Genomic DNA, 56,964 nt, shown 5'->3' on the forward strand with positions numbered 1-56,964 from the left:
CGTTGTGGGGACATGCGTTCAGCGGTGGTAGACCTTGTGGAGCAGCGCGTTGAGGGTTTGCAACTCGTCGGCCGTGAGGGCCCCGGAGACATCTTGCTCCAGCTGGGTAGCGGTGCTCTGCGCTTCGCGTTGCAGGCGTTTGCCGGCGGCCGAGACGTGCAGGCCCTGGGCCCGGCGGTCGGTGGGGTGGGGGCGGCGTTCCACCAGCCCGCGCTTTTCCAGGCTCTTGATCATGCCCACCAGGTTGGGCGGCAAGATGTCGAGGGCGGTGCAGATCTGGCGCGAGGTGATGCCGGGGTTGTGTGCGATGAGCGTGAGCACCGAAAAGTCCACCGGGCGCAGGCCAAACGGCTCCATGCGCTGCAAAAACACCGAAATCACGGCCAGCGCCGCACGGCGCGCGTTGTAGCCCAGCAAGGTTTCCAGGTACGAGGTGTCCAGCTCGCCGGACCCGGTTACCGGGGTGGGCTCTGTGGCGGCTTCACCTTGCGCCCGGGCGGTGCGCGGTCGGCGCAGGTTGTTGGCAACGGAGGTCTCAGACATCGTTAGAGCATAGCGCGAGCGCGCAGACTCCCCAGCGCCCAAACCAACGCGCTGCGCGGGTCTGGCCGCGTCATGCTGCGCTGAGGCTGGCGCCCATGATGGCCATGCGGGTGTCAAATTCGGGCCAGACCCAGTGCCAGAAACCGGTGTGGGCGGTGCGCCAGCGCGGGCTGTCGGCCTGCGTTGCAACGGCCACGCGGCTCCAGGCCCAGGCCATCAGCAGCATGGCCAGGGCGCGCAGGTAGTCGTCCGCCAACCAAAAAGGCAGCTCGGGCGATGCGCCTGGCGCGCGGGTGCCGGGGATCAGTTGCTCGGTGGTGAAGTGCGTGAAGCGGGCCATGGCCTGGCGTGTGCGCTCGGCGTCGGGGCTGTCGCCCAGCTCGGCGGCCATTTCGCTCAGCAGTGCGCTCAGCGCAGCAGCGCCATCGGGCAGCACCTTGCGCACCAGCAGGTCAATGGCCTGAATTTCGTTGGTGCCCTCGTAGATCATGGCCACGCGGGCGTCGCGCACGATCTGCTCAATGCCCCATTCGCGCACATAGCCGTGGCCGCCAAACACCTGCAGGCAAGCGCTGGCGCCGCTGAAGGCCTGGTCTGTCCAGGCCGACTTGAGCACCGGCGTAACCAGGCTGCACCAGCGCTGAGCGGCTTCGCGGCGGGCCGCATCGGGGTGCTGTTTGAGGGTGTCGAGTTCGAGCGCGGTGCGGTAAGCCACCACGCGGCCGGCGTCCACCCAGGCGCGTTGGGTGTCGAGCACGCGGCGCATGGCCGGGTGCTGGTGGATGGTGTCTGCCTCACCGGCTTTGCTGGCGCTGCCCGGGGCGCGCATTTGGCGGCGGTCCTGGGCGTAGGCATGGGCCTTTTGCCAGGCAGCGTCGAGCAGGCCAATGCCTTGCAGACCCACGTGCAGGCGGGCAGCGTTCATCATGATGAACATGGCGTTGAGCCCCTTGCCGGGCTCGCCCACGATCCAGGCGGCGGCTTCGTCGAAACGCATCACGCAAGTGGGGCTGCCGTGCAGTCCCATTTTTTCTTCAATGCGCTCGCAGACCACGGCGCTGCGCGTGCCGTCTTCGTAAAACTTGGGCACGAGAAACAGCGACAGGCCTTTGGGGCCGGGCGGGCTCTCAGGCAGGCGCGCCAGCACCAGGTGAACGATGTTGTCGGTCAGGTCGTGTTCGCCACCTGAGATGAAGATTTTGGTGCCGCTCAGCGCGTATCGACCGTCCGGCTGCGGCACGGCCTTGGTGCGCACCAGCCCGAGGTCTGAGCCCGCGTGCGGTTCGGTCAGGCACATGGTGGCCAGCCATTCGCCGGTGGCCACTTTTTCCAGGTAGCGGGCCTTGAGCTCTGGCGAGGCGTGGTGCTTGATGCATTCGTAGGCGCCGTGCAGCAGGCCCGGCGCCATGGTCCAGCCGTGGTTGGCGGCGCTGAGGTTTTCATACAGCATGGCCTCCAGCACCGTTGGCAGGCCCTGGCCACCGTCTTCGGTGGCGCAAGCCAGCGAAGGCCAGCCGGCTTGCCAGAAGGCCTGGTAAGCGTCCCGGAACCCGGGCGGCATGGTGACCGCGCCGTCCTGCCAATGGGCGCCGGTTTCGTCGCCCTCGCGGTTCAGCGGGGCCACCACTTCGCCCACAAACTTGGCCGCCTCGTCCGTCACCTGCGTCAGCAGGTCGTCATCGAAGTCGCTGTAGGCGGGCAGCGCCGCCAATTGCTGTGCGGCCTGCAGCACGTGGTTGAGGATGAAGCGTTGTTCGGCGGGTTGGGGCTGGTAGGCGTTCATGGGTGTGATCGAAACAATGCGTTTTTACGGGTTGTGTCAGCGGTGCCGGGTTGCCTGCGCGGCCTTGTCGGGCGAACCTTCAAGCCCCGCCAGCAGCGCCTTGCTGTTGCCGGGAATCACCATCTGGAACTTGTTGTCCACCGTGGTGTAGTCAAAGTAGCCCATGCGGGCAATGGGCTGCATCTTCAGCACGTCGACCAAGCCGTCGCCGTCGATGTAGTCATCGTCAATGTGGATGCCCACCACACGGCCAAACACCACGTCCACCGTGCCCATGGGCGGGCGGCCTGGGAAGCGCACCGTGTTGAGGTATTCGCACTCGAACTGGATCGGTGAGCCTTTGACGCGCATGGATTTCACCAGCCGGCTTTCCAGCTTCTCCAGCCCGGCGCGCTCAAACTCGTCCACGCCGTGCGGCAGTTCTTCGGCGCTGATGTTGACCGCCTCGCGCAGCGCGAAGGTGGCCATGTTCCATACAAACTGGCCCATCTGCTCGGCGTTGCGCACCGAGTCCTTGCGTTCGCCCTGCGTGGTCTGGTTGGCGCTGAACATGACGATCGGCGGGTCAAACGTCACGTTTTGAAACTGGCTGTAGGGCGCCAGGTTGTGCCGCCCCCGCGCGTCCACCGTGGATATCCAGCCGATGGGGCGCGGCACCACGCACGACTTGAACGGGTCGTGCGGCAGACCGTGGGGCGTTTTGCCGGGTTCGTAGTACATGGTTGTTCTGGCAGGTTCAGCGGCAGACGAAGTTGGCGGCGTCTTCCATGCTGCCGCTGCCTTGGTAGGTGGCGACCGTCGGGTACGCGCACAGTGGGCGGCTGCGGTTGGCGGACCAGTCGGCAGGCAACTCGGCGTTCACACCGCCGGGGTTGCCAGCGCCACGCGCTGTGGCGACCACGGCCTGTGGTGCCTGGCCCTGCTCGACCCACTTGACGAGTGGTGAGAGCAGGTCGAACTGGTCGGTGGACAGGCCGCCGCTGCAGTGCGCCATGCCGGGCACGGGGAAGTAGCGCGCGAACGAATCGGCTTGACCACCCAGGGCCTTGTCCAGGCGCTGCATCCACTGGCGGGTGTCTTCGGCGGAGAAGATTGCATCCGCCACGCCGTGGTAAACGACCATTTTCGCGCCACGGTCTTTGAGCTTGGCCAGGTTGACCGGGTTTTCATGGCCGGGTGGCGTCATGAGCGACTGGCCCGACTCCCGGTACACCTCGTTGGTGGCGCTGAACATGAGCAGTCGGGCGGAGATGTCGACCTTGAGCGGGTCGAACATGCCCGTCGGCACACTGAACACGGTGCCAACCGACAGCGGGTCCAGCGCCACCGCGTTGGCAAACTTCCAGGTGGCCCAGTTGTCACCGGCCAGGCCTGGGTCGTAATCAAAGGCCGAATAGATGGACTGGCCGTCTGCCGTGCGTCCCCCGGTGAAGACGCGGGCCACCACGTCTTTTTGCGCTGCGCTCAGGCACTGGCCGTTGCGCTCACCGGTGCAGGTCGGCACGTCGGTGGCCAGATTGAAAGTGGTCTGGCAGGCTTGTGTGGCCTGTACCAGGCCATCCTTGGCGCCGTCCAGTGCATCGCACCTGCCCAGCACAGCGTCGGCCACCAGTTGGCGCTCGGCCTTGGTGAACGCGCCGCTGAGGTCGGGGATGCTGGCGCTGGGGTTGAGTGGGTGCTTGGTGGTGGCGCCCACTGCGGCGAGTGGTGCCCACTGCTGGGCACCCCAGAGCTGGGCCAGCGCCGCGTTGGGCAGGCGGTAGCCCGGTGCCCCCACCAGGTAGCCGTCGTAGGCCTGACCACGCGCAGCCTCGACCATCGCGTGGCGCCCGCCGTTGGAGCAGCCGCCGAGGTAAGAGCGGTCCGGTCCCTTGCCGTAGGCGGAGGCGATCAGCGCCTTGGCCATGGGTGTGAGCTTGGCCACCGCTTGGTAGCCGTAGTCCAGGCGCGACTGGGCCTCAAGGCCAAAGTAGGGCGTCTGTGCACCCGTGTGGCCCGCGTCCGAACTGAGGACCGCAAAGCCCTGCTTGAGCGCACCGGTCAATGGGCCTCCGCCCAGCGCACCTTCGGCGGGGCGAACGGCGCCGTCCAGCCCACCGTTGCCCTGGTAATAAAAGCGGCCATTCCAATCTTTGGGCAAGCGCATTTCAAAGCCGATGGCGTAGTCGCGGCCATCGGTGCCTTTGCGTGGGTGCATCTGGCCCTTGACCAAGCAGTGCGCACCCACCTCGGCGCCCGTGGGCGACACCCGACCCGGTTCCACCACGGCGGCCGATTGCAGCCGGAGCTGGTCGAACTGGAATTGCTGGGTCAGGCCGTCGCACTGCTGCAGGCTGGCGCCCACGGCGGGCGCCAGCACTGGAGCGGCTGCGCCGGACGACGAAAGCCCCGGGGACGTGGCGCAGGCCGTGACCGCGATGCATACGGCTGCGGGCAGGGCGAGGCGGGTAGCGTGTGCAAAGGGATGGTTCATGGGGGGGCTCCTGGTGGTGTCTGGGTGGCGCAAAAGGGGTGGTTCCGCTGGCGGGCGGTATTCAGGCGGGTTGGCGGGCGCTGCCCAGGTAGGTTTCGATCACGCGGGGGTCGTTGGCCAGTTCGCTGGCCGGGCCTTGGGCGCTGAGTTCGCCCATTTCCAGCACGTAGCCGTGGTCGGCCACCTGCAGCGCGGCGCGGGCGTTTTGCTCCACCAGCACAATGGTCACGCCGGTCTCGCGCAGGCGCTTGATGATGGAAAAAATCTCGCGCACGATCAGTGGTGCTAGGCCCAGGCTGGGCTCGTCGAGCATCAGCAACTCGGGCCCCGACATGAGCGCGCGGCCCACCGCCAGCATCTGGCGTTCGCCGCCCGAGAGCGTGCCGGCGAGCTGGGTGCGGCGCTCTTGCAGGCGCGGGAAGATGCTGTAGACATCGTCGAGCTTGCTGCGCCACTGCGCGTTGCCCAGGCGCATCTGGCGAAAGCCGCCCAGCAGCAGGTTGTCTTCCACCGGCATGGTGCTGAACAGCTCGCGCTTTTCGGGTACCAGCGCCATGCCGTTCATCACGCGCTCTTCGAGCGTGAGGGTGCTGATGTCCTGGCCTCGAAACTCAATGGTTCCCTTGCCCGGCAGGATGCCCATGACGGTGTTGAGCAGCGTGGACTTGCCCGCGCCGTTGGGCCCGATGACGGTGATGACGCTGCCTTTGTCGGCGTGCAGGTCGATGCCGTGCAGCACCTCGGCACGGCCGTAGCCGGCGCGCAGGCCTTTGAGCTGAAGAAGGGGTGTGCTCATGTTGGGGCTCTTTTAGTGGTCGGTGCCGAGGTAGGCGGCGCGCACCTTGGGGTCTTGCTGAATTTGGGCTGGTGGCCCTTGCGTGAGCAGGGTGCCAAACTCCATCACCACCAGGTGGTCGCAAATCTGCATCACCAGGTCCATGTCGTGTTCCACCAGCAAGATGCTCATGCCCTCAAGCTTGAGCTGGCGCAGCACACCGGCCAGCGCCTGCTTTTCCTGGTGGCGCAGACCGGCGGCGGGTTCGTCCAGCAGCAGCAGGGCAGGGTCGGCGCACAGCGCGCGGGCAATCTCCATCAGCCGCTGCGGCCCCATGGCCAGGTTGCCCGCCTGCTCGTGCAGGTAAGCGCCCATGCCAATGCGTTCCAGCTGGCGCTGCGCTTCGCGAAACAGCTGCTGCTCTTCGGTGCGGTTGGCGCGCAACATGGCGGACAGCACACCCTTGCGGCCCCGGGTGTGGGTGCCCAAGGCCACGTTTTCCAGCACCGTCATGTCGGGGATCATCTTCACGTGCTGAAAGGTGCGGGCCATGCCTTGGCAGGCGATGCTGCGCGAGTTCAGGCTGCTGATGGACTTGCCGCGGTACACCACCTCGCCGCTGGTGGCGGGCAGCACGCCCGTGATCAGGTTGAACGTGGTCGACTTGCCCGCACCGTTGGGCCCAATCAGGCCCACGATCTGGCCGGCGTGAATCTGGAAACTGATGTCGTTCACCGCCACCAGGCCGCCAAACTGCATGCGGGCCTTGCGCACATCGAGCACCAGCGCACCGGCCTCGGGCTTGTCGCGCTCGGGCAGGGCGGCCGCCTGTTGCCAGTCCACCGTGCGCGCCCGCTTGGGCAGGTGGCGGCCCACCAAAGACCACAAGCCGTCGGGCAGGTACTTCAGCACCATCACCAGCGCAATGCCAAACACGATCACTTCGTAGCTGCCGCTGGTGCCCATCAGCTTGGGCAGCAGCACCTGGAGCTGGTCTTCCAGCACGCGGATGAGGCCAGCGCCCACGATGGCGCCCCACACATGGCCCACGCCACCCACCACCGCCATGAACAGGTATTCAATGCCCATCTTCAAGCCGAAGGCCGACGGATTGACGGTGCGCTGAAAGTGCGCCAGCAGCCAGCCCGCCACCGAAGCCAGCAGCGCGGCCAGCACAAAGATCGTGACCTTGTAGCGGAAGGTGCTGATGCCCATGGCCTCGGCCATTTGCGAGCCGCCTTTGAGCGCTCGGATGGCGCGGCCCGCGCGCGAGTCCAGCAGGTGCAGCAGACCCGCAGCGAAGGCCAGCAACAGCACCCAGGTGAGCACGAAGAAGGCGCGGCCCTGGCCGATGTCGAATTCGCCGATGCTCAGGCTCTTGATGCCCAGCAGGCCGTCGTATTTGCCCAGCGCGTCCAGGTTGCCCATGAGGTAATACAGCGACAAGCCCCAGGCTATGGTGGCCAGCGGCAGGTAGTGGCCCGACATGCGCAGTGTGATCAGACCCACCAGCAGCGCGCTGCCGGCGGTGAGGCCCATGCCCACGAACAGCGTGAGCCAGGGCGAGAGGCCGGTGTTGAGCGTGAGCCAGGCGGTGGTGTAGGCGCCAATGCCCACAAACGCGGCCTGGCCAAACGAGGTCAGCCCGCCCACACCCGTGAGCAGCACCAGACCCAGCACGGTGATGCTGTACATGCCGATGTAGTTGAGCTGGGTGATCCAGAAGTCGGGCAGGGGCAAGACAGCGATCAGCGGAATGGCGGCGCCCAGGACCAGCAGGCCCATGTTTTGCAGGTTCTTCATGTCAGTGGTCCTCATCGGAATGCTTGCTTCTCAAGGACCGGAAGAGCAGGACCGGAAGAATCAGGGTGAACACAATCACTTCTTTGAAGGCGCTGGCCCAGAACGAGCCGAACGCCTCGATCACGCCCACAAACAGCGCCGCAATGAGCGCGCCGGGGTAGCTGGCCAGGCCGGCGGCCACGGCGGCCACGAAACCTTTCAAGCCGATCAGAAAGCCCGAGTCGTAAAACACGGTGGTGGTCGGGCCGATGAGCAGGCCCGAGAGCGCGCCAATGAACGCCGCCATGGTGAAGGTGAGCTGACCCGAGGCCTGCGACGAAATGCCCATCAGGCGTGCGCCGGTGCGGTTGACCGCGGTGGCGCGCAGCGCCTTGCCGCGCAGCGAGCGCTCAAAGTACAGCCACAGCAGCACGATCAGCGCGATGGTGGCCAGCGCGGTGATGATGGCCTGGCCCGAAAGCATGACCGGGCCGATGTTCAGACGCAGGTCCCAGAACGCGGGGTTGCGGAAACCTTCAGCGCCAAAGAACACGAGGCCCAGGCCGGTCATGGCGAAATGCACGCCCACCGACACGATCAGCAGCACCAGTGGCGTGGCGCTTTCCAGCGACTGGTAGGCCACGCGGTACACCAGCGGGCCATACACCGTGACCACCGCCACGCTGAGCGCGGCCTGCACGGCCAGCGGAAACTGCTGCGGCGCCGCCCAGATGGCGATGCCCGCTACCACCAGCGGCACGATCAGCATGCGGCCGGCGGCCTTGAACGCCACCAGCGCGTTGCGGTGGTGCTGCCAGCGGCCTGAAAGCTCCATGAGCGCGGCCACACCGGCCAGCAGCAACAGCAGCCACACGGTGCCGGGCACCTGCCCGGTTTGAAAAATGGCCAGGGTGAGCGCGCCATAGGCTACGAATTCACCCTGGGGAATGAAGATGACCCGCGTGACGGTGAACACCAGCACGGTGGCTAGCCCGAGCAGGGCATACACGGCGCCATTGGTCAGGCCGTCCAGCAACAAAATGCTGGCGATCGAGAAGTCCATAGAAGCCTAACGAGAAAAGAAATGGCTGAAAAAACTTAGGCGGCGATGCGCAAGACTGTCCGAAGAAAGTCCCCCCTCGCCATGCGCGAAGTGCCTCCCTCCAGAGGCATCCAGGGTCCGGCTCCGCCGGCCCGAGATGCCGTCCCCCCTCCCAGCGCCGAAGGCGCGCCAGAGAGGGGGGAAGCCGCGTCAGCGGCGCAGGGGGGTGATCCGAATCACTCCACCTTGAACTTGCCGTCCACCACCTTGAGCATCACGCCGGTTTCCAGCGTGTAACCCCAGTGGTCCGCCGCCGTCCAGTTCATCACGCCATGCGAGAAGATGGTGCGGCCCATGGTTTCCATGGCGTCGCGGATGGCGGCACGGAACTCGGGCGTGCCGGGCTTGGCTTTCTTCAGCGCCACCGGAATGACTTTTTCCAGCGTGATCTGGGCGTCGTAGGCATGGCCGGCAAACTGGTTGCGCATGCCGGCACCCACCGCAGCTTCGTACTTCTGCACGAAGTCAATGGCCACCTTTTTGGATGGGTGGCTGTCGGGCAGCTGCTCGGCAATCACAGCCGGGCCGGACACCACATAAGCGCCTTCAACGGCTTTGCCGCCCACGCGCATCAGGTCTTGGGTGGCCGCGGCGTGCGTCTGGTAAATCTTGCCTTTGAAGCCCCGGTCCACCATGGCCATGTGGGGCATGGCAGCGCCAGAGCCAGAGGCCACGATCAGCACCGCGTCGGGGTTGGTGGCGTTGATCTTGAGCGCCTGCGGGGTCACGCTGGTGTCGTTGCGGGCAAAGCGCTCGGTGGCCACGATTTTGATGCCGGCCTTGTCCAGCAGCGGGCCAATTTCTTTCAGCCACTGCTCGCCGTAGGCGTCGGTGTAGCCCAGGAAGCCGATGGTTTTGACGCCCTGTTTCTTCATGTGCTCGACCACGGCGTGGCCCATCACCGTGTTGGACTGCGGCAGGCGGAACACCCACTTGTCTTTGCCCGGTGGCAGGCCCACGGGGGAGCCGGCCAGTTGCACCGTGCCGGCTTCAGAGGCGATGTCGCTCATGGCGGCCGCCACCGAGGTGATGCACGAGCCAATGATCATGTCCACCTTGTCTTCGGTCACAAAGCGGCGGGCGTTGGCGGCACCTTTGCCGGGGTCGGTGGCGTCGTCCAGGATGATCAGGTTGACCTTTTCACCGGCGATGGTCTTGGGAAACAGCTTGAACTGGTTCTGCATGGGAATGCCCAGGCCGGAGCCGGGGCCGGTGAGCGCGAGGCTGACGCCGATGTTGATGTCGGCGTGTGCGGCGGTGCTGGCCAAGGTGGCGATGGCAACGGCAACCAGGGTTTTGATGGCTTTCATGGACTGTCTCCTGTTCAGGGGTGGGGGATACGGACTGGGGATCGGTTGGGGGAACTGGCAGGCGTCTTGTGCGCCCTTCATGGGTGACTTCGGGGAAGCGCTCAGGCGGTGCACAGCGCCTTGATGTCGGCGGGCACCGGAATGGCTTTGATGCGGTCGGGATCGTCGGGGTGCTTGATGCAGAAGGCCCGCGTTTCCAGACCTTCGCACAGCACCACGTCGCCTCGCATCACCACGTGTTTCTGGATCACGACCTTGTCGCGCCATTCCTGGATGCTGGTGTGGATCTGCAGCCGCTCGCCATAGGTGGCTGGGCGCATGAATTTTGTGTTGATCTCCAGCAGCGGCGTGCCGATGATGCCGGTCGTTTTCACCAGCTCGCGCCAGGGCGGCACGCCGCACTGCACGAAAAAGTTCAGCGACGAGGCGTCCATCCACTTGCTGAAATTGGGAAAGAACACGATGCCGGCGGGATCGCAGTCGCCGAACATCACATCCACTTCGTACACAACGGTTTTGGTCATGTGATGCTTTCAGCGTGGGCTCATGCGCAGGGCGCCATCGAGCCGGATGGTTTCGCCGTTCAGGTGGCCGTTGGTGACGATGTGCGCGGCCAGTTGCGCGAACTCTTCGGGCTTGCCCAGGCGCTGCGGAAACGGAATGCTCGCGGCCAGCGATTGCTGCACCGGCTCGGGCAGGGTCTGCATGAGCGGGGTGAGAAACAGGCCGGGCGCGATGGTGCAGACGCGAATGCCGTGCTGCGCCAGGTCGCGCGCCATGGGCAGCGTCATGCCGGCCACGCCGGCTTTGGACGCGCTGTAAGCCTGCTGGCCCACCTGGCCATCAAATGCGGCCACCGAAGCGGTGAACACCATCACGCCGCGTTCGCCGTCTTCCATCGGGTCGAGCTTGGCGCAGGCGGCGGCAAACAGGCGCGCCGCGTTGTAGGTGCCGATCAGGTTGACGTTGATCACGCGCGCAAAGTCTTCCAGCGGCGCGGCGTTGCCGTCTTTGCCAACCACGCGCTTGGCGCTGCCAATGCCGGCGATCTGCATCAAAATGCGCGCCGGGCCGTGGGCGGCAGCGGCGGTGTCGATGGCGGCCTGCATGCTCTCAGTGTTGGCCACGTCGCAGACCACGGCAACGCCGCCGATCTCGGCCGCCACGCGCTGGGCGTTGTCCAGGTTCAGGTCGAGCACCGCGACCTTGGCGCCCAGGCGGGCGAGTTCGCGGGCGGTGGCTTCACCGAGGCCGGAGCCTCCACCGGTGACGAGGGCAGCGTGTCCTTGGATGTTCATGGGGGATTCCTTGTGTGTGTCAGATCGAGGTGTTTTCAATGAGCAGGGCAATGCCCTGGCCGCCGCCTACGCAGGCGCTGGAAATGCCGTAGCGCAGACCGCTGCGCTGCAGTTCGCGCGCCAGCGTGAGCGTTAGGCGCACGCCGGTGGCGGCCAGCGGGTGGCCCAGGGCAATGGCGCCGCCGTTGACGTTGAGTTTGCTGAGGTCCAGGCCCAGTTCGCGGCCCACGGCCAGCGTTTGCGCACCCTGGGCTTCGTTGATCTCGAAGCGGCCAATGTCGGCCAGGGTCAGGCCGGTGCGCTCCAGCAGCAGGCGAATGGCCGGTGCCGGGCCGATGCCCATGATCTCAGGCGGCACGCCCACGGCGGCGCAGGCCACCACGCGGGCCAGCGGCTGCTTGCCGTGCGTTTTGGCGTAGGCACCCGACGCCACCACGCAGGCCGCAGCCGCATCCACCAGCGCCGAGCTGTTGCCGCCGGTCTGCACGCCATCTTCAAACACCGCGCGCAGCTTGGCCAGCACCTCTTTGGGCGAGATGCGTGGGTGCGTGTCGGTGGCCACTTCGGTGAGCTTGCCTTGCAGCTTGATGCCGCGCGCCTTGTAGCCCGCCAGCTCGAATTTCTCGGTGATCACCGGGACGATCTCGCCCGCCAAAAAGCCGCTTTCCTGCGCGGCCACGGCCTTGGCAAACGAGTCGGAGGCGAACTGGTCCACCTCGTCGCGGGTGATGCTGTACTTCTTGGCCAGGTTCTCGGCGGTCTGGATCATGTTGATGCCAGCGGCCGGGTCTTTCAGCGCTTCCCACATGTAGTCTTTGAAGCCCACCGGCGAGCCCAGCTTGAAGCCGGTGCGGTGGTCAAACGCGGCAATGGGGTTGCGCGTCATGCTTTCGGTGCCCACCACCAGCGCGGCGTCGCAGGCGCCGCCCTGGATGTGTTCGCCGGCCTGGCGAAACAGCTCGAAGCCGGTGCCACAAATGCGCTGCGCCATGATGGCCGGCACTTCGACCGGGACGCCGGCGTACAGCCCGATGTGGCGCGGCAGAAAGAACTGGTCAAAGTCGCCCGGCGCCATGTTGCCGGTGACGACCGACCCGATGTCGCTGCCCGGCACGCCCGCCCGCTTGAGCGCTTCGCGCGCCGCTTTGATGCCCAGGTCGGTGGGCGAAATGTGGCCCAGCGCCCCGCAGTAATCCACCATGGGGGTGCGCACGCCGTCCAGGATGTGGATGTCGTGGAATCCGTTGAAAAAGCCTTTGGTTGTCATGGTGTGTGCTTTCAGACCGTGGGTTTCAAGATGTAGCGGAGCTCGTCGGTATGCAGGCGCTGCACCGTATCGGCCCTGTGCGTCAGCACGGCCCGCTGGTTGATCGAGCCTTTGTCCGTGATCTCGCCGCGGTCGATGGTGGGCGGGTCGGCCAGCAGGCACATGCGGGCGATGCGGTTGGCGCTGCCGGTGGCGGCGCTGGCCAGGTCGTTTACCACGGTCTGAAAATGCGCCAGCACCGCGGGGTGGTCCAGCACCTCGTGCAGCGACACGTCAGCGGCCAAGCCGCTCAGGTTGCGCACCGCCGCGGTCGGGAACACCATGGCGCCCACTTCTTTCAGGTTGATGCCTGTGAGCACCACGTCCTGAATGAACGGCGCGCCGGCGGCAATGATCTTGGCACGCAGCGGGCCGACGCTCACAAATGTGCCTGTGGCGAGCTTGAAGTCTTCGGCAATGCGGCCGTCAAATTTCAGGCCTTGGTGGATGTCGGTCTCGTCGATCCACTTCACCGCGTCGCCGGTCTTGAAGAAGCCTTCTTCGTCAAACGCGTCGGCGGTCTCGGCGCTCTGGCGCCAGTAGCCGGGTGTGATGTTGGGGCCTTTGTAGCGCACCTCGGTTTTGCCGTCGGTGTCCACCAGCTTCAGCTCCATGCCGGGCGTGGGCAGGCCCAGGTCGCCGGCTTTCACGTTGGGGCTGGTGACGAAAATGCCGAACGGGCCCGACTCCGTCATGCCCAGGCCAGTGCCCATGACGATGCGCTCGCCGATCTCTTGTTCGGCGCTGTCAAACAGGCTGTCCCACACCGGCTGGGCCAGCGCGGCGCCGGCGTAGAAAAACATCTTCACGCGCGACAGCAGCGTCTTGCGCAGCAGGCGCCCCTCGTCGGTGGGCGCCTTCATGGCATGGGCAATGGCTTCAAACCCGGTGGGCACGTTGAAGTACACCGTGGGCGCGATCTCCCGCAGGTTGCGCAGCGTTTCGGCCATCAAGGCGGGCGTGGGTTTGCCGTCGTCAATGTAGAGCGTGCCGCCGTGGTAGACCACCATGCCAAAGTTGTGGTTGCTGCCGAAGGTGTGGTTCCAGGGCAGCCAGTCCACCAACACCAACGGTTCTTCGGCCAGCACCGGCATGGACTCGGCCATTTGCTGCTGGTTGGCGCACCACAGGCGCTGGGTGTTGATCACGGCTTTGGGCATCTTGGTCGAGCCCGAGGTGAACAGGAACTTCGCGATCGTGTCGGGGCCGGTGGCCGCCATGGCAGCGTCCACCGCCGGCGTGGGCTCGGTGGCCAGCAGCGCGGCAAACGAGGTGGTGGCGCGGCCTGGCACGGTGCCTTCGGTGCAGACCAGTTCCACGTCGTCGCCCAAGGTGGCCAGCATGGCGCGGGCGTAGCGGTTGGCGTCGCTGGCAAATACCAGGCCGGGCGTGAGCGTCTTCACCACATGGTGGAGCTTGTCAAAGTCCTGGCTGATGAGCGAGTAGGGCGGTGACGTGGGGCAATAGGCCACGCCCGCATACAGGCAGCCCAGCGCCAGCAGTGCGTGCTCCAGGTCGTTTTCGCTCAAGATCAGTACTGGGCGCTCAGCGCTCAGGCCGCGGTCCAGCAAGCCCTGGCCAATGCGCCGCGCCGCGTCCAGCGCCTGCGCGAAGCTGATGTGGCGCCAGTCACCGGTGCTGCCGTCGGCGTTCTTCACGCGGCGGGCAAACAGGGTCTGGTCGGGCCGTTCTTTCGCCCAGTGCACCAGCCGATCGGTCAGGCGCTCGGGGTAGGGCGGCAGCGCGTTGTCTGCACGCAGGTAATGCACGCCGGTTTCCCCGTCGCGCAGCACAGCGCGGGTGACACCGAAGGTGAGGGGGCGGTATTTCGCGACGGTCATGTCTTGTCTCCGTGTTCTTGTCTGTCTGGCGCGGAAGGTCCGGCGCGCGTGTCTCAACTCAGGGATGCCGAGGAACCGGCTTTGCCGGGCCTCTGGCATCGGCCCCCTTCCAGGGGGATGACGCCGCAGGCGGCGCAGGGGGTTACTTGGAAACTTTTGCCGCCTTGCCTTCCAGGAAAGCCCGCACGCGGGCTTTCGCTTCGGGCGCGCTCTGGGCAATGGAGGCCATCAGCGCTTCGGTAAACAGGCCGTGGTCGCTGGGCTGCTCGGCAATGCGCGGCAAGGCGTGCATCAGCGCGTAATTGGTCAGCGGTGCGTTGCTGGCGATGCGGGTGGCCAGCTCAATCGCTTTGTCCAGCGCGGTGCCGGTGGGCACCAGGTACTGCGCCAGGCCAATGCGTTCGCCGTCGGCGGCGTTGTAAACGCGGCCGGTGAACATCATGTCGGCCATGCGGGCCGCACCAATCAGCTTGGGCACGCGCACCGAGCCGCCGCCGCCCACGAAGATGCCGCGGGTGCCTTCGGGCAGCGCGTAGAAGGTGGACTCGTCCGCCACGCGGATGTGGCAGGCGCTGGCCAGTTCCAGGCCGCCACCCACCACGGCGCCATGCAACGCGGCCACCACCGGCACAGTGCCTTTTTCCACGCAGTCCAGCGCCGCGTGCCACATGCGCGAGTGCAACACGCCTTCACCGGCATCGCGCTCGCTCAGTTCGGACAGGTCCAGCCCGGCGCAAAAATGGTCGCCGTTGCCGTTGACCACGGCGGCCCGCACGCTCTTGGGCAGGTTCTGAAATACGTCCCGAATGGCCAGGATCAGGCCGTCGTTGAGGGCGTTGCGTTTGGTGGCGCGGTTGAGCGTGATCACGGCCACTTCGGCGTGTTCGCCACGCAGGCTCAGGCTCAGGTCGGGGTTGTTGGTGGTCATGGTGTTGCGGTTAAATCGGGCTTGTTGAGTCTCTGCATTATTGTTATAAACAATAACCAAATCAAGTTGCCGACCCCATTTTTCGCACCCGTATTTACCCTTAGAACGGAGACCCCATGGACCACAAAAACCTGATTGCCATCGACATCCACACCCATGCCGAGGTGAGCTGCCGCAACCCGTTTGACAACTATGGCGAGGAGTACGACCGCGCCGCCGACAAATTTTTTGGCAGCAACCGCCGCCCCACCATCGCCGAGACCGTCGCCTACTACCGCGAGCGAAAAATGGGTCTGGTGATGTTCACCGTGGACAGCGAAAGCCAGCTGGGCCGCCGCCGCATTCCCAACGAAGAAATTGCCCAGGCCGCGAGGGAAAACAGCGACATGATGGTGGCCTTTGCCAGCATCGACCCCCACAAAGGCAAGATGGGCGCACGCGAGGCCGAGCGCCTCATCCAAGAGGAAGGCGTGAAAGGCTTCAAGTTTCACCCCACCGTGCAGGGCTACCACCCCTACGACAAGATGGCCTGGCCCATTTACGAGGTGATCAACGCACACAAATTGCCGGCCATTTTTCACACCGGGCACAGCGGTATTGGCAGCGGCATGCGCTGCGGCGGCGGCCTGCGGCTGGAATACAGCAACCCTATGCACCTGGACGACGTGGCGATTGACTTCCCCGACATGCAGATCGTGATGGCGCACCCCAGCTTCCCCTGGCAGGACGAGGCGCTGAGCGTGGCCACGCACAAGCCCAACGTGTGGATTGATCTGAGCGGCTGGAGCCCGAAGTACTTCCCCAAGCAACTCGTGCAATACGCCAACACGCTGCTCAAAGACCGCGTCCTGTTTGGCAGCGACTACCCGTTGATCACGCCCGAGCGCTGGATGAAAGACTTTGAAGTAGCCGGCTTCAAGCCCGAGGTGATGCCCGGCATTCTGAAGGGCAACGCCGTGCGCCTGCTGGGTTTGGCCGACTGAGCGGCAGAGCGGCTGCGCCGTGCGGTCGGCGGCGGTGGCTTGGATACAGAAAGTTATGGATTACCCTGATTTGGAGGCGAATCAGGCAAAAAGTCCATTTTTCTGTATACATTGCAGGCCCATGAACACCGCCGCAGCCGAATGGCCCGAAGCCCCAGGAACGCCCTTTGCCGCCAGCGGCGAGAGCGTGCAGGTGCGGGCGCTGTTGCAGTTGCGCGAGCTGATCCTGTCGGGCGAGCTGCCCGGTGGCACCCGCATTGCCGAGTTGGCCATCGTCGAGCGGCTGGGGGTGTCACGCACCCCGGTGCGGGCGGCGCTGCTGCGGCTGGAGCAAGAGGGGTTGCTGCAAGCCTTGCCCAGCGGCGGCTACAGCGTGCAGTTGTTCACCGAGCGCGACATTGCCGACGGTATTGAACTGCGCGGCACGCTGGAAGGTTTGCTGGCCCGGCTGGCGGCCGAGCGGGGCGCGCCAGCGGCGCTGCTGACGCAGGCCCGCCAGTGCCTGGCGCATATTGATGTGGCGCTGGCCACACCCACGCTGGACGACGAAAAGTTTTCCAGCTACGTGGCACTCAACAGCCGTTTTCATGGGCTGCTGTACGAGATGGCTGCCAGCCCCACCATTGCCCGCCAGCTGGAGCGCGCCGCCAGCCTGCCTTTTGCTTCGCCCTCCGGGTTTGTGGTGCTGCAGTCGCATTCTTCGCGCGCACGCGACATGCTGGTGGTGGCGCAAGACCAGCACCGCCAGGTGCTCGACGCCATTGAACAGCGCGAGGGTGCGCGGGCCGAGTCCATCATGCGCGAGCACTCGCGCCTGGCCCGCCGCAACCTCGCTGAAGTGCTGGCAGGCCACGCGCCCGAGCGGGTGCCGGCGTGTATGCCGTCTTTCAAGTTGATTCGCCGCCGCCCGTGAGGGCGGTCCCATCATTCGGTCAGGCGTCTTCACACGCCTTGTTTATTTCACCCGCGTTTTTTACAGGAGACAACCATGAAATTCATCCCCCGTCGAACCGCACTGGCCGCCCTGGGTGCCGTTGCCACCACCTTGCTGGCCGGGCCCGTGGCCGCGCAGCAGGTGGTAACCCTGCGTCTGCACCAGATGCTGCCGCCGCAAGCCACCATTCCAGCCAAAGCGCTGATTCCGTGGGCGCAAAAGGTAGAGGCCGAGTCCGGCGGCAAGATCAAGGTGCAGCTGTTCCACGCCATGGCGTTGGGCGGCGCGCCACCGCAGCTGTTTGACCAGGCCCGCGACGGCGTGGTGGACCTGACCTGGACCGTGCTGGGTTACACCCCGGGCCGCTTCAACAAGGCCGAAGTGTTTGAACTGCCGTTCATGAGCGGCTCGGCCGAGCAGTCGTCCCAGGCGTTTCAGGAATACGTCGAAAAGTTTGCTGCCGACGAATTTCGCTCGGTCAAGCTGATTGCTGTGCACACGCACGGCCCCGGACTGTTCCACACCAAAACCCCCGTGACCGGGCTGGAGAGCCTGCGCGGCATGAAAGTGCGCGGCGGCTCGCGCATCATCAACAACATGCTGACCAAGTTGGGCGCCACGCCCGTGGGCATGCCGGTGCCCGCCGTGACCGAAGCGCTGTCCAAAGGCGTGATCGACGGCACCACCATTCCGTGGGAAGTGACGCCAGCCCTGAAAGTGAGCGAGCTGGTGAAAAACCACACCACCTTTGCCGGTGACCGCGGGCTCTACACCCAGACGTTCGCGTTTTCCATGAACCGAGCTTCTTACGACAAGCTGCCGGCCGATCTTAAGAAGGTCATCGACAACAACTCGGGCATTCCAGCTGCGGCTATGTTTGGCCGCGCCATGGACGAGGGCGACAAGGCCGGCCGTGCCATTGCCGAGAAGGCAGGCAACAACATCGTGGCGCTGGACGTTGCCGAGACGCAGCGCTGGCGCCGCACGGCTGCCACCGTTGAAACCGACTGGATCAACGAAGTGAAGGCCAAGAACATCGACGGTGCCAAGCTGGCTGCCGAAGCCCGCGCGCTGATTGCCAAGTACAGCAAATAAGCCTGTGGTGCTGTGGCCATGGTTCGCCATGGCTCTGGCGGGGTTGTCCGGCGCATGCCGGGCAACCCTTTTTTGTTGCCGTGTCAGACGGGGTGTGGGCTGGCGCGAACACCGTGGCGTTCCCAGGTGTGGTGCGCGTGGCCCTTGCGAGGGCCACAGTCTTATGCTGAATATCGATGGTTCGATTTGAGGCATGCTTTTTTGATATAGCTGAAAGACACCCTCGGGTCTGGTTGCGGTGTACAAAAAGGCGCACATTGCAAGGCCGCATTGGAGCACCGCGTGGCGTTTGCCGCCGCCCGGTCCGTCGAAGCACAGCATATTTCGATAAGTGAAACTGGTTTTACGATAAGAAATTGTCGGCTATAGTCTTGGGCTCGCCCCAAGGCGCGCCATTGGCTATGTAAAAGGCTGGGCGACAATCTCCCTCCCCGACGCCCATCCACCACAAGGACCCGTTGATGATTGACTGGATATACAGGTTAGCCAAATGGACCGCGATTGCCGGCGGTGTCATGTTGAGCGCCTTGACGCTCATGGTGGTGGCCAGTGTGGCCGGGCGCGCTTTGATTGGCGTGGGCCTGGGGCCTGTGCCGGGCGACTTTGAGCTGGTCGAGGTGGGTGTGGGTATTGCCATCTTTTTCTTCATGCCCTGGTGCTACCTGCGCGGCGGCCATGCCACGGTGGACCTGCTCTACATGCACATACCGCGCTGGGCGCAAAAGGCGATCGACACCCTCAGCGACGTCTTGATGCTGCTGGTCTGGCTCATGCTGACCTGGAAGCTCTGGGACGGCCTGGTGGAGAAGAAGGAATACATGGAAACCACCTTCATCTTGCAGATGCCGGTGTGGTGGGCCTATGCCCTGTGCTTCGTGGGTGCGGTGATTGGCTGCGCTTGCTACATCGCCAAAACCCTGACCCAGCTGGGTCTGGCGTCCGAGCCCAAGGGCTGGACCACCGAAGCCAACGCGGGACACTGAACATGAGCAACGTCGAACTCGCCCTCTGGTCTTTCCCGGTCCTGCTGTTCCTGATCTTCATCCGCATTCCGATTGGCTTGTCCATGCTGGTGTGCGGCCTGGCGGGCGCCTGGGTGGTGTACGGCTCGTACGTGCCCATCCTGAACCAGCTCAAGCAGGTCACCTACAGCACCTTTTCCAGCTACTCGCTGTCGGTCATTCCGTTGTTTCTGCTCATGGGGCAGTTTGCGGCGCTGGGCGGCTTGTCCCAAGCCCTGTTCAAGGCGGCTGAAGCCTGGATTGGTCACCGCAAAGGTGGCGTGGCCATGGCCGCGGTGGGCGCCTGCGCGGGCTTTGGTGCCATTTGCGGCTCTTCGCTGGCCACAGCGGCCACCATGGGCCAGGTGGCCCTGCCCGAGCTCAAGCGGGCCGGTTACGCCGGCGGTATTTCCACCGCCGCGCTGGCCGCTGGCGGCACGCTGGGCATTCTGATTCCGCCGTCGGTGGTGCTGGTGATCTACGCGATCTTGACCGAGCAAAACATCGCCAAGCTGTTCCTGGCCGCGTTTGTGCCCGGCATCCTGGCCGCCATCGGTTACATGATCGTGATCGCCGTGTATGCCCGGGTGAAGCCCAACGAAGTGGGTTCCATGGCCCCCATGCCCATGAAAGACCGCTGGATTGCCACGGCCAAGGTGTGGCCGGTCATGCTGATCTTCATTGCGGTGGTGGGCGGTATTTACACCGGCTTGTTCACGCCCACCGAGGGCGCGGCCATTGGCGCGTTTGGCACCGGCCTGGCGGCCTGGTTCAGCGGCGGCCTGAACCGAAAGACCTTGATGGGGGCCATTTTGGGCACCGCGGTTGCCACCGGCATGATTTTCATGATCGTGCTGGGCGCCGGCGTGTACAACACCTTTCTGGCGCTGTCACAGCTGCCGCAAGAGGCCGCGCAAATGGTGGCCGGCTCGGGGCTGAACCCCTGGGTGGTGCTGGTGTGTGTGCTGCTGCTGTACGTGGTGCTGGGTTGTTTTATGGACTCGCTGTCCATGATCCTGCTGACCATTCCGGTGTTTTTCCCCATCGTGTCGGTGCTCGACTTTGGCCTGCCACCCGAAGAGTTCGCCATCTGGTTCGGCATTCTGGTGCTGATCGTGGTCGAGGTGGGGCTGATCACGCCGCCGGTGGGCATGAACCTGTTTGTCATCAACTCGATGGCCCGCGACACCCCCATCACCCAGACTTACCGGGCCATCATGCCGTTCGTGGCCAGCGACTTCATTCGCACCGCGATTCTGGTGGCATTCCCCGGCATCACACTGTTTGTGTTGCGGCTGTAGGCAGTGCCCATAGCAAGATGGCATAACAGAAAGGGCTTGCCCCGCGTTGCAGTCCCTACACATTGGCGCTAAATTGCGTTCGACCTTTCGTCCTTGAAACTGGAGACATTACTTGAAAAAAAAGCCAACGATGAGCCGCCGAACCCTGCTTGGTAGTGTCTTAGCCGCCACAGCGCTCGGCTTTAGTGTTCCTGCCGCTGCGCAAGGCTTTCCCAGCAAGAATATCCGCATTGTGGTGCCGTTTGGTGCTGGCGGTGCCGGCGATCTGACTGCGCGCACGGTCGCCGCTGAGATGAGCAAATCGCTCGGTCGTCCCGTGATGATCGAGAACCGCCCGGGCGCTGGTGGTGTCGTGGCTGCGGAAAGCGTAGCCCGCGCCGAGCCTGATGGCCACACCCTGTTTCTCATGTCCAACGGAACGGCCGTTACGGCCGGGCTGTTCAAAAGTCTGCCTTACGATACGGTAAAAGATTTCGCTCCAGTGTCTACGCTAGGCACCTTTGACATGGTGGTGGTGGTGCCAAGCGATTCGCCTTTCAACACCCTAGGTGAACTGGTTCGGTTTGCCAAGGCCAACCCTGGCAGGCTCAACGTAGGCAGCATCAACATTGGCAGCACGCAAAACCTGGCAGCCGAACTGTTCAAAAGCACAGCCGATATAGAGGTGCAAATCGTGCCGTTCAACGGGACTCCAGCACTGATTGGTGCTTTGCGCGGCAAGCAGGTGGATGTGGGTGTTGAAATTTTGGGCCCTGCGCTAGCGCAGATCCGCGCAGGTACTTTGCGGGCACTGGCGCTCACTGGGCCCAAGCGTTCCACCATGCTGCCTGATGTACCGACCGCTGTGGAGCAGGGTGTCAAGGGTTATGTAGCCACTTCATGGAACGGCCTGGCCGTACCCGCAAAGACCCCGCGCGAGGTGGTCCTGCGGTTGAACCAGAGCATCAACGCAGCATTGGAAAACACCGAGGTTCGCAAGAAGCTGGCGGATCTGAACATCGACCCCGACGGCAGTACGCCCGAGCAGGCGGCCGAGTTGCTTGCCGCTGACATCAAACGCTGGAGTGGTGTGATTGAGCGAGCGGGTATTCCGAAGCAGTGAGCCCACGGTGGGTTGTGACGTAACTTCCTTGCGCGCGGGTCTAAAGTTGGTAGGTGTGGGTGCTGCGCCTCTTCGTTGCGGGCGTTCAGGTTTCCGCCACCTGCAGGCGGGACTTCGCCGAACATCCGCGCGCGGTCGACCGCAACTCCGAACCCACTGGTGTCGCCGACTGAGAGGCTGAGGGATTCTTCCTCATGCCCGTGCACCGCATCAAAGTACACGCAGATTGGCGTTGCAAATGGGCGCCCTGTACCGATATATGGGTGTGCTTTGCGCCTCAATCGGGTGCGTTTTGAGGCGTTGCTCGGTCACGCCCAAAAAACGCTCAGTCTCTGAGACCTGTTAACCCATGCTCGATATCCTGGCCATCACCGGTCCGATTTACCTGTGCATCGCGGCCGGCTTCGCCAGCGTGCGCTGGGGCCTGTTCAGCAAAGCCGACATGCGCGTGTTTGGCAAATTCGTGATCCAGATTGCCTTGCCGGCCCTGTTGTTCAACGCGCTGGCTTCGCGCCCGCTGGGTGAGGTGCTGCACTGGGGCTATCTGCTGGCGTTCACCGGCGGTTCGCTGGTGCTGATGTTGGGTGCCTTGCTGTACGCCTGGCGCGTGCAGGGCCGCGGCCTGACCGAGAGCGCCTATGTGGCCATGGGCATGACCTGTTCCAACAGCGGTTATGTGGGCTACCCCGTGATGCTGCTGACCTTCGGGCCGCTGGCCGGCGTGATCCTGGCGCTCAACCTGATCGTTGAAAACATCATCAAGCTGCCCCTGTTGTTCACGTTGGCCGATGCGGGTGCGGCCCGCGAAGGACAGGGCCGGCTGACGCTGTGGCAGGCCTTGCGCGAAACGGCTGGGCGCTTGGTGCGCAACCCGATGATCGTGGCGATTTTTGCCGGCTTCGCTGTGGCCCTCACCGGGTGGCAGCTGCCGTCGGTGCTGCAGCGCACGGTGACCCTGTTCTCGGCCGCCAGTGGCGGGCTGGCGCTGTTCATCATTGGCGGCACGCTGGTGGGGCTGGAGGTGAAGGGCTTGCGCCGCCAGGTGTCGCTCATTGCGGTGGGCAAGCTGCTGCTGCACCCCTTGGCGGTGTGGGTGGCGGTGCTGCTGCTGCCGCTGCTGGGCCTGCCGGCGGTGCAGGGCGATCTGCGCGCGGCGGTGGTGTTGTCGGCAGCCATGCCCATGCTGGGGATCTATTCGCTGCTGGCCCAGCGCCACGGCTTCGAGGGCTTTACCGCAGCGGCCTTGTTGGCGGCCACTGGCGCCTCGTTCTTCACGCTCAGTGCCATCCTGTGGCTCATGCGGCACAGCGCTGGCTGGCTGACCTGACGGTGGCCGCTTTCGGACGGCCAAATGGGCCAGGCGTGTTCAGCGAGAGGCGTTCAGCGTGTCCAGCGTGTGCTGGATCAGCGCCAGCGTGGTCTGCTGCGTGAGCGTGGCCGGGCGCTGCGAGCTCGTGGCCAGGCACAGGCGGGTGCGCAAGGGCGGATCGGTGGCGCGCATCTGGTAGCTGGACGGCCGAATCGAGCTGGCCACCGCGTTGCGCGAGAGCAGGGCGGCGCCGGCGCCGTCGGTCACCAGGTCCAGAATGGCCGACACGCCGTCAATCTCCAGCGCCACGATGGGTCGGCAGCCGATGTTGGCCATCTCGGTTTCCACGTGCATGCGCACGGCGTTGGGCCGGCTCGGAATCACCAGCGGCAGCGCGGCCACATCGCGCAGCGCCATGGGGCCGGGTGGCGGGTCTTCGGGCAGGCCCGGCGGTCTGGGCTGTATCAACACCAACTCCTCGTCCTGCAGTGGGGTAATGTCGATTTCAGGCGCCGGCTGCGCGTTGTACAGCACGGCAATGTCCAGCCGCCCGGTGGTCAGCCATTCCTGCATGGTCACCGACAGGCCTTCGCTGATGGAAATGCTGGCCTCGGGCAACTGGGCGCGAAAGGCCCGCGTGAGCGGCACCGTGAGCACCCGCGCCAGGCTGGGCGGCAGGCCAATGGCCACGCGCCCCGCCAGCGCGCCGCGCACCCGGCCCAGCTCTTCGCGGGCGCGCTCCACCTGGTGCAAAATGCCGCGCCCGTGTTCCAGCAACAGCTTGCCCGCTTCGGTGGGCGTGGCGCCCCGGCCGTTGCGCACCAACAGGTTTTGCCGCAGCTCCACTTCCAGCAGCCGCACCTGGCGCGACAACGCGGGCTGCGCCACGTCCAGCGCCATGGCGGCGCGGGTGAAGCTGCCCAGCTCGGCCACGCGCACAAAATATTCCAGCTGTTTGAGGTCCATGGCAGGGGTGACGGTTATATCAAAATGGAATGACTAATAGTATGGTATTCCACTTGTGATTTGGCTGATGATCGCGACAATCGGGTCCATGACCACACCCCACCTGCCTGGTTCTGCGCCGATTCGCGGCATTTCTTCCATGGCCACCCGCCAGGTGCTGGCCGAGCTGGTGTCCGCGTTTGAGCAGCGCAGCGGCGCCTCGGTGGCGATCGAGTCGGTGGGGGGCGTGGACGCGGCCAAGCGCGTGATGGCCGACGAGCCTTTTGACCTGGTGGTGCTGGCTTCTGATGCCCTGCACAAGCTGGCTGCGGCGGGCAAGTTGCTGCCAGGCAGTGTGGTGGACCTGGTGCATTCGGGTGTGGCCGTGGCCGTCAAAGCCGGCGCCGCTGAGCCCGATATCGGTTCGGAAGACACCGTGCGCCAGGCGGTGCGGGGCGCTCGCACCATTAGCTATTCCACCGGCCCCAGTGGGGTAGCGCTGGCCGCCTTGTTTGAGCGCTGGGGCTTGACCGACGCGTTGCGCGACCGCATTGTGCAGGCCCCACCCGGCGTGCCCGTGGGGACGCTGGTGGCACGCGGTGACGTGGAGCTGGGCTTTCAGCAACTCAGCGAACTGCTGCATGTGCAGGGCATCACCTTGCTGGGGCCGCTGCCGCCCGAGATCCAGATCACCACCATCTTTTCAGCCGGCGTGTGCGCTGCTGCGGCCCAGCCCGACGCGGCCCGCGCCTTGATCGCGTTCATGGCCTCCAGCGAAGCCGCCGACGCCAAGCGGCGCCAAGGCATGGAACCCGCCTGATTTTTCTTGTTGACCCTTCACAACCCACACCCATGAGCCAACAAAAACCCCTCATCATCGACTGCCACGGCCACTACACCACCGCCCCCAAGGCGCTGGAGAACTGGCGCAACGCGCAGATCGCCGGTATCAAAGACCCAGCCATGATGCCCAAGGTGAGTGATCTGAAAATCAGTGACGACGAACTGCGCGAGTCCATCGAGACCAACCAGCTCAAGCTGATGAAAGAGCGCGGCTCGGACATCACCATATTCAGCCCGCGCGCCAGCTTCATGGCCCACCACATTGGCGACTTCAACATCAGCTCCACCTGGGCCGCCATTTGCAACGAGCTCTGCTACCGTGTGAGCCAGCTGTTCCCAGACCACTTCATTCCCGCCGCCATGCTGCCGCAGAGCCCGGGCGTGGACCCGGCCACCTGCATCCCCGAGTTAGAGCGCTGCGTCAAGGAATACGGCAACGTGGGCATCAACCTGAACCCCGATCCGTCGGGTGGCCACTGGACCAGCCCGCCGCTGTCCGACCGCGCCTGGTACCCCATCTACGAGAAGATGGTCGAGTACGACATTCCGGCCATGGTGCATGTGAGCACCAGCTGCAACGCCTGCTTTCACACCACCGGCGCCCACTACCTGAACGCCGACACCACGGCCTTCATGCAGTGCCTGACCAGCGATCTGTTCACCGATTTCCCCACCCTGAAATTCATCATTCCGCACGGCGGCGGCGCGGTGCCTTACCACTGGGGTCGTTTCCGGGGCCTGGCGCAGGAGCTCAAGAAGCCGCTGCTGAAAGACCACCTGCTCAACAACATCTTTTTTGACACCTGCGTCTACCACCAGCCGGGCATCGACCTGCTGACCAAGGTGATCCCGGTGGACAACATCCTGTTCGCCTCGGAAATGATCGGCGCAGTGCGCGGCATCGACCCCGAGACCGGCTATTACTTCGACGACACCAAACGCTACATCGAGGCGAGCACCATCGTTGTGGGTTATGACCGCTACAAGGTGTACGAAGGCAACGCGCGGCGCGTGTTCCCGCGCCTGGACGCCGCGCTCAACGCGAAGGGTCTCTGACTTTCTCCTTCCCCTTCTGGGGGAAGGCAGGGATGGGGGCAGGCGCACCGCGAGCCCCCACCCAACCCTCCCCCAGAGGGGGAGGGCCTCAAACAAACCCAGGAGAAAAGACCATGTACGAACTCGGCGTTGTTTACCGCAACATCACCCGTGCCGACCGCGCAGCCGCCGACGGCCTGGCCGCCTTGGGCTCGGCCACCGTGCACGAAGCCATGGGCCGAGTGGGCCTGCTCAAACCCTACATGCGGCCCATCCAGACCGGTGTACAGGTCTCGGGCACGGCCATCACCGTGTTGCTGCAGCCTGGTGACAACTGGATGATGCACGTCGCGGCCGAGCAGATTCAGCCCGGCGACATCGTGGTCGCCACGGTCACGGCCGATTGCACCGACGGTTACTTTGGTGACCTGCTGGCCACCAGCTTCCAGGCGCGTGGCGCTCGCGGCCTGATCATCGACGCCGGCGTGCGCGACGTGAAGACGCTCAAGGAAATGAACTTCCCGGTGTGGAGCAAGTGCATCAGCAGCAAGGGCACCATCAAGGCCACGCTGGGTTCGGTGAACATCCCCATCGTCTGTGCCGGCATGCTGGTGAGCCCCGGCGACGTGATCGTGGCCGACGACGACGGCGTGGTCTGTGTGCCGGCCGCACGTGCGGCGGACACGCTGGCCGCCGCCATCAAGCGCGAGAGCTTCGAGGGCGAGAAGCGCGACAAGCTGGCCTCGGGCGTGCTGGGGCTGGACATGTACAAGATGCGCGAGCCGCTGGCCGCAGCAGGGCTGAAATACATCGACTGAACGCCATACCATCCGTTCGCCCTGAGCCTGTCGAAGGCCTGTATGCCGATCATCCTGAGCTTGTCGAAGGACAGGCTCAGCCCGAACGGAGGTTTGTCACACTGAAAGCAGAGATCAAACATGAGCAAACCCACTTCCGGTGACTTCACCAAAACCGCGGGCTGGATGGACTGGTACACCGGCCCTTCCAAACCCCGCTTTCAGCTGCCCGCCGGCGCGGTGGACGCGCACTGCCACGTGTTCGGCCCGGGGGCCGAGTTTCCCTACGCACCCGAGCGCAAGTACACGCCATGCGACGCGAGCAAGCACGAGCTGTACGCGCTGCGCGACCACCTGGGTTTTGCCCGCAACGTGATCGTGCAGGCCACTTGCCACGGTGCCGACAACCGCGCCATGGTGGACGCTTGCGTGTCCAGTGGCGGCAAGGCGCGTGGCGTGGCCACGGTCAAGCGCTCGGTGACCGATGACGAACTGCAGGCCATGCACGCCGCCGGTGTGCGCGGCGTGCGCTTCAATTTTGTCAAGCGCCTGGTCGACTTCACGCCCAAGGACGAGCTGATGGAGATCGCCGGCCGCATCGCGAAGCTGGGCTGGCACGTGGTGATCTACTTCGAGGCGGTGGACCTGCCCGAGCTGTGGGACTTTTTCACCGCCCTGCCCACCACCGTGGTGGTGGACCATATGGGCCGGCCCGATGTGTCGCTGCCGGTGGACGGCCCGCAGTTCGCGCTGTTTGAAAAGTTCATGCGCGAGCACACCAATGTGTGGAGCAAGGTGAGCTGCCCCGAGCGTCTGTCGGTCACCGGCCCCAAGGCGCTGAGCGGCGAGCAGAACGCTTACACCGACGTGATCCCGTTTGCGAAACGCATCGTCGAGCAGTTCCCCGACCGCGTGCTCTGGGGCACTGACTGGCCGCACCCCAACCTCAAGGACCACATGCCCGATGACGGCCTGCTGGTCGATTTCATCCCGCACATCGCGCCCACGGCCGAGCTTCAGCAGAAGCTGCTGGTGGACAACCCGATGCGTCTCTACTGGCCTGAGGAGGTTTGAACATGTCTCTCGATAAACCCTACCTGGACGTGCCGGGCACGATCATTTTTGATGCCGAGCAAAGCCGCAAGGGCTACTGGCTCAACCAGTTCTGCATGTCGCTCATGAAGGCCGAGAACCGCGAGCGTTTCAAGGCCGACCAGCGCGCCTACCTCGACGAATGGCCGATGACCGAAGAGCAGAAACAGGCCGTGCTGGCGCGCGACCTCAACTGGTGCATGCGCACCGGCGGCAACATTTACTTCCTGGCCAAGATCGGCGCCACCGACGGCCTGAGCTTCCAGCAAATGGCCGGCTCCATGACCGGCATGACCGAAGCCGAGTACCGCAACATGATGGTCAGCGGCGGCCGTTCCGTGGAAGGCAACCGATACGTCGGTGAGGACGGCGACGCGCAAGAGAAAAACCAGCCCCAGGGCGCCGCAGGCAAGAAAGGCAACTGACATGGCACGCATCACCGCATCCGTTTTCACCTCCCATGTGCCCGCCATCGGCGCGGCCCTGGACCTGCACAAAACCCAGGAGGACTACTGGAAGCCCGTGTTCGCGGGCTACGACTACTCCAAGCAGTGGATGAAGGACAACAAGCCCGACGTCATCTTCCTCGTCTACAACGACCACGCCACGGCCTTCAGCCTGGAGATGATTCCCACCTTTGCCATCGGCACGGCGGCCGAGTTCACGCCGGCCGACGAGGGCTGGGGCCCGCGCCCGGTGCCCAAGGTCATCGGCCACCCGGACCTGGCCTCGCACATCGCGCAGAGCGTGATCCAGCAGGACTTCGACCTCACCATCGTCAACAAGATGGACGTGGACCACGGCCTGACCGTGCCGCTGTCGCTGATGTGCGGCGAGCTCGATCCGGTCAAGGACGCCTGGCCCTGCCCGGTGATCCCGTTCGCGGTCAACGTGGTGCAGTACCCGGTGCCTTCGGGCAAGCGCTGCTTCATGCTCGGCCAGGCCATCCGCAAGGCGGTGGAAAGCTACGACGAAGACCTGAACGTGCACATCTGGGGCACGGGCGGCATGAGCCACCAGCTGCAGGGCGCGCGTGCAGGCCTGATCAACCGCGAGTGGGACAACGCCTGGCTTGACCAGATGATTGCCGACCCTGTGGCGTGTGCCAACACGCCGCACATCGACTACGTGCGCGAAGCCGGCAGCGAGGGCATTGAACTCGTGATGTGGCTGATCGCCCGCGGCGCGATGTCCGACATCGTGGACGGCAAGGTGCAGGGGCCTGCGCCCGTCGTCAAGCACCGCTTCTACCATGTGCCCGCCAGCAACACCGCCGTGGGCCACCTGATCCTCGAAAATCAATAAACCCGTTCGCCCTGAGCTTGTCGAAGGGCTCGTACCAACACCCGGGCCAGGCTTCGACAAGCTCAGCCCGAACGGAGCAGAAAGAAACAACCATGACCATCAAAGTAGCCCTCGCCGGCGCCGGCGCCTTCGGCATCAAACACCTGGACGGCATCAAAAACATCGACGGCGTTGAAGTCGTGTCGCTGATCAGCCGCGACCTGGAAAAGACCAAGGAAGTCGCCGACAAATACGGCATCGGCCACATCACCACCAAGCTGGAAGAGAGCCTGGCGATGAAGGAAGTCGACGCCGTGATCCTCTGCACCCCGACGCAGATGCACGCCGAGCAGACCCTGGCCTGCCTGAAGGCCGGCAAACACGTGCAAGTCGAGATCCCGCTGGCCGACAGCTTGAAGGGCGCCGAAGAAGTGGTGGCGCTGCAAAAGCAGACCGGCCTGGTGGCCATGTGCGGCCACACCCGCCGCTTCAACCCCAGCCACCAGTACGTGCACAACAAGATCAAAGCGGGTGAGTTCAACATCCAGCAGATGGATGTGCAGACCTTTTTCTTCCGCCGCACCAACACCAACGCGCTGGGCCAGGCCCGCAGCTGGACCGACCACCTGCTGTGGCACCACGCCGCGCACACCGTGGACCTGTTCGCCTACCAGTGCGGCAGCCCGATCGTGATGGCCAATGCGATCCAGGGTCCGATCCACCCGGTGCTGGGCATCGCCATGGACATGAGCATCCAGCTCAAGGCCGCCAACGGCGCCATCTGCACGCTGAGCCTGAGCTTCAACAACGACGGCCCGCTGGGCACCTTCTTCCGCTACATCGGCGACACCGCGACCTACATCGCGCGCTACGACGATCTGGTCACCGGCAAGGAAGAAAAGATTGACGTGTCCCAGGTGGCGGTGTCCATGAATGGCATCGAGCTGCAAGACCGCGAATTTTTCGCAGCCATCCAAGAGGGTCGCGAACCCAATTCCAGCGTCGCCCAGGTGTTCAACTGCTACCAGGTGCTGCATCAGCTGGAACAGCAACTCAACGCCGCGTGAAGTGCCTTTCCCCCTCTCCCTCTGGGAGAGGGTTGGGGTGAGGGCTCTGCGCACCCAATACCATCGGGTCAGCACCATCGCAGCACTGCGCTGAATGGTTCTGACCTTTTTTTGATGTGAGAACACCCACCATGCAACAACGCCAACTCGGCCCCTTCACCGTCTCAGCCATCGGCCTGGGCTGCATGAACATCTGCCACGCCTACGGCGCCCCAGTGTCTGAACAGCAGGCCGAGCGCGTGCTGCTCGCCGCGCTCGACGCGGGTGTGACGCACTTTGACACCGCCGCCCTTTACGGATTTGGCGCCAGCGAAACGCTGGTGGGCAAATACCTGGCCAAACACCGCGCCAGGTTCACCCTGGCCAGCAAATGCGGCATGCAGGGTGTGCCCAACGCCGACGGCGTGAAGGTGCGCGTGATCGACGGCCGGCCCGACACGATCAAGGCCACCTGCGAAGACGCCTTGAGGCGCCTGCAAACCGACGTGATCGACCTGTATTACCTGCACCGCTGGGACAAGCAGGTGCCCATTGAGGAAAGCGTGGGCGCACTGGGTGATCTGGTGCGCGCGGGCAAAATTCGCAGCATCGGCCTGTCTGAGGTGTCGGCCGCCACCTTGCGCAAGGCGCACGCCGAGCACCCCATTGCCGCGCTGCAAACCGAATACTCGCTGTGGACGCGCAACCCCGAGATTGCGGTGCTGCAGGCCTGCCGCGAGCTGGGTGTGAGCTTCGTCGCGTTCAGCCCGGTGGCGCGTGGTTTTCTGTGCGCGCCCATGGACGTGAGCACCTTTGACGCCAAAGACATCCGCCGCACCATGCCGCGGTTTACCCCAGAAAACCATGCGCGCAACATGGCGCTGCTGCCGGCTTACGGCGCGATCGCGGCCGAGGTGGGTTGCACCCCCTCGCAGCTGGCCATTGCCTGGCTGCTGCACCAGGGCGACGACATATTGCCCATCCCAGGCACCACGAGTGTGGAGCACCTGCTGGACGACTTGGGCGCCGCCAACGTGGCGCTCAGCGCCGACGTGCTGGCGCGCCTGGATGCGCTGATCAACCAGCACACCGTGCACGGCGACCGCTACAACGCCCAAGCCAACAGCGAGGTGGACACCGAGGTGTTTTGAGTCAGCAGGCGCTGAAACAAAACGACATAAACCGCAACCCCGCTGACACCCAGCGCGCGGTTGCCCGGCGCACCATGGTGGTCATGTTCAACAAGGTTCTGAAAGGACCACCGCCATGAAAACCTGGATCAAACGCAGCCTTATTGGCCTCACCGCCGCCACCGTCGTTTTGGGTGGCCTCACCGCCTGCGGCGGCCACCGCGACCACGCCCGGGGCTGGAGCGACGAGCGCATCACCGAGGTGCGCGGCAAGGCCATCGACAAGATCGGCAGCAAGCTCGAACTTAACGCCGAGCAAAAGCAAAAGCTGGGTGTGCTGGCCGACGAGATGATCGCTTCGCGCAAAGCCTTTCGGGGTGAAGGTGCCGACCCGCGCACGGAGCTGACCGCGCTGGTGGCGGGTGACAAGTTTGACCGCACCAAGGCCCAAGCCCTGCTGGACCAAAAACTGCAGGTGATGCAGGGCAACGCGCCCAAGATGCTCAGCGCCTTTGGCGACTTTTACGACAGCCTGAACCCCGAGCAACAAAAGCAGGTGCGCGAGCGCATGGAAAAACGCGGCCACGGCTGGTGGGGCCGGGGCTGAGCGTTTCAGCCTGAAAGCAGCTGCCATGTCGCCCGCTTTCGCACCCATTCACCACTTGGCACAGCAGAGTAGGGCCCACGCCCCGGCCCTGCTGGCTGGGGCTGAAGACCCCCACACCGAGCTGCTGGCCATGGTGTGGGGGCCACGCTTTGACCGGCAGCACGCGCTCGACCTGTGGGCGCGGCTGTCGCAACAACAACCCGCTGAAGCGCTGCCGGTGCTGCCGGCATTGCTTTCAGCCGCCGACCGTTTTGACGCCTTGGGTGCCCCGGTGCAGCACCGCCTGCGCCGCCTGATCGTGCGGCACCGCGCACGCTGCGACGTGTGAAAATGCCCCATGAACCGCATCCTGCTGATCGACGACGACGAGCAACTCGGCCCGCCGCTGGCCACCTATTTCCAGCGTTTTGAATTGCAGCTCACCCACGCCACACGCCCCAGCGAAGGCCTGGCGCTGCTGCGAAACCAACCGTTTGACGCGGCGATTCTGGACGTGATGTTGCCCGAAATGGACGGTTTTGAGCTCTGCCGCACCATCCGCAAAGACAGCGACATTCCCATCGTCATGCTCACCGCGCGCGGTGATGTGATGGACCGTGTGGTGGGGCTGGAACTGGGGGCTGACGACTACCTGCCCAAACCCTTTGAGCCCCGCGAACTGGTGGCGCGCCTGCAAACCGTGCTGCGCCGGCGCAAGCCCAGCGGCACGGCGCACGCGGTGAGCCTGAGCGCTGCGCCCACGTTGCGCTTTGACGGTCTGGACATTGACACGGCACGGCGCAGCGTCACCCGGGCGGGCGAGGTGGTGGAGCTCACCGGCACCGAATACGAGCTGCTGCTGGTGCTGGCGCGCGAGCCCGGCAAGGTGTTCAGCCGCGACGACATCCTGAACCAGCTTCGCGGCCACGAGGCCGACCTGTACACCCGGGCGGTGGACATTGTGGTGAGCCGTCTGCGCAAAAAACTGGAGCCGCTGGACTGCATCAAAACCCTGCGCAACGCGGGCTATTCGCTGGCGCTGCGCCGCCTGACCGCATGACCGACGTCCTGCCACCCAAAATTTCGCCGTGGCGGCGCGCCAGACACCGCATTGCGCATTCCATCAAGCTGCGCATGGTGCTGGTGTTTCTGCTGCTGGCTGCGGGCATGACCTTTGTGTTTTTCACGGGCGCGCAAAAAGCGTTTTCGGTGGGTTGGCGCGAAGCGGCGCGCCCGCTGCTTATGGACTACGTGGACCGCCTGGCGAGCGACATCACGGCTGATGGGCCGCCCAGCGTGGAGCGGGCCCTGGCCATTACCGAGCGCTTGCCGCTTACCGTGCAGATTGATGGCCCGCAGGTGCGCTGGGCTTCGCACCCTGGGCAACAGAAGCCCGAATGGCAGCGCGAGGGCAAGGGCAAGGGCAAGGGCAAGGGCAACGATAACGGCAACGTCGATGGTGATGCCCAGCGGTGGAACCGCGAAGACTGGGGCGGTGGCAAAGACTGGCCACGCATCTTGACGCGAACCACGGCCGACGGCCACACCATCGAATTCGGCATCAACGAAGACGTGTTTGAGCGCCGCCCGCGCCTCATTGGCTACGCGCTGGCAACGCTGCTCTTGCTCACGCTGCTGGCCTGGCTGTATGTGCGGCGCCTGCTCAGGCCTCTGGACGCCATTGGCGAGGGCGCGCGCCGCTTTGGCGCGGGTGACTTCAGCCAACCCATACCCGAGCGCTGCTGCAAGGCGCATGACGAGCTGGGTGAGCTGGCCCTCACCATCAACACCATGGGGCGCGACATTCACCGCATGCTGGAAGCCAAGCGCGCACTGCTGCTCGCCATCAGCCACGAGCTGCGCAGCCCGCTCACCCGCGCCCGGCTCAACACCGAGCTGCTGCCCGAAACATCAGACGTGAACCCGCAGCGCCAGGCCCTATTGCGCGACCTGCAAGAAATGGCCGGCCTCATCACCGACCTGCTGGAAAGCGAACGCCTGGCCGGCAACCACACCGCCCTGCAGCGCGAGCCGGTGGCGCTGGCCAGGCTGGCGCAAGAGGTGGTGGCCGAGGTGCTGGCGCGCCAACCTGTGCGCGCCGACGCCAGGCCCGAGATCACCCTGCACGCCGACCCCAGCCTGCCCCCGCTGCCCCTGGACCCGGCCCGCATGCGCCTGCTGCTGCGCAACTTGCTGGACAACGCGCTGCGCCACAGCGCTGGTGCGCCGCTGCCCCCCGAGCTGCACCTGCGCGCCGTGGGCCAGGGCCTGCAAATTGAAGTGCGCGACCACGGCCCGGGCGTGCCCGACGACCAGCTGCCGCACTTGGCCGAACCCTTCTTCCGCCCCGACACCGCGCGCACCCGCGCCCAGGGCGGTGTGGGTCTGGGGCTGTATTTGTGCAAGCTGGTGGCGCAGGCCCATGGCGGCACGTTGGCGGTGCGCAATGCGGCGCCCGGGCTGGCTGTAACGGTGACGCTGCCTGGCGCCTGACCGTGCGGTGCGCTTGACGCGCATCAGACCCTGGAGCGGCCCTTTGTGCCATCCTCTTGGCATGAACACACCCAAGCTCCCCGGCTTCGCCACCGCAGCCACCCGCTTCCTGTTTTTCACCGGCAAAGGCGGCGTCGGCAAAACCTCGTTGTCCACCGCCACCGCCATTGCGCTGGCCGACGGTGGCCAGCGCGTGCTGCTGGTCAGCACCGACGCCGCTTCTAACCTCGACGAAATGCTGGGTGTGCCGCTGTCCAACCACCCGGTGCCTGTGCCCGGTGTGCCGGGGCTGCAGATGCTCAACATCGACCCCGACACCGCCGCCGAGGCCTACCGCCAGCGCGTGCTGGCGCAGCTCGAAGCCAGCGCCAGCGACGAAGAGCGCCAGACCGTGCGCGAACAGCTCTCAGGTGCCTGCACCACCGAAATCGCCGCGTTCGACGAATTTGCCGCGCTGCTGGCGGGCGAGGGCATGGACGGTGGCTACGACCATGTGGTGTTTGACACCGCGCCCACCGGCCACACCCTGCGCCTTTTGAGTTTGCCCAAAGCCTGGACAGGCTTCCTCGCCGGCAACGACCGCGGCGCATCGTGCCTCGGCCCGCACTCGGGCCTGAAGATGCAAGAAGCGCGTTTCAACGCCGCACTCCAAGCGCTGAGCAACCCCGCGCTCACCACCGTGGTGCTCGTCACCCGGCCTGACCCGCGCCCCATGCAGGAAGCCGCGCGCACCGCCGAAGAGCTGAGCCAGCTCGGCCTGGCCAACCAGCGTCTCGCCGTCAACGGCGTGTTTCATGCCTGCGGCGCCCACGACGCAATTGCCAACGCCATCGAAGCGCTCGGCCGCCAGGCCCTGAACGAGATGCCCGACGCGCTCGCCCGCCTGCCGCGCGACGAGGTGCCGCTGCGCGCCTTTGACACCGTGGGCCTGCCTGCGCTGCGGGCGCTGCTGGGTGGTGCTGCGTCAACGTCCGTTGGCCCTGAGCCCAGCCATGCACCAACCAACCCCGTTCGCCCTGAGCCTGCCCTTCGACAAGCTCAGGATGATCGGAGCGCGGGGTTTCGACAAGCTCAACCCGAACGGCGTTTCGCGCTGCCCGCCGAGCCCCTGTCCCGCATGGCCGACGAGCTCGCCGCCGTGGGCCACGGCCTCATCATGGTCATGGGCAAAGGCGGCGTGGGCAAAACCACCATTGCAGCCGCGCTCGCCGTGGGTCTGGTACAGCGCGGCCACAGCGTGCACCTGACCACCACCGACCCGGCCGCCCACGTGGCCGACGCGCTGAACGGCAGCCTGGAAGGCCTCAAGGTCGGTCGCATCGACCCCAAGGCCGAAACCGCCGCCTACATCGCCAAGATCATGGCCACCCGTGGCAAAGCGCTGGACGAAGAGGGCCTGGCCCTGCTGCTGGAAGACCTGCAGTCGCCCTGCACCGAAGAAGTGGCCGTGTTCCACGCCTTCAGCCGCGTGGTCAACGAAGCGCGGTCGTCGTTTGTGGTGCTCGACACCGCGCCCACTGGCCACAGCCTGCTGCTGATGGACGCCACCGGCGCCTACCACCGCCAGATGGTGCAGCAATACGAAGGCAAGAACGAAGGCCAGGCAGAAGGCAAGGGCCTGCACATCATCACGCCGCTCATGCGCCTGCAAGACGGCAGCATGACGCGCGTCATCATCGTCACCCTGCCCGAAGTCACCCCGGTGAGCCAGGCCGCCGCGCTGCAAGACGACCTGCGCCGCGCCCAGATCGAACCCTGGGCCTGGGTCATCAACAAAAGCATCGCCGCCACCGGCACCACCGACCCGCTGCTGCAAGCGCGGCTGGCGGGCGAGGTGCGCCAGACCGAACGGATTGCAAACGGGCTGGCCAAACGCACCTTTGTGCTGCCCTGGTTGCCCGAGCCGCCGGTGGGGGTGCAGGCTCTGGCGCGGTTGGTTTAATGCCTTGGTATTGGCCCCCTAGAATGCAACAAGAGGAAACAACGATAAAGCCGACCGAATGACGCCCGAGGCCCGCGCCCGCCAGACCATTGACGCGCCGTTAAGCGCAGTGGGCTGGCACGTCTGCGATGTGGCCAGCGCCAACCTGCACGCGGGGAGCGGCGCCGTGAAAGGCGTGGCCATTCGCGAGTTCCCGCTCAACCCCGGCCACGGCTTCGCCGACTACCTGCTCTACGTCAACGGCAAAGCCTGCGGCGTGATCGAAGCCAAGAAAGAAGGCGCCACCCTGAGCGGGGTGGAGGTGGAAAGCGCCCGCTACGCCCAGGGCCTGCCCGCCGCCTTGCCCGCCTGGCGCCGGCCGTTCGGGTACTTTGACGCGCACCCTATCTGCCTCAGCGCCACATCCGACAAAAAGGCCTTCGGCTTTTTCAGCCAGGACCTCGCCATGGAATACTGCCACGCCCAGGCCGAAGACGTCGACGTCAACGGCGAGGGCGAGGGCGAGGGCGACGTCTTCCGCATCAAGACCGAGGGGCGCGAGCAGGTCGCCTTTGGTACCCCGCAGCCCAAGACATTGTTACCCCCTCGCAATGCAAACATCCCCGTAGTCTCAAACACTGCTTGCCTCTGCCCTGGCTGATATGGATAAAAAATCTCTCAGCGAACGCGACATCTGCACGAAGTTCATCACACCTGCCATCCTGCAGGCGGGTTGGCAGCAGCACGAGTTTCGCGAGGAGGTACCGCTTACGTTGGGCCGCGTGATGGTACGGGGCACGTTGGCTGCCCGAATCAAAAACCCAGAAGCGAAAGGTGGCCCCAAGCGTGCCGACTTTGTGCTCTATGCACGCCCCAATGTGCCCATCGCTGTCGTAGAAGCCAAGCAAGCCAATTTTTCGGTGGGACACGGCTTGCAGCAGGCGTTGGCTTACGCCGAAATGCTGGACGCTCCCTTTGCCATCAGCAGCAATGGCGAAGGGTTCCTGTTGCATGACCGCACAGGCATGACGCAACCCGTAGAGCGGGCTCTGGAACTGCATTGCTTCCCAACGCTTGCAGAGCTATGGCCGATCTATCAGCAATGGAAAGGGTTGGAAGCGCCCGCAGCCGTCAAGCTGGTTGAGCAGCCGTTTTACACGGACGGCAGCGGCCGTGAGCCTTACTACTACCAGCGGGTGGCCATCAACCGCGCGGTTGAAGCTGTGGCAAAAGGCCAGCAGCGCATCTTGTTGGTGATGGCCACTGGCACTGGAAAAACCTACACCGCCTTTCAAATCATCTGGCGCCTGTGGAAAGCCAAGGCCAAGAAGCGTATTCTTTTTTTGGCCGACCGCAACATCCTGGTTGACCAAACCATGCAGCAAGACTTCGCCCCCTTCGGCGAGCTCATGCACAAAGTCACCAACCGCGAGGTTAAAAAGAACTACGAGATCTACTTGGCCCTCTACCAGGCAGTCACTGGCAAAGAAGAGTGGAGGCAAATTTACAGGCAGTTCCCGGCTGACTTTTTTGATCTGGTGGTGATTGACGAGTGCCACCGGGGCAGCGCCGTGGACGACTCAGCCTGGCGTGAAGTGCTGGACTATTTCAGCAACGCCACGCACTTGGGGCTGACTGCAACCCCCAAGGAAAAAGTGACTGTAGACAAGAAAACCGGGGCGCGCGTGATCGATGCTCCAGAGTTCAACATCAAGTATTTCGGCGAGCCCATCTACACCTATTCGCTCAAGCAGGGCATCGAAGACGGGTTTTTGGCGCCCTACAAAGTCATTCGCATTGCCACCGATGTGGACGCCGTGGGCTACACGCCAGAGAAGGGCAAGCTCGACAAGTTGGGCCAGGTGGTGGAGCAGCGCCAGTACAACACCAAAGACTTTGACCGAAACATGGTGCTGGAGAAGCGCACCCAGCTTGTGGCCAGCAAAGTGTGGGAATACCTCAAAGCAACAGACCCCATGGCCAAAACCATTGTCTTTTGTGATGACCAAGACCACGCCGAGCGCATGCGCCAAGAGCTGGTCAAGCTCATCCCTGCTGCGGCCCACAACCGCCGCTACGTCATGCGCATCACTGGCGACGACACCGAAGGCAAAGCGCAAATCTCGTACTTCATCGACAACGACGAACCCTACCCGGTCATCGCCACCACTTCCAAGCTGTTGTCCACCGGGGTAGATGCCAAAACCTGCAAGCTGATCGTGCTGGACCAAAGCATCAACTCGATGACCGAGTTCAAGCAAATCATTGGTCGCGGTACCCGCCTGCGCGAGGACTACCAAAAGCTGTACTTCACCATCATGGATTTCAAGGGTGCTACCCGGCTGTTTGCCGACCCCGACTTTGATGGTGACCCTGCGGTCGTCTACGAGCCAAAAGGCGACGATCCCGTAGTCCCACCCGATGTGATTGACCCACCTCGAACCGGCGAGCCAGACCCACCTCCTTACGGGCATGGTGGAGGAGGAGCGGGCGGGGGAGGCGAGGGCCGCATCAAATATGTCATCGGTGATGTGGACGTGCGCCTTGCTGTGGAACGCGCACAGTATCTGGATGCCGATGGCAAGCTCATCACCGAGAGCTTTCGTGTTTTGCTCAAAGACGACATACGAAAATCCCTGCAAGCCCAGTTTGGCACCTTGACCGACTTCTTGCGCCGCTGGAACACGGCCGAGCGCAAGCAGGCCGTGTTGCAAGAGCTGGCAGACCAAGGGGTGCCGCTGGACATATTGCAGCAAGCCGTTGTCAACGGTGCCGAGCTGGATGCGTTTGACCTAGTGGCGCACGTTGCCTTCGATCAAAAACCGCTCACCCGCCGCGAACGTGCCAACCAGGTCAAGAAGCGCAACGTCTTTGGCCAATACGGTGACCAGGCCCGTGCCGTGCTGGAAGCCTTGCTGGAGAAATTTGCCGACCACGGCGTGCAAGACATTGAAGACGCCAAGGTGCTGGAACTACCGCCCTTTGACCAATTTGGCAGCAAGACGCAGATACGCCGGGGCATCTTCGGCAGCGTAGAAAATTACGCCCACGCCGTGCAAGCGCTAGAACGCGCGCTGTACGACACCCCAGAACAAAAATCCGCCTAAGTGAATTCATGAATCTCAGCAGCACCATCAAGTCCATCCAGGACATCATGCGCAAAGACGATGGCGTCGACGGCGACGCCCAGCGCCTGGGCCAGCTCACTTGGATGCTGTTCTTAAAAGTCTTTGACCAGCGCGAAGAAGAGTGGGAAGACGACAGCGCCGACTACCGGTCGCCCATCCCCAAGCCATTCCGCTGGCGCAACTGGGCAGGCTACAAGGCCGATGCCCAAGGAAAAAAACAGCCTCAAATCGCGCCGCAAGAACTCATCGGCTTTGTCAACAACCAGCTCTTTCCTGCGCTCAAGGAAAACATCGATGCGGGCAAAAGCCCACAACACCAAGTGGTTCGGCAGGTTTTTGAGGATGCCAACAACTACATGAAGTCCGGCCCACTGATGCTGGCCGTGATAGAGAAGCTTGAAGAAGCCATCAATTTCCACGACTTCACCACACGCGCCAATCTCGGCGACGTGTACGAGCAAATGCTCAACGACTTGCGCGGCGCAGGCAACGCGGGCGAGTTCTACACCCCGCGCGCCATCACCGCGTTCATGGTGGATCGGGTCAACCCCAACCTTCAAAAACGTGAAACCGTGCTGGACCCCGCTTGTGGCACGGGCGGCTTCCTAACCGCCGCCATTGACCACTTGCGCCGCCAGTTGGGCACCAAGGCCAGCTCACAAGACAAACGCGCACTGGAAGCCCTGATCTTTGGGTTTGAGAAGAAGCAACTGCCGCACCTCCTGTGCACCACCAACATGTTGTTGCACGAGATTGACGTGCCCAGTCAAATTCAACGGCGCAATACGTTGGGGCATCCGTGGAACGAATGGGCCATGCATGAGCGGGTCAACTGCCTCATCACCAATCCGCCGTTTGGCGGGTACGAAGAAGACGGCGTGGGCGGCGGGTACCCACCCGATCTCAAGACCCGTGAAACCGCCGACATGTTCATGGCGCTCATCATCAAAAAGCTGCTCAAGGACAACGGGCGTGCTGCCGTGGTGTTGCCAGACGGTTTTCTGTTTGGCGACGGCATCAAGAACACACTCAAAAAGCTGCTGCTGCAAAACTGCAAGCTGCACACCATCATCCGCCTGCCCAAAGGCGTTTTCTCGCCCTACACCACCATCAAAACCAACCTGCTGTTTTTCACCAAAGGCGAAACGGTGGACGACGGCTCCGAGCACTTCCACACCGACACCATCTGGTTCTACGAGCATCCTTACCCGCAGGGCTACAAAAGCTATTCCAAAACCAAACCCATCCGCTTTGAGGAATTCCAACCCGAGCAAGCCTGGTGGGGCACCGAGGCCAACGACTTTGCCGACCGCGCGGAAAACGAGCGGGCCTGGAAGGTGGACTTCAAAGCCAAACGCCTGCAGGCAGAGGCCGCCGCGCAGCCCCATTGGGGCAAAGCCGAACAGCTGCGCAACGACGCGAGCGACGCCCGCCGCCAGGCCAGGTATTTGAGCGACTCATTGGTGGGGCGCCGCAAAGACGAAGAGCTCGTGTCACTGCTGCTGGAGCAAATGAACGACCTGCAGGGCTACGTGGACCATGGCAAACCCGACGCCAACGGCTACAAGCTGGTGTTGATTGGCGAATTGCGTGCCGCCATAGCCGAGCCCACCCACGACAAGATCGTCACCAGTCTGACCCATGCGGCAGAGCGCCTGCGCAGCGAAGCCGATACGCTGGACTTGCATGCCCGTGACGCCCAGGCCGCTGGCGACCGGTTGTATTGGCCCATCTACAACCTCGACCTCAAGAACCCCAGAGCTCCCCAAGAAGAAACCCACGACCCCGACGTGTTGCTGGAGAAATACAAGAAGCTCTTGGGCGAAATTGAAGAAACCCAAAACCAGCTCAAGAGCGAGCTGGCGGGTGCCCTGGCGCACCACTTCACCACCGAGGTGGCTGAATGACGGCCGTGGTTCCGGCTACTGCGCCCATGGGCGCCACGCCGCCCAAGCTGGTGAGCGACATTCGCCAGCTCATTGACAGCAGCCGTGTCCAACTGGCCACCACCGTCAACAGCGCGCTCACCCTGCTGTACTGGCACATTGGCCAGCGCATTCAGGCCGAGGTGTTGCGGGGCCAGCGCGCCGAATATGGCGAGCAAATTGTCGCCACCTTGGCTCGGCAACTGGAGGCCGACTACGGGCGAGGCTTCTCCAGCAAAAACCTGCGCCACATGCTGCGCTTTGCCCATGCCTTTCAAGACGAAAACATTGTCTCCGCGGTGAGTAGACATTTGAGCTGGACCCATTTGCGCAGCCTGATCTACATCGAAGACCCGCTCAAACGCGACTTCTACCTGCAGATGTGCCAGGCCGAGCGCTGGAGCACCCGCACCCTGCAAGAGCGGCTGGACTCCCTGCTGTTTGAGCGCACAGCCCTGTCGCGCCAACCCGCAGACCTGCTGGCCACCGAATTGGCAGCCTTGCGCCAAACCGGCCAGCTCAGCCCCGCACTGCTGTTGAAAGACCCCTATGTGCTCGACTTTCTGGGTATGCAAGACCGGTACCTGGAAAAAGACCTGGAAGACGCCATCCTGCGCGAGCTGGAGCATTTTTTGCTGGAGCTGGGCGCGGGCTTCACCTTTGTGGCGCGGCAAAAGCGCATCCAGATCGACAACGACGACTTCTACATCGACCTGCTGTTTTACAACCGCCGCCTCAAGCGCCTGGTGGCCATCGACCTGAAGCTGGGCGACTTCAAAGCCGCCGACAAAGGCCAGATGGAGCTGTACCTGCGCTGGCTGGCCAAGCACGAGCAAGAAAGTGGCGAAGCCCCGCCCCTGGGCATCATCTTGTGCAGCGGCAAAAAGCAGGAGCAGATCGAGCTGCTTGAGCTGGATGCCAGCGGCATCCACGTGGCCGAATACCTGACCGAGCTGCCCCCCAAAGCCGTGTTGCAACAAAAGCTGCACGAGGCCATTGCCCTGTCGCGCGAGCGGCTGGGCAACAGTGGTTCCAACGCCAGCGGGGAGCCAAGCTGATGGATGCACAACAGTTCTTGGCGGAGTTTGGACACATTGCGAATGCGCCGGGCGGCGTGGGGCGGTTGCGGGAGATGATTCTTGCATTGGCCATTCAAGGCACCTTGGTAACGCAAGACCCCACAGACACCCCTGCCGCAGATCAAGTCTCGGGAATCAGGCGCCTATCTTCTTTGAGAGGCCATGGCAAGCGCCGCAAAGTCAATCACAACGACAGTGCATTCGTTCCCGATCAATCCAGGTCACTCCCGGCGGGATGGTCGAGCGTGAGGATCTGTGACATTGTTCGAGTTTTAAATGGGCGAGCTTATTCAAAACAGGAGCTTCTCGATTCAGGAACGCCAGTGCTGCGGGTGGGGAACCTCTTTACCTCGCACAAGTGGTACTACTCAAACCTTGAGTTGGAGGATGACAAGTGTTGTGTAAGGGGTGACCTTTTGTACGCGTGGTCCGCCTCGTTTGGCCCATTTATATGGAGCGGTGAAAAAGTCATTTACCACTACCATATTTGGAAGCTTGACTTGTTTAGTTCGGACTTGCTGAATAAGCAGTATTTGTACACGTTTCTGCTTGAAAAAACGCAAGAAATTAAGGCTTCAGGTCGCGGCATATCAATGGCACATATGACCAAAGACAAGTTTGAACAGCTTGTCGTGCCACTTCCTCCTTTAAAGGAGCAGTTCCGCATCGTCGCGAAAGTCGACGAGTTGATGGCTTTGTGCGACAGGCTGGACGCCCAGCAACAACAGCGCCGCAGGCTGCAAAACAACCTGCGCCAATCCACCTTGCAAGCGGTTGTAGCCGCCACCAGCCCGCACGAACTGCAAAACACCTGGGCGCGCCTCGCCTACAACTTTGGCCAACTCTTTGATGCGCCGGAGGATGTGGACGATTTTATTGCGTACCTCAAGAACATGGCCGTGCGTGGCTTGCTGTCTTTGCCTTCGCAGTGCGCTCCTTCCGTGGACGAGATTGTTGCGGACTGCGATGAGCTGCGTGCCAAGTACATTGCATCTGGGCTATTGCGGCGCCAAAAATCCGTCGTCAGCGCCGAGTATGATGTTATTTACCCAGAGCATTGGGCTACTGCACCATTTGATAAATTGGCCATAGTGATAGGCGGCGTAACCAAAGGCCGCAATCTGCGCGGACGCAAGGTGTTGACCTGCCCCTACCTTGCCGTTGCAAACGTCCAACGTGGATTCTTCAAACTGCAGGGCCTGAAAGCCATTGAGATTGCTGCTGAGGAGATGGAAAAGTATCTTGTCAAAGTCGGTGACCTCATGATCACAGAGGGCGGTGATTGGGATAAAGTGGGCCGCACGGCTATCTGGCGTGGCGGCGTTGAAGATTGCGTTCATCAAAACCACGTTTTCAAGGCGCGTGTCCCCTCAAAAGCACTTTTGAACGAATGGGTAGAGTTGGTTTTCAATTCTGGTGTTGGTCGCGACTATTTTGCTGGTGCATCGAAACAAACCACCAACTTGGCGTCCATCAATATGACGCAATTGCGCAGCTTTCCCATGCCCGTACCGCCGTTGGACGAGCAGCGTGCCATTCTTGAAAAGCTAGAGGCAATGTCAGTTCGCTGCATTGATTGGCGGAATAAGTTGCAAGAAAAGCAACACGTTGCTGCATTGTTATCAGGTGCTTCTGTCGCCAGCATCACCGGCATCGCCATCGAACAAGAAAAGGAAGAACCCGTGAAAGCCCCGCAAACCGAAATCGTCGCACCGCTGCGCTTGGGCACGCTGCCTGCCGTGACTGATCAATCGCCTTTGGCCACCTTGCTGTCCCACAACAAGGGCAGCATGAACGCGGGGGATCTGTTTCAGCGCTATGGCGGTGAGGTGGATGCGTTTTATGCGCAGCTCAAGCTGGAAATCTCACGCGGTTGGATTGAAGAACCTCCCTCCAAGCCAGACGCCGAAGGTTTCGCGACCGTCCGAGTGAAAGAGCAAGCCTGATATGCAGTTGCAACGCATCAAGATTGGGGTGTTTCGCAACCTGCGAGATGTGGAAATCGTCTTTCACACCACGCTGCCGCCATCGGCCAGCAGCGCGCCCGATGCACCGCCAAAGCCCATTCGCAGCCATGCGTTGATCGGGCAAAACGGCACTGGCAAGTCCAACTTGATCGAGGCACTGATCACCATCTTTCGCAATATCGACTTGGGGTTGCCTGCCGAGTTTGACTACGAGCTGGACTACAGCATTCGCGGCCACCAGATTCAGATCAAAGCCCATTTGGACGAGCAAAGCACGCCGGTGGTGTGGGTGGATGGTGACAAGAAGGCGCAGAACTACCTGACCGAAAACGACCCGCCCAACAAGCAACCGCGCGACGAGCGGCGCGGCCCGCGCCTGCTGCCGTCGCATGTGTTTGCCTATTACTCCGGGCGCAACGAGCGCATGGAGGTTTTGTTTCAAGAGCACCAAAAGCGTTTCAACCGCCGCCAGGAGATCACGGCCGAAGAGGTGCTGTCGGCCGACTTGTTGCGCGATTTCAAAGGCAGCGAGTCGGACATTCGCGCTATTCAGGCCATCCGGCGGCGTGAAGAGAACAAGACCCTGCGCCAGTTTGGTGACGACAAGTTGCGCCGCCTGTTTTACTGCCGGGGCGGGCACAGCCAGCTGGTGTTGTTGGCGTGTTTGTTGTCCAACGACCCGGTTTTCAAGAAGGTAATGGACAACCTCAACATCGAATCGCTGGAGTCGGCGCTGTTTGTGCTGAAGGAGCCGCACCGCCAGCGGGAAAAGCGCCAGAACCAGAAGTTTGATGAGAACGAACTCAACGAAGGCGATCCCCGCTTTTGGTTTGCTCGGGGCAATGTGGTCAGCGAGTTTTTGGACAAGCTCTGGCAGGTGGCGTGGGCACCCATTGAGCGGGAGGTGACCAAGCTGATTGACTTCAGGGGCCGCACAGAAAAGCAGCGGCAGCTGTACCTGTTTGTGCCCAACCAAGAGAAGCTGCGTGAGCTGGGCAGCCTGGTGGGCGGCACGGACAGTTTCTTTCGCTATGCAGAGGGCGCTTACATCGGCGACCTGATTGACGAGGTGCGCATCACCGTGAAAAAGCGCGACGAGCACGGCGGCAAGGTGAGCTTTACCCAGTTGTCTGAGGGCGAGCTGCAAATGCTCACGGTGCTCGGTCTGATGCGCATCACCAACGACGACCATTGCCTGTTCTTGCTGGACGAGCCCGACACGCACCTGAACCCGATCTGGAAGCTGCGTTACTTCGATGACATTGAGAGCGTGCTGGCGTCTGATGCGGACTCCATCACCCAAGGTGAATCGCAAGTGCTCATTACCACGCACGACCCCATGATGGTGGGCAGCCTGCGGCGCGAGCAAGTGCATATCTTGCGCCGTGAAGACAACCGCACCGTGGTGGATACGCCGGACGAGCATCCGCAGGGGATGGGAATAACCGGGTTGTTGAAAAGTGACTTGTTTGGGCTGGCTTCAACTTTGGATGCGGAAACGGAGCGCCGTTTGTTCCGTCGCAACGAGTTGTATGCAAAAGATCGGCGAACTCTTGCTGAGGATGAAGAGTTGCGACGCCAGAGTGAAGAACTGGCCGATCTTGGTTTTTCGAATGCGGATTTCAAAGATCCGTATTACGCAAAATTTGTTCGCCAAATGGGAAAGCACACCAGATTTCACAAACGCGAACTTTCCCCGGCAGAACGGGCGGAGCAGGACGCCATTGCCGAGGAAATTATTGATGAAATTTTGCGCCAAGGAGACGCAGGGTGATTTTTATTGATGTCGAGGGTCGGCAACCGATTGATAAAGATATTCCTGGTTGGACGCCTTGGTCTGCGGCTGACTGGAGCGCATGGTTGGCTCAGTCGAAGCGATTGACGAGTGAGCTTGCAACGCTCGATGCTGCGGGCAAGGTAGACGAGCGGAATAAGTATATCGATAGCCACAGTGCTCACTGGGGAAAACTAAAGCCTTGGCTTTCTGCTTTGTCGGGCGGTAAATGTTGGTTCACAGAGGCCCGAGATATTGCGTCCCATCTCGATGTTGAACACTTTCGACCAAAGAAAAGTGCAAAGAATTCCAAGGGGCCGGAGCGGGATGGCTATTGGTGGCTAGCGTTCAACTATGTCAATTTTCGATTTTCAGGATCTGTCCCGAATCGTAAAAAGGGAGTTTGGTTTCCACTCAGACACGGATCAAAATATTCTACGTTCAAAAATCAATGCGAGGATGACGAAACATTTCATTTCCTGGATCCAACAAATGCGCATGATGTGACTCTGATCTCGTTCGATGAAACCGGTAGTGCAATACCCACACCCGGCATTACCCGCTGGGAGCGGGTTAGGGTCAAAAGAACGATTGAAAGACTCAAACTCACAGATCACCCTGAGTTGGCTGAGGCACGTAGAAAGTTGTGGCAAAAAATGAACAATACGATCACTGCCTACTATCAAGCTAAGGCACACGCATGTACGCCACACGCTGCGGCCGCACGACAGAAAATGAACGATCGAGCAAGGGAGATCGTCAGGTTGACACGGCCATCCGAACAGCTTTCTTCCGTAGCGCGGTGGTGCGTTGAGTTCCGAAATGATCCACAGCTCAGGAAGCTGATCGGATGACTGTCAGCCCTTTCTCTCTCCGCATCTTCGTCGCCGACGGAGACCCCGACGGCCTGCGCATCGTCGAACGCTCCAACTGGATCGGCAAGGCGCTGGTATTTCCTCGCGCTTTGCTGCCGCAGGTGAAGCAACGGCCTGAGCTGGCGCAGACCGGGGTGTACTTGTTGCTGGGGCCGCGCCCTGACGGGGAGGGCGAGTTGCTTTACGTGGGTGAAGGCGACCCGATCCGTCCCCGATTGGAAAGTCACTACGCGCAGAAAGATTTCTGGACCCGCGCCATCGGCTTCGCGGCTGTGGGCGGGCTGCTGAACAAGGCGCATGTGCAGTTTCTGGAGGCGCGGCTGATCGCGCTGGCCAAGGCGGCCAAGCGCGTGCCGCTGGACAACGCCAACCAGCCCACCGAACCCAGCCTGAGCGAGGCGGATCGGGCCGACATGGAGGTGTTTCTGGCCCACATGCTGGGCATGCTGCCGGTGCTGGGGGTGCATGCGTTCGAGTCGGCGCCAGCCGTGGCCGCCAAGGCGAGCCCGGTGCTCAGCTGCAAGGGCAAGGGCGCGTTGGCCAGCGGTTACGAAGCGAGCCAGGGTTTTGTGGTGAAGGCGGGTTCGCAGGCGGTGGCCGAGTCGGTGCCTTCCATGCAGCAGCATGTGCGCGGCATGTTCGACCTGCGGCAAGAGCTGATCGCCAACGGCGTGCTGGCGCTGGCTGAAGGGCTGTACCGCTTTACGCAGGACTACAGCTTCAGCTCGCCCAGCACGGCGGCGGCCGTGGTGCTTGGCCGCAGCGCCAACGGGCGCATTGAGTGGAAGGATGCGCAGGGGCGCACTTTAAAGGCGTTGCAGGAGGCGGAGGCGGGGCATGAGCTTTGATTGTTTTATTGGCATCGACTATTCAGGTGCCGAGACGCCCACATCGAGGCTCAAGGGGCTGCAGGTCTACGCGGCGCAGCCAGGTGGCGGACCTGTAGAGGCCTGGGCGAGCCCCACACGTTCCAACAACGGACAGCGCGTGAACTGGACCCGGCAGGAAGTGGCCGAACGGCTGCTGCAGGAGGTGCACAAGGGAACACGTTTTCTGGCTGGCATTGACCATGGCTTTTCGATGCCTGTGAGCTACTTTGCGCGCTACGGGCTGGAGAGCTGGCCTGATTTCTTGTCTGACTTTGTGCACCACTGGCCAACGCACAGCGACCACGTGTATGTGGACTTTGTGCGCGACGGCAATCTCTACCGCACGGGAGATGCGCCGCCACCCGGCACCCGCACCGGCAGCTCTGACGAGTTTCGCCTGACGGAGCGCTGGACCTCATCGGCCAAGAGCGTGTTTTTGTTTGATGTGCAGGGTTCGGTGGCCAAGTCCACGCATGCCGGTATTCCGTGGTTGAAGTGGTTGCGTGAGCAAGCCTGCGAGCGGCTGCATGTGTGGCCGTTTGATGGGTGGGCCATTCCTTCAGACAAACCGGTGCTGGTGGAGGTGTACCCCTCAATTTTTCGCAACCGGTACGAGCGTGAAGGGCGAACGCCAGACCAACAAGACGCTTACGCCACGGCGCGCTGGATGCGTGAAATGCACGGGCGGGGCGCTTTGGATGGCTACTTTGCGCCGCCGCTGTCGCTGGGCGAGCGCGCAGTGGCGGACCTGGAAGGGTGGATATTGGGCGTGCGCTGACGGGTTGCATTTGGGTGGATGTTTCTTTACATTCCATATTCGCGATTTGCGAATAAAGAACGAAATGCAGCTCAAACCCCAAGACTTCCTGGTCGCCCTCAAGCTCGTGGCTTTGGGGGATCAGCGCTGGACCTATGCCCGCCTGGCGCAAGAGGTGGGTTTGAGCGCTTCAGAGGCCCATGCCTCGGTGAAGCGGGGTTTGCAGACGGGGCTGCTGGTGGACGCGGCCTTGCTGGCGCCGCCGCCCGCTGCGGCGCCGGGCGACCAGGAGGCCGCCGCCATTTACCGGGTGCGTGGCAAGTCGCGCCGCGCCCTGGCGGGGGTGGCCAGCAACGCCGACAACCCGGCGCGGGTACACAGCCGCAACCTGGCAGAGTTTGCGGTGCACGGCGCCAAATACGCCTTTGCGCCAGACCGGTTGCCGGTGACGGTGGGCGTACCCACGAGCCATAGCGCGCCCGCTTTCGCAGGCGTGTTTGCGCCAGGCTCTGACGACTGGGTGTGGCCGCACCCCAATGGCACGGCCCGCGGGCAGGGGCTGGAGCCCTTGCACCCGGCGGCACCTTTTGCCGCCATGCAAGACGCCAGGCTGTATGAAATGCTGGCCTTGTTTGATGCCTTGCGCGTGGGCCGCGCGCGCGAGCGCGGCATGGCGCTCAAGCGGCTGCCGCTGCTGATCTACTCCGACGGACCCAAGCCCGCAGACAGGCCCGTGCAGGGCTAACCCCAGCCTGGAATTGTTGTCTGGCATGGCCCACGCCATGGGGCTCGCTGTGCGAGCAGGGGTTGTTTGTGGGCGGCTGCGCCGCCGGCTTGCTGATATCTCAGCCCTTGCTCAGTGACGCACGCGCCACCGAAGACGTGGACGCGAGCGCGGAGCAGCCCGAAGGCCGCTGGCGCGCCTACAGCTTTGACGACATCGTGGCGCGCGACAAGGCCAGCCTCGACATCTTCTGGCTGAAGGACGACAGCCTGGCCGACAGCGACAACCTGCCGGCGCCGGCCGTGATCGCGCAAGAAATTGTGGAAGACCTGCAGGCGGCCCTGGAGCAGTTCAAGCTGATTGCCGGCGACCTGGGCGCCGATGTGGCCGAAGAGGTTTGAGCCGATGAGCGGTACGGTTCAGCGTGCCGCGTTTTCACGCTGGAGCGTGGGTGTTTGGCCTCAGGCGTTCACCATCACCAGTTTGCCTTTGACCGAGCGCGAACCCATGATGGCGTAGGCCCGGGGCAGCTCGCTCATGGGCAGTGTCTGGTCGATCACGGGTTTGATCTGGCCTTTGCCATACATCGTTGCCAGCGTTTGCATCATGTCTGCGTTGGCCTTGGGCTCGCGCCGGGCAAAGTCGCCCCAGAACACGCCGACGATGCTGGCGCCCTTGAGCAGGGTCAGGTTCAGCGGCAGGCTGGGGATGGGGCCGCTGGCAAAGCCCACCACCAGGTAGCGCCCGCGCCAGGCGATGGAGCGAAAGGCGGGTTCGGCGAAGTCGCCGCCCACCGGGTCGTAGATCACGTCGGGGCCTTTGCCGTCGGTGGCCGCCTTGATGGCGTCGCGCAAACCTTCTTTGGGTGTGTGCACGCTGTAGTTGATGGTGGCATCAGCCCCCAGCTGGCGGCAGAGTTCGCACTTTTCTTCGCTGGACGCTGCGGCAATCACCCGCGCCCCGGCTGCCTTGGCAATCTGAATGGCCGCGGTGCCCACGCCGCCTGCCGCGCCCAGCACCAGCACGGTTTCGCCCGCTTTCAGGGCGGCGCGGTCCATCAGGGCGTGCCACGAGGTGGCGTAAATCATGATGAAAGCCGCTGCGTCCACGGCCGGGAAACCGGCCGGCAGAGGCATGCACAGCGCGGCAAGTGCCAGCGTGTGGGTGCCAAAGCCGCCGGTGCCGCTCAGGCAGGCCACGCTTTGACCCACCTGCAGATGTTTCACGCCTTCGCCCACAGCGCGCACCACGCCCGCGTATTCCGAGCCCGGCACAAAGGGCAGCGCGGGCTTCATCTGGTATTTGTTCTGCACGATCAGCAGGTCGGGAAAGTTCAGGCTGGCGGCCTGGATCTCAATCAGCACCTCGCCCGCCTTGGGCTCGGGGGTGGGCAGTTCTTTCCAGGTCAGGGCTTCAACGCCCACAGGGTTTTCGCACAGCCAGGCTTGCATGGGTTGTTCCTCGTTGGGTTCGTTCAAAGCGGATCATGATAGATACGCAACCCCGGAGCGCCCCAGGGGGAAAGCCCTGTGCTTGTCCCTCGTGTGACGCGGGTGTGTCGGCCCATTTGCTGCGGCGGGTGTTCCATTGGAGCGGCGTCTCACCCCGGCGTAAGCACCTAAAATCGAGCACATGAAAATTCTCATCTCCAACGACGATGGATACCAGGCGCCCGGCATTGTGGCCCTTTATGAAGCCATCAAGGCGCTGCCCGGTGTGCAGGTGGAGGTGGTGGCACCTGAACACAACAACAGCGCCAAGTCCAATGCGCTTACCCTGCATTCGCCCTTGTATGTGCACACAGCCCACAACGGTTTTCGCTACGTCAACGGCACACCAGCCGACTGTGTGCACATTGCGCTGACCGGTTTGCTGGGTTACCGGCCCGATCTGGTGGTATCGGGCATCAACAACGGCGCCAACATGGGTGATGACACCATTTATTCCGGCACCGTCGGCGCGGCCATGGAAGGCTATTTGTTTGGCATTCCGGCCATTGCGTTTTCGCAGACCGAAAAGGGTTGGGCCCACCTGGATGCGGCAGCCCAAAAAGCCGCCCAGCTGGTCACGCAGCTCATGCCCTCGCTGCCCGAGGCTGCCCACCGCGGTGTGCCCTGGCTGCTCAATGTGAACATCCCCAACCGCCCGCTCGACGACATCAAGGGCTTCAAGGTGGCCCGCCTGGGGCGCCGCCACGCGGCGGAACAGGTGATTTCGCAAGTCAATCCACGCGGTGACACCATGTACTGGATTGGCAGTGCCGGCGCCGCCAAAGACGATGCCGATGGCACCGACTTTCATGCCGCCGCCCAAGGCTACGCCACCATCACGCCGCTGCAGGTGGACCTGACGGACCATGAGCGCCTGCCTTACTGGGCGCCCACAGCCGCGCATTTGTCGGCACCCGCAGAGACTCAGCCCCCGGCTGGAGCGCCTGCGTGAAGCGCAACCTGCCGGTGGCCCCCAGCGTGGCCAGCCCGGCCCGCGCGAGACCGAGCTTTCCAGCCAAGATGGCGTCGAGTGTGCAGCCTGTGGCGGCCAAGGCCAACGGCGGGCCCGCCCCCAAGGTCGTGGCATCGGCTGGCGCTGTGCAAGCGGGGGGCAAACCAGCGCAGCCCGGTGTCCAGCGCCCAGCGGTGTCTGCCGGCATGGGCATGGACTCGCAAGCGGTGCGTGCGGCCATGGTGCGAAAACTGCAAGCTCAAGGCCTGGCGCACCCGGCCGTGCTCGCGGCGCTGGCCGCGGTGGAGCGCCACCGTTTTGTGGACACGGCGCTGGCCAACCAGGCTTACGAAGACACCAGCCTGCCCATCGGCCTGGGCCAGACGATTTCAAAGCCCAACGTGGTGGCCCGCATGCTGGAGCTGATGTGTGAAGGCCGCACCGACAAGTTGGGCCGGGTGCTGGAGATTGGTACCGGCTGTGGTTACCAGGCCGCGCTGCTCAGCCATTTGTCACGCGAGGTGTACAGCATCGAGCGCCTGCGCGGGCTGCACGAGCGTGCCCGTGAGAACCTTCGCTGGTTTCGTCTGTCCAATCTGCATTTGCTGTTTGGTGACGGCATGCTGGGTTATGCCCAAGGGGCGCCTTATGCCGCCATCATTGCAGCCGCTGGTGGCAACGACATTCCACAAGCCTGGATCGACCAGCTGGCGGTGGGTGGGCGGCTGGTGGCGCCGGCCATGACGGAGTCGGGTCATCAAAACCTGGTGGTGATCGACAAGACCGCCAACGGCGTTGTCCGCACCGTGCTCGAAGCGGTGCTCTTCGTGCCCCTAAAATCGGGTGTCGCATGACGTTCTGCCTGCAGTAGGTTGGGCTTATTCTTTTTAGGGTGTGGTCAGTGGCCACGCCGGGTATCACAGGTGGGAGTTTTCATGAGCAATTTTTCGAATCTGGCGCTGGATCGCACGCGGCAGGGTGCCCGTCCGCACTGGCAGGGCGCTGCGGTGCTGAGCGTGTTGGCGGCGCTGCTGGTCGCGGCCGGGTGTTCCACCCAGCGACTGGCCCAGCCTGCTCCTGTCGAAGACCGGTCTTCGACCCGTACCGAGGTGAAAAGCCTGCCGGGCGCTGAAAACGCTGGCAAGCCGGGTTACTACACCGTGCGCCCCGGCGACACGCTGTTTCGCATTGCTCTGGACAGCGGCCAGCCTTGGCGCGACGTACAAACCTGGAACAACCTGAGCAACCCCAACGTGCTGGAAGTGGGCCAGGTGCTGCGCGTGGTGCCTCCAGCCGGCGTGGCGCCCGTGGTGGTGGCTGCGCCGGCCGCACCGCTCACGGCGTCCACCTCGGCCGTGACCAGCACGGGTGTGGTGGCGCGCCCGCTGGCGCCCGCCGGCACGGCAACGGCCAGCGTCACCCCCGCACCCGCGCCCGCTGCGGCTCCCGAGCCTGCTGGCGCCGACGACATCAACTTCGTCTGGCCCGCTCAAGGCACGTTGGTGGCCACGTTTGACGAGGCCAAGAACAAAGGCGTCTCCATTGCTGGCCGCGTGGGCGACGCGGTGGTGGCCGCTGCCGACGGTCGCGTGGTGTACGCTGGTGCCGGTCTGCGGGGTTATGGCAACCTGATCATCTTGAAGCACAACAACACCTACCTCACGGCCTATGCCCACAACCAGGCCTTGCTGGTGCGCGAAGACCAAGCCGTCAAGCAGGGGCAAAAAATCGCCGAAATGGGCAGCAGCGACACCGATCGCGTGAAGCTGCATTTTGAGGTGCGCCGCCAAGGCAAACCCGTCGATCCGCTCAACCACCTGCCCAAGCGCTGAGCGGGTTGTATTGAACACAACGACAGGCTGAACACCATGGGCTGGCCTGTCCTTGTTTTCGACATCGAATCCATCCCCGACATCGCCGGTCTGCGCGCCTTGCGCGGCGAGCCCGCTGAGGCCTCCGATGAGCAGGTCTACGCAGCCTGGCTCGCTGAGCGCAAGGAAAAGGGCCAAAGCGACTTCATGCAGCTGCACCTGCAGCGCGTGCTGTGCATCAGCGTGGTGTTTCGAAATTCAGAAGGTTTGCGCATCCACTCGTTTGTGGACCGCGACGACCAGAGCGAAGGCAAGGTGGTTCAGACCTTCTTCCACGCGGTTGAAAAACACATGCCGCAGCTGGTCAGCTGGAACGGCAGCGGTTTTGACTTGCCGGTGCTGCACTACCGCGGTTTGCGCCACGGCGTTGAGGCCAGCAAATACTGGGACATGGGCGAAGACGACCGCGAGTTCAAGTGGAACAACTACATCAGCCGCTACCACATGCGCCATCTGGATCTGATGGACTTGCTCGCCATGTACAGCCCCAAGAACAACGCGCCGCTGGACGCCATGGCCAAGTTGTGCGGCTTTCCCGGCAAGCTGGGTATGGATGGCTCCCAGGTGTATGCGCAGTACCTCGCGGGGCAGACCGATGACATCCGGCGCTACTGTGAAACCGACGTGATGAACACCTACCTCGTGTATTGCCGCTTCCAGAAAATGCGTGGCGGGCTCACCGAGGCCGAATACGAGCAGGAAATAGCGCTGGTGAAAGAAACCTTGGGCCAACTTGCGCCCATGGAGAGCCATTGGGACGAGTACCTCAAGGCCTGGGTCTGAGGCGTTTTAAAGTTTGGGCCTCTGAGACAATCGGGGCATGACCGCCTCTACCCTTCACGAAAACAGCCTCCTCACCACCGCCAGCGACAACCCGCAGGCCTCCCCCACCGAAGCGCTGCCCCACGGCTGGCTGGCCGTCGAATCGCTGGACATTGACGCCCAGGGCATCGCCCGCCGACCCGACGGCAAGGTTGTCTTCATCGAAGGCGCACTGCCGTTTGAAGTCGTCAGCGTCAACATTCACCGCAAGAAAAACAACTGGGAAGCCGGTACCGTCACCGCCATCCACCGCGAATCTTCGCAGCGCGTGCGCCCAGGCTGCCCCAACTTCGGCCTGCATGCTGGTGCCTGTGGTGGCTGCAAGATGCAGCACCTGCACGAAACCGCCCAAGTGGCCGTCAAGCAGCGGGTGCTGGAAGACAACCTGTGGCACCTGGGCAAGGTGAAGGCCGAAACCCTGTTGCGTCCCATCGAAGGACCGGCCTGGGGCTACCGCTACCGGGCTCGGCTGTCGGTGCGCCATGTGCACAAAAAAGGCGAGGTGCTGATTGGCTTTCACGAGCGCAAGAGCCGCTACGTGGCCGACATGAAGGTCTGCCATGTGCTCCCGCCGCATGTCAGTGCCATGCTGATGCCGTTGCGCGATCTCATTTTTGGCATGGACGCGCGCGAGACTTGCCCCCAAATTGAACTGGCCTGCGGCGACGACGTGACCGCCCTGGTGCTGCGCCATCTGGAGCCCTTGTCGGAAGACGACCTGGCCCGCCTGCGCGCTTTTGCCGTGCAGCACGGCGTGCAGTGGTGGCTGCAAGCCAAAGGCCCCGACACCGTGAAGCTGCTCGACGAGGGCGGCCCGGCGCTGTGCTACCGCCTGCCCGAATTTGGCATCACCATGCCGTTCAAGCCGACCGATTTCACCCAGGTCAACCCGCACATCAACCGGGTGCTGGTGGCGCGCTCGCTGCGGCTGCTGGACGCGCAAAAGCACGAGCGTGTGATCGACTGGTTTTGCGGGCTCGGCAACTTCACGCTGCCCATTGCCACCCAGGCTGGCGAGGTGCTGGGCATTGAAGGCAGCGAAGCGCTGGTGGCCCGTTCCCGCGACAACCTGGCAGGCAACCAGGCCGGGCGTTTGGCACCCTTGGCGCCCACGGCGTTTGTGGCGCGCAACCTGTTTGACATGACGCCAGTGCTGCTGGTGGCCGACGGCACCGCCGACAAATGGCTGGTGGACCCGCCGCGCGAAGGCGCTTTTGCCTTGGCCAAGGCCCTGGCCGACCTGCATTTGCATCCCGAATTGCGTGGCAGCTGGACGCCACCCAAGCGCATTGTTTATGTGAGCTGCAACCCCGCCACGCTGGCCCGTGACGCCGGCTTGCTGGTGCACCAGGCGGGTTACCGCTGCGTGGCGGCGGGGGTGGTCAACATGTTCCCGCACACGGCCCACGTGGAGAGCATGGCGGTGTTTGAGCTCGACGAAACCCGGGCGGCTGGTCCAGACGCCTGAACGCAGCGCCTGCGCTCAGGACCTGCGCGCCGCCTTGTCCTGGGCGTTGGGGTCGGTGGGAGGGGCGCCAGCAGACGGTTCGGTGACCGACTGAGACGGCGCCGGCTCTGAGGGCATGCCGACAATCTCGTTGTCGCGCATGTACTGGTCCATTTCTTTCCAACCCGCGAACACGGCGGCTTTGCCCGCTTTCGGGTTGCTGCCAAAGCACGACTCGATGCTGCGCACCGCATGGCGGCAGGCGCTGCCAATGGCCTTCGCTTCGGCCTCTTTTTTGGCGTTGATCTGCGTTGCCGTTTCAATGCCCAGGGCCTCGCAGCCGGACAGCAGACTGGCGATGGCGAGCAGGCAAAGAGAGCGGGTGGTGTGGCGCATGGTGAGTCCGGCAGGTTTGCTTTCTTTTTCGGCCTTTTCTGTCCAAACTTGATAGCGTCGAGCGATCCATTTCCCCATGTGCCCGCCGAAGACGCCAAACACCGCAAACGGACAAAGAAAAAGGACCCGAAGGTCCTTTTTCAGCGTGCCTGCTGCCGGCTGGCTTTCTTGAGCGCTTAGTCGCGCTCGCCGCCAAAAATACCCAGCAGAGCCAGCAGGCTCTGGAAAATGTTGAACAGGCTCAGGTAGAGACCCAAGGTCGCGCTGATGTAGTTGGTTTCGCCACCGTCCACAATGCGCTTCAGGTCGTACAACAGGTACAGGCTGAAAACGATGATGGCCAAGGTTGCAATGGCTGCCATGCCGGCGGTGCTGCCCACGAAAATGTTCACGACGGCACCCACCATAATGGCCAGTGCGCCCACAAACAACCACTTGCCCATGCCCGACAGGTCGCGCTTGATCACGGTGGACAGGTTGGCCATGACGAAGAACACGCCGGCGGTGCCGCCAAAGGCGGTCATGATCAGGCTGGAGCCGTTGCTGAAGCCCAGCACGGCACCGAGCATGCGCGACAACATGAGACCCATGAAGAAGGTGAAGGCCAACAGCACGGGCACACCCGCCGCGGTGTTCTTGGTTTTCTCGATGGCAAACATGAAGCCGAAGGCGCCACCCAAGAAGACGATCAGACCCAGGCCCCCCGTCAAGCTGGCGGTGATGCCGGTGGCCACACCGATCCAGGCACCCAGCACCGTGGGCAGCATGGACAGCGCGAGCAGCCAATAGGTGTTGCGCATCACTTTGTTGCGCTCGACTGACGAGGCGACGGCGCTACCGAAGCGGCCGC

Annotated in this window: 52 protein-coding genes and 1 pseudogene (1 of these 53 running past the window's edge); 36 read left to right on the forward strand and 17 right to left on the reverse strand. The window is 63.3% G+C overall.

Features of this window, described 5'->3' with window-relative positions; genetic code table 11:
- Window positions 1-18 precede the first annotated feature (18 nt).
- The 13 genes and pseudogenes from AC4QBL_RS04550 to AC4QBL_RS04610 form a co-directional block, all read right to left on the reverse strand.
- Window positions 19-543, reverse strand: a complete 525-nt coding sequence (locus tag AC4QBL_RS04550) for a MarR family winged helix-turn-helix transcriptional regulator (protein ID WP_472906636.1) — start codon at window positions 541-543, stop codon at window positions 19-21.
- Window positions 544-613: 70 nt separating this feature from the next.
- Complete coding sequence (locus tag AC4QBL_RS04555; RefSeq protein WP_472906637.1) at window positions 614-2,326, reverse strand: acyl-CoA dehydrogenase family protein; 1,713 nt, start codon at window positions 2,324-2,326, stop codon at window positions 614-616.
- Between the two features lie 36 nt (window positions 2,327-2,362).
- Window positions 2,363-3,046 (reverse strand): flavin reductase family protein, encoded by a 684-nt coding sequence (locus AC4QBL_RS04560; protein ID WP_472906638.1) that lies wholly within the window; start codon window positions 3,044-3,046, stop codon window positions 2,363-2,365.
- Between the two features lie 16 nt (window positions 3,047-3,062).
- Window positions 3,063-4,799 (reverse strand): tannase/feruloyl esterase family alpha/beta hydrolase, encoded by a 1,737-nt coding sequence (locus tag AC4QBL_RS04565; protein ID WP_472906639.1) that lies wholly within the window; start codon window positions 4,797-4,799, stop codon window positions 3,063-3,065.
- 295 nt (window positions 4,800-5,094) lie between these two features.
- A pseudogene (locus tag AC4QBL_RS04570) lies at window positions 5,095-5,595 on the reverse strand (ABC transporter ATP-binding protein); the annotation flags it as partial.
- Between the two features lie 12 nt (window positions 5,596-5,607).
- A complete protein-coding gene (locus tag AC4QBL_RS04575; protein ID WP_472906640.1) occupies window positions 5,608-7,377 on the reverse strand; it encodes a branched-chain amino acid ABC transporter ATP-binding protein/permease in 1,770 nt (589 codons plus the stop codon).
- A 1-nt stretch (window position 7,378) separates the two neighbouring features.
- Entirely contained in the window at window positions 7,379-8,419 is a 1,041-nt protein-coding gene (locus tag AC4QBL_RS04580; protein WP_472899333.1) for a branched-chain amino acid ABC transporter permease, read from the reverse strand.
- Between the two features lie 215 nt (window positions 8,420-8,634).
- A complete protein-coding gene (locus AC4QBL_RS04585; protein ID WP_472906641.1) occupies window positions 8,635-9,768 on the reverse strand; it encodes an ABC transporter substrate-binding protein in 1,134 nt (377 codons plus the stop codon).
- Between the two features lie 101 nt (window positions 9,769-9,869).
- A complete protein-coding gene (locus tag AC4QBL_RS04590) occupies window positions 9,870-10,292 on the reverse strand; it encodes an acyl-CoA thioesterase (protein ID WP_472906642.1) in 423 nt (140 codons plus the stop codon).
- Between the two features lie 9 nt (window positions 10,293-10,301).
- Window positions 10,302-11,066 carry an SDR family NAD(P)-dependent oxidoreductase gene (locus AC4QBL_RS04595; protein ID WP_472906643.1) on the reverse strand — a complete coding sequence of 255 codons (765 nt, stop codon included), beginning with the start codon at window positions 11,064-11,066 and terminating at the stop codon, window positions 10,302-10,304.
- Between the two features lie 19 nt (window positions 11,067-11,085).
- On the reverse strand, window positions 11,086-12,333 hold the full coding sequence (locus AC4QBL_RS04600; RefSeq protein ID WP_472906644.1) for a thiolase family protein: 1,248 nt from the start codon (window positions 12,331-12,333) through the stop codon (window positions 11,086-11,088).
- An 11-nt stretch (window positions 12,334-12,344) separates the two neighbouring features.
- Window positions 12,345-14,213 (reverse strand): feruloyl-CoA synthase, encoded by a 1,869-nt coding sequence (locus AC4QBL_RS04605; protein ID WP_472906645.1) that lies wholly within the window; start codon window positions 14,211-14,213, stop codon window positions 12,345-12,347.
- Window positions 14,214-14,355: 142 nt separating this feature from the next.
- Window positions 14,356-15,141, reverse strand: coding sequence for a crotonase/enoyl-CoA hydratase family protein (locus AC4QBL_RS04610; protein ID WP_472906646.1), 786 nt, complete (start codon window positions 15,139-15,141; stop codon window positions 14,356-14,358).
- A 116-nt stretch (window positions 15,142-15,257) separates the two neighbouring features.
- Here AC4QBL_RS04610 and AC4QBL_RS04615 point away from each other — a divergent pair, with 116 nt between their 5' ends.
- The 7 genes from AC4QBL_RS04615 to AC4QBL_RS04645 all read left to right on the forward strand — a co-directional run bounded on the left by AC4QBL_RS04615 (window position 15,258) and on the right by AC4QBL_RS04645 (window position 22,884).
- Entirely contained in the window at window positions 15,258-16,124 is an 867-nt protein-coding gene (locus tag AC4QBL_RS04615) for an amidohydrolase family protein (RefSeq protein ID WP_472899327.1), read from the forward strand.
- A gap of 121 nt (window positions 16,125-16,245) precedes the next feature.
- A complete protein-coding gene (locus AC4QBL_RS04620; protein WP_472899326.1) occupies window positions 16,246-17,037 on the forward strand; it encodes a GntR family transcriptional regulator in 792 nt (263 codons plus the stop codon).
- Window positions 17,038-17,112: 75 nt separating this feature from the next.
- Window positions 17,113-18,153, forward strand: a complete 1,041-nt coding sequence (locus AC4QBL_RS04625) for a TRAP transporter substrate-binding protein (RefSeq protein ID WP_472899325.1) — start codon at window positions 17,113-17,115, stop codon at window positions 18,151-18,153.
- A gap of 461 nt (window positions 18,154-18,614) precedes the next feature.
- Entirely contained in the window at window positions 18,615-19,136 is a 522-nt protein-coding gene (locus AC4QBL_RS04630) for a TRAP transporter small permease (RefSeq protein WP_472906647.1), read from the forward strand.
- 2 nt (window positions 19,137-19,138) lie between these two features.
- Window positions 19,139-20,455, forward strand: coding sequence for a TRAP transporter large permease (locus tag AC4QBL_RS04635; RefSeq protein WP_472899323.1), 1,317 nt, complete (start codon window positions 19,139-19,141; stop codon window positions 20,453-20,455).
- Between the two features lie 130 nt (window positions 20,456-20,585).
- Window positions 20,586-21,557 (forward strand): Bug family tripartite tricarboxylate transporter substrate binding protein, encoded by a 972-nt coding sequence (locus AC4QBL_RS04640; protein ID WP_472906696.1) that lies wholly within the window; start codon window positions 20,586-20,588, stop codon window positions 21,555-21,557.
- Between the two features lie 349 nt (window positions 21,558-21,906).
- Window positions 21,907-22,884 (forward strand): AEC family transporter, encoded by a 978-nt coding sequence (locus AC4QBL_RS04645; RefSeq protein WP_472899322.1) that lies wholly within the window; start codon window positions 21,907-21,909, stop codon window positions 22,882-22,884.
- Between the two features lie 39 nt (window positions 22,885-22,923).
- Here AC4QBL_RS04645 and AC4QBL_RS04650 read toward each other — a convergent pair whose 3' ends face one another.
- Complete coding sequence (locus AC4QBL_RS04650) at window positions 22,924-23,832, reverse strand: LysR substrate-binding domain-containing protein (RefSeq protein WP_472899321.1); 909 nt, start codon at window positions 23,830-23,832, stop codon at window positions 22,924-22,926.
- A gap of 88 nt (window positions 23,833-23,920) precedes the next feature.
- Here AC4QBL_RS04650 and AC4QBL_RS04655 point away from each other — a divergent pair, with 88 nt between their 5' ends.
- The 24 genes from AC4QBL_RS04655 (at window position 23,921) to AC4QBL_RS04770 (ending at window position 49,537) form a co-directional block, all read left to right on the forward strand.
- Window positions 23,921-24,631, forward strand: coding sequence for a substrate-binding domain-containing protein (locus AC4QBL_RS04655; RefSeq protein ID WP_472899320.1), 711 nt, complete (start codon window positions 23,921-23,923; stop codon window positions 24,629-24,631).
- 32 nt (window positions 24,632-24,663) lie between these two features.
- Window positions 24,664-25,710, forward strand: a complete 1,047-nt coding sequence (locus AC4QBL_RS04660; RefSeq protein WP_472899319.1) for an amidohydrolase family protein — start codon at window positions 24,664-24,666, stop codon at window positions 25,708-25,710.
- A 113-nt stretch (window positions 25,711-25,823) separates the two neighbouring features.
- Window positions 25,824-26,507 carry a 4-carboxy-4-hydroxy-2-oxoadipate aldolase/oxaloacetate decarboxylase gene (gene ligK / locus AC4QBL_RS04665; RefSeq protein ID WP_472899318.1) on the forward strand — a complete coding sequence of 228 codons (684 nt, stop codon included), beginning with the start codon at window positions 25,824-25,826 and terminating at the stop codon, window positions 26,505-26,507.
- Between the two features lie 120 nt (window positions 26,508-26,627).
- Window positions 26,628-27,560, forward strand: a complete 933-nt coding sequence (locus AC4QBL_RS04670; protein ID WP_472899317.1) for an amidohydrolase family protein — start codon at window positions 26,628-26,630, stop codon at window positions 27,558-27,560.
- Window positions 27,561-27,562: 2 nt separating this feature from the next.
- Complete coding sequence (gene ligA, locus AC4QBL_RS04675; RefSeq protein WP_472899316.1) at window positions 27,563-28,003, forward strand: protocatechuate 4,5-dioxygenase subunit alpha; 441 nt, start codon at window positions 27,563-27,565, stop codon at window positions 28,001-28,003.
- 1 nt (window position 28,004) lies between these two features.
- Window positions 28,005-28,883, forward strand: a complete 879-nt coding sequence (locus AC4QBL_RS04680; protein ID WP_472899315.1) for a class III extradiol dioxygenase subunit beta — start codon at window positions 28,005-28,007, stop codon at window positions 28,881-28,883.
- 92 nt (window positions 28,884-28,975) lie between these two features.
- Entirely contained in the window at window positions 28,976-29,929 is a 954-nt protein-coding gene (locus AC4QBL_RS04685) for a Gfo/Idh/MocA family oxidoreductase (protein ID WP_472899314.1), read from the forward strand.
- A 131-nt stretch (window positions 29,930-30,060) separates the two neighbouring features.
- Complete coding sequence (locus AC4QBL_RS04690; RefSeq protein ID WP_472899313.1) at window positions 30,061-31,059, forward strand: aldo/keto reductase; 999 nt, start codon at window positions 30,061-30,063, stop codon at window positions 31,057-31,059.
- A gap of 115 nt (window positions 31,060-31,174) precedes the next feature.
- Window positions 31,175-31,645: a Spy/CpxP family protein refolding chaperone gene (locus tag AC4QBL_RS04695; protein ID WP_472899312.1), complete on the forward strand. Its 471-nt coding sequence runs from the start codon at window positions 31,175-31,177 to the stop codon at window positions 31,643-31,645.
- 25 nt (window positions 31,646-31,670) lie between these two features.
- The gene (locus tag AC4QBL_RS04700; RefSeq protein ID WP_472899311.1) at window positions 31,671-31,973 is read left to right on the forward strand and encodes a hypothetical protein; all 303 of its coding nucleotides are present in this window, start codon (window positions 31,671-31,673) and stop codon (window positions 31,971-31,973) included.
- Window positions 31,974-31,982: 9 nt separating this feature from the next.
- On the forward strand, window positions 31,983-32,684 hold the full coding sequence (locus AC4QBL_RS04705; RefSeq protein ID WP_472899310.1) for a response regulator transcription factor: 702 nt from the start codon (window positions 31,983-31,985) through the stop codon (window positions 32,682-32,684).
- The gene (locus tag AC4QBL_RS04710) at window positions 32,681-34,117 is read left to right on the forward strand and encodes a HAMP domain-containing sensor histidine kinase (RefSeq protein ID WP_472906648.1); all 1,437 of its coding nucleotides are present in this window, start codon (window positions 32,681-32,683) and stop codon (window positions 34,115-34,117) included. Before AC4QBL_RS04705 ends, AC4QBL_RS04710 begins: the two co-directional genes overlap by 4 nt.
- A gap of 61 nt (window positions 34,118-34,178) precedes the next feature.
- Window positions 34,179-36,059, forward strand: a complete 1,881-nt coding sequence (locus AC4QBL_RS04715) for a TRC40/GET3/ArsA family transport-energizing ATPase (RefSeq protein ID WP_472906649.1) — start codon at window positions 34,179-34,181, stop codon at window positions 36,057-36,059.
- A gap of 58 nt (window positions 36,060-36,117) precedes the next feature.
- Window positions 36,118-36,699 carry a hypothetical protein gene (locus AC4QBL_RS04720; protein ID WP_472906650.1) on the forward strand — a complete coding sequence of 194 codons (582 nt, stop codon included), beginning with the start codon at window positions 36,118-36,120 and terminating at the stop codon, window positions 36,697-36,699.
- A gap of 1 nt (window position 36,700) precedes the next feature.
- Window positions 36,701-39,145 (forward strand): EcoAI/FtnUII family type I restriction enzme subunit R, encoded by a 2,445-nt coding sequence (gene hsdR, locus AC4QBL_RS04725; RefSeq protein WP_472906651.1) that lies wholly within the window; start codon window positions 36,701-36,703, stop codon window positions 39,143-39,145.
- Between the two features lie 8 nt (window positions 39,146-39,153).
- Window positions 39,154-41,073 carry a class I SAM-dependent DNA methyltransferase gene (locus AC4QBL_RS04730; protein ID WP_472906652.1) on the forward strand — a complete coding sequence of 640 codons (1,920 nt, stop codon included), beginning with the start codon at window positions 39,154-39,156 and terminating at the stop codon, window positions 41,071-41,073.
- A complete protein-coding gene (locus tag AC4QBL_RS04735) occupies window positions 41,070-42,149 on the forward strand; it encodes a PDDEXK nuclease domain-containing protein (RefSeq protein ID WP_472906653.1) in 1,080 nt (359 codons plus the stop codon). Before AC4QBL_RS04730 ends, AC4QBL_RS04735 begins: the two co-directional genes overlap by 4 nt.
- Entirely contained in the window at window positions 42,149-44,116 is a 1,968-nt protein-coding gene (locus AC4QBL_RS04740) for a restriction endonuclease subunit S (protein ID WP_472906654.1), read from the forward strand. Before AC4QBL_RS04735 ends, AC4QBL_RS04740 begins: the two co-directional genes overlap by 1 nt.
- A gap of 1 nt (window position 44,117) precedes the next feature.
- Entirely contained in the window at window positions 44,118-45,911 is a 1,794-nt protein-coding gene (locus AC4QBL_RS04745) for an AAA family ATPase (RefSeq protein ID WP_472906655.1), read from the forward strand.
- Complete coding sequence (locus tag AC4QBL_RS04750) at window positions 45,908-46,765, forward strand: HNH endonuclease family protein (protein ID WP_472906656.1); 858 nt, start codon at window positions 45,908-45,910, stop codon at window positions 46,763-46,765. The genes AC4QBL_RS04745 and AC4QBL_RS04750 overlap by 4 nt, the downstream gene beginning before the upstream one ends.
- A complete protein-coding gene (locus tag AC4QBL_RS04755; protein WP_472906657.1) occupies window positions 46,762-47,634 on the forward strand; it encodes a GIY-YIG nuclease family protein in 873 nt (290 codons plus the stop codon). The genes AC4QBL_RS04750 and AC4QBL_RS04755 overlap by 4 nt, the downstream gene beginning before the upstream one ends.
- Window positions 47,624-48,433, forward strand: a complete 810-nt coding sequence (locus tag AC4QBL_RS04760) for a hypothetical protein (RefSeq protein WP_472901819.1) — start codon at window positions 47,624-47,626, stop codon at window positions 48,431-48,433. The genes AC4QBL_RS04755 and AC4QBL_RS04760 overlap by 11 nt, the downstream gene beginning before the upstream one ends.
- A 64-nt stretch (window positions 48,434-48,497) precedes the next feature.
- Window positions 48,498-49,157: a hypothetical protein gene (locus AC4QBL_RS04765; protein WP_472906658.1), complete on the forward strand. Its 660-nt coding sequence runs from the start codon at window positions 48,498-48,500 to the stop codon at window positions 49,155-49,157.
- 107 nt (window positions 49,158-49,264) lie between these two features.
- Complete coding sequence (locus tag AC4QBL_RS04770; protein WP_472906659.1) at window positions 49,265-49,537, forward strand: hypothetical protein; 273 nt, start codon at window positions 49,265-49,267, stop codon at window positions 49,535-49,537.
- 60 nt (window positions 49,538-49,597) lie between these two features.
- Here AC4QBL_RS04770 and AC4QBL_RS04775 read toward each other — a convergent pair whose 3' ends face one another.
- Window positions 49,598-50,587 carry an NADPH:quinone oxidoreductase family protein gene (locus AC4QBL_RS04775; RefSeq protein ID WP_472906660.1) on the reverse strand — a complete coding sequence of 330 codons (990 nt, stop codon included), beginning with the start codon at window positions 50,585-50,587 and terminating at the stop codon, window positions 49,598-49,600.
- A gap of 181 nt (window positions 50,588-50,768) precedes the next feature.
- Here AC4QBL_RS04775 and surE point away from each other — a divergent pair, with 181 nt between their 5' ends.
- From surE to rlmD, 5 genes are all read left to right on the forward strand, one after another.
- Window positions 50,769-51,578, forward strand: coding sequence for a 5'/3'-nucleotidase SurE (gene surE / locus AC4QBL_RS04780; protein WP_472901815.1), 810 nt, complete (start codon window positions 50,769-50,771; stop codon window positions 51,576-51,578).
- A gap of 68 nt (window positions 51,579-51,646) precedes the next feature.
- Complete coding sequence (locus AC4QBL_RS04785) at window positions 51,647-52,432, forward strand: protein-L-isoaspartate(D-aspartate) O-methyltransferase (RefSeq protein WP_472906697.1); 786 nt, start codon at window positions 51,647-51,649, stop codon at window positions 52,430-52,432.
- 81 nt (window positions 52,433-52,513) lie between these two features.
- Window positions 52,514-53,410 (forward strand): peptidoglycan DD-metalloendopeptidase family protein, encoded by an 897-nt coding sequence (locus AC4QBL_RS04790; RefSeq protein ID WP_472906661.1) that lies wholly within the window; start codon window positions 52,514-52,516, stop codon window positions 53,408-53,410.
- 36 nt (window positions 53,411-53,446) lie between these two features.
- Window positions 53,447-54,232 carry a 3'-5' exonuclease gene (locus AC4QBL_RS04795; protein ID WP_472901813.1) on the forward strand — a complete coding sequence of 262 codons (786 nt, stop codon included), beginning with the start codon at window positions 53,447-53,449 and terminating at the stop codon, window positions 54,230-54,232.
- A gap of 37 nt (window positions 54,233-54,269) precedes the next feature.
- Window positions 54,270-55,739 (forward strand): 23S rRNA (uracil(1939)-C(5))-methyltransferase RlmD, encoded by a 1,470-nt coding sequence (rlmD, locus tag AC4QBL_RS04800; RefSeq protein WP_472901812.1) that lies wholly within the window; start codon window positions 54,270-54,272, stop codon window positions 55,737-55,739.
- Between the two features lie 15 nt (window positions 55,740-55,754).
- Here the strand turns inward: rlmD and AC4QBL_RS04805 are convergent, their stop codons facing one another.
- Both AC4QBL_RS04805 and AC4QBL_RS04810 read right to left on the reverse strand, forming a co-directional pair.
- Complete coding sequence (locus AC4QBL_RS04805; RefSeq protein ID WP_472906662.1) at window positions 55,755-56,114, reverse strand: Rieske (2Fe-2S) protein; 360 nt, start codon at window positions 56,112-56,114, stop codon at window positions 55,755-55,757.
- Window positions 56,115-56,290: 176 nt separating this feature from the next.
- Window positions 56,291-56,964: the 3' portion of a Bax inhibitor-1/YccA family protein gene (locus tag AC4QBL_RS04810; RefSeq protein WP_472906663.1), read on the reverse strand. Its footprint extends 22 nt past the window's final position; 674 of the gene's 696 nt are visible here — the last part of the coding sequence; its start codon lies off the right edge, out of view; its stop codon occupies window positions 56,291-56,293.

The sequence above is a fragment of the Hydrogenophaga sp. L99 genome (genome assembly GCF_058731905.1).

Coding starts and splice junctions, on each gene's coding strand:
- AC4QBL_RS04550 (WP_472906636.1), bottom strand. CDS start 543: ATGTCTGAGACCTCCGTTGCCAACAACCTGCGCCGACCGCGCACCGCC.
- AC4QBL_RS04555 (WP_472906637.1), bottom strand. CDS start 2,326: ATGAACGCCTACCAGCCCCAACCCGCCGAACAACGCTTCATCCTCAAC.
- AC4QBL_RS04560 (WP_472906638.1), bottom strand. CDS start 3,046: ATGTACTACGAACCCGGCAAAACGCCCCACGGTCTGCCGCACGACCCG.
- AC4QBL_RS04565 (WP_472906639.1), bottom strand. CDS start 4,799: ATGAACCATCCCTTTGCACACGCTACCCGCCTCGCCCTGCCCGCAGCC.
- AC4QBL_RS04575 (WP_472906640.1), bottom strand. CDS start 7,377: ATGAAGAACCTGCAAAACATGGGCCTGCTGGTCCTGGGCGCCGCCATT.
- AC4QBL_RS04580 (WP_472899333.1), bottom strand. CDS start 8,419: ATGGACTTCTCGATCGCCAGCATTTTGTTGCTGGACGGCCTGACCAAT.
- AC4QBL_RS04585 (WP_472906641.1), bottom strand. CDS start 9,768: ATGAAAGCCATCAAAACCCTGGTTGCCGTTGCCATCGCCACCTTGGCC.
- AC4QBL_RS04590 (WP_472906642.1), bottom strand. CDS start 10,292: ATGACCAAAACCGTTGTGTACGAAGTGGATGTGATGTTCGGCGACTGC.
- AC4QBL_RS04595 (WP_472906643.1), bottom strand. CDS start 11,066: ATGAACATCCAAGGACACGCTGCCCTCGTCACCGGTGGAGGCTCCGGC.
- AC4QBL_RS04600 (WP_472906644.1), bottom strand. CDS start 12,333: ATGACAACCAAAGGCTTTTTCAACGGATTCCACGACATCCACATCCTG.
- AC4QBL_RS04605 (WP_472906645.1), bottom strand. CDS start 14,213: ATGACCGTCGCGAAATACCGCCCCCTCACCTTCGGTGTCACCCGCGCT.
- AC4QBL_RS04610 (WP_472906646.1), bottom strand. CDS start 15,141: ATGACCACCAACAACCCCGACCTGAGCCTGAGCCTGCGTGGCGAACAC.
- AC4QBL_RS04615 (WP_472899327.1), top strand. CDS start 15,258: ATGGACCACAAAAACCTGATTGCCATCGACATCCACACCCATGCCGAG.
- AC4QBL_RS04620 (WP_472899326.1), top strand. CDS start 16,246: ATGAACACCGCCGCAGCCGAATGGCCCGAAGCCCCAGGAACGCCCTTT.
- AC4QBL_RS04625 (WP_472899325.1), top strand. CDS start 17,113: ATGAAATTCATCCCCCGTCGAACCGCACTGGCCGCCCTGGGTGCCGTT.
- AC4QBL_RS04630 (WP_472906647.1), top strand. CDS start 18,615: ATGATTGACTGGATATACAGGTTAGCCAAATGGACCGCGATTGCCGGC.
- AC4QBL_RS04635 (WP_472899323.1), top strand. CDS start 19,139: ATGAGCAACGTCGAACTCGCCCTCTGGTCTTTCCCGGTCCTGCTGTTC.
- AC4QBL_RS04640 (WP_472906696.1), top strand. CDS start 20,586: ATGAGCCGCCGAACCCTGCTTGGTAGTGTCTTAGCCGCCACAGCGCTC.
- AC4QBL_RS04645 (WP_472899322.1), top strand. CDS start 21,907: ATGCTCGATATCCTGGCCATCACCGGTCCGATTTACCTGTGCATCGCG.
- AC4QBL_RS04650 (WP_472899321.1), bottom strand. CDS start 23,832: ATGGACCTCAAACAGCTGGAATATTTTGTGCGCGTGGCCGAGCTGGGC.
- AC4QBL_RS04655 (WP_472899320.1), top strand. CDS start 23,921: ATGACCACACCCCACCTGCCTGGTTCTGCGCCGATTCGCGGCATTTCT.
- AC4QBL_RS04660 (WP_472899319.1), top strand. CDS start 24,664: ATGAGCCAACAAAAACCCCTCATCATCGACTGCCACGGCCACTACACC.
- ligK (WP_472899318.1), top strand. CDS start 25,824: ATGTACGAACTCGGCGTTGTTTACCGCAACATCACCCGTGCCGACCGC.
- AC4QBL_RS04670 (WP_472899317.1), top strand. CDS start 26,628: ATGAGCAAACCCACTTCCGGTGACTTCACCAAAACCGCGGGCTGGATG.
- ligA (WP_472899316.1), top strand. CDS start 27,563: ATGTCTCTCGATAAACCCTACCTGGACGTGCCGGGCACGATCATTTTT.
- AC4QBL_RS04680 (WP_472899315.1), top strand. CDS start 28,005: ATGGCACGCATCACCGCATCCGTTTTCACCTCCCATGTGCCCGCCATC.
- AC4QBL_RS04685 (WP_472899314.1), top strand. CDS start 28,976: ATGACCATCAAAGTAGCCCTCGCCGGCGCCGGCGCCTTCGGCATCAAA.
- AC4QBL_RS04690 (WP_472899313.1), top strand. CDS start 30,061: ATGCAACAACGCCAACTCGGCCCCTTCACCGTCTCAGCCATCGGCCTG.
- AC4QBL_RS04695 (WP_472899312.1), top strand. CDS start 31,175: ATGAAAACCTGGATCAAACGCAGCCTTATTGGCCTCACCGCCGCCACC.
- AC4QBL_RS04700 (WP_472899311.1), top strand. CDS start 31,671: ATGTCGCCCGCTTTCGCACCCATTCACCACTTGGCACAGCAGAGTAGG.
- AC4QBL_RS04705 (WP_472899310.1), top strand. CDS start 31,983: ATGAACCGCATCCTGCTGATCGACGACGACGAGCAACTCGGCCCGCCG.
- AC4QBL_RS04710 (WP_472906648.1), top strand. CDS start 32,681: ATGACCGACGTCCTGCCACCCAAAATTTCGCCGTGGCGGCGCGCCAGA.
- AC4QBL_RS04715 (WP_472906649.1), top strand. CDS start 34,179: ATGAACACACCCAAGCTCCCCGGCTTCGCCACCGCAGCCACCCGCTTC.
- AC4QBL_RS04720 (WP_472906650.1), top strand. CDS start 36,118: ATGACGCCCGAGGCCCGCGCCCGCCAGACCATTGACGCGCCGTTAAGC.
- hsdR (WP_472906651.1), top strand. CDS start 36,701: ATGGATAAAAAATCTCTCAGCGAACGCGACATCTGCACGAAGTTCATC.
- AC4QBL_RS04730 (WP_472906652.1), top strand. CDS start 39,154: ATGAATCTCAGCAGCACCATCAAGTCCATCCAGGACATCATGCGCAAA.
- AC4QBL_RS04735 (WP_472906653.1), top strand. CDS start 41,070: ATGACGGCCGTGGTTCCGGCTACTGCGCCCATGGGCGCCACGCCGCCC.
- AC4QBL_RS04740 (WP_472906654.1), top strand. CDS start 42,149: ATGGATGCACAACAGTTCTTGGCGGAGTTTGGACACATTGCGAATGCG.
- AC4QBL_RS04745 (WP_472906655.1), top strand. CDS start 44,118: ATGCAGTTGCAACGCATCAAGATTGGGGTGTTTCGCAACCTGCGAGAT.
- AC4QBL_RS04755 (WP_472906657.1), top strand. CDS start 46,762: ATGACTGTCAGCCCTTTCTCTCTCCGCATCTTCGTCGCCGACGGAGAC.
- AC4QBL_RS04760 (WP_472901819.1), top strand. CDS start 47,624: ATGAGCTTTGATTGTTTTATTGGCATCGACTATTCAGGTGCCGAGACG.
- AC4QBL_RS04765 (WP_472906658.1), top strand. CDS start 48,498: ATGCAGCTCAAACCCCAAGACTTCCTGGTCGCCCTCAAGCTCGTGGCT.
- AC4QBL_RS04775 (WP_472906660.1), bottom strand. CDS start 50,587: ATGCAAGCCTGGCTGTGCGAAAACCCTGTGGGCGTTGAAGCCCTGACC.
- surE (WP_472901815.1), top strand. CDS start 50,769: ATGAAAATTCTCATCTCCAACGACGATGGATACCAGGCGCCCGGCATT.
- AC4QBL_RS04785 (WP_472906697.1), top strand. CDS start 51,647: ATGGCGTCGAGTGTGCAGCCTGTGGCGGCCAAGGCCAACGGCGGGCCC.
- AC4QBL_RS04790 (WP_472906661.1), top strand. CDS start 52,514: ATGAGCAATTTTTCGAATCTGGCGCTGGATCGCACGCGGCAGGGTGCC.
- AC4QBL_RS04795 (WP_472901813.1), top strand. CDS start 53,447: ATGGGCTGGCCTGTCCTTGTTTTCGACATCGAATCCATCCCCGACATC.
- rlmD (WP_472901812.1), top strand. CDS start 54,270: ATGACCGCCTCTACCCTTCACGAAAACAGCCTCCTCACCACCGCCAGC.
- AC4QBL_RS04805 (WP_472906662.1), bottom strand. CDS start 56,114: ATGCGCCACACCACCCGCTCTCTTTGCCTGCTCGCCATCGCCAGTCTG.